Raw genomic sequence first — 57,671 nt, forward strand, 5'->3', positions numbered from 1 at the left:
CTTCACGGACGGCAGGAAAACGGGCGAAGGAATCACGGCCTTCCGTACCTGGAATTCGAATCCCCCGATCGGGAAAACCTACAAGATCAGCGAATTCATGCCCGACGCCGACGGGGCCGTCGTGGTCTCCGGAATCATGGGCCGGCAGAAGGCATGGATAAAAATCACAGGCGACAAGGCGATCGAAGCCGGCCGGGAAGGGACCTATGCGCTCAAGGTAGAAAACTGCCGCTACGTGATCTTCGAAGGGCTGACCGTACGCGGCGGAGGCATGCACGGCATCCACGTCAAGGAGACGGCCGAGGATGTGCGTTTCGTCAACTGCGACGTTTCGGACTGGGGCCGCATTCCGGTCGACCAGACCAAAGACGGCTTCTACCTCGACTCCGAAGGCCGCAAGATCAACAACGACGCCGGATTCCGCATCGAACGCACCCTGAACACGGTCGTGGAGCGCTGCTGGGTCCACGACCCTGCCGGACTGACCAATCCGTGGAAAGGCATCCTCAAACTTGGGGCTTTCGCCGGACAGAAATTTCCGCGGGCCCATCCGCAGGGGCCCAACGCCGTGCATGTGAACCAGCTCCGGGGCGGATGCGTACTGCGCTACAACGACTTCTGCGGCAGCCAGACCCACCGCTACAACGACCCGGTGGAAGGGGCCCAGAACCGCGACATCGCGGGCGGATTCAACCGCGACGCCGACATCTACGGCAACGTGATGGCTTTCGGGCAGGACGACATCATCGAACTGGACGGCGGACAGTGCAATGTCCGGGTATTCGACAACCGCATGGAACAGACCTATTGCGGCGTCAGCACGGCACCCAACGTAAAAGGTCCCAGCTACATCTTCCAGAACGTGCTCTGGAATCCCGGCAACGAATACGGCGACACGGGCAATGCCGTGAAGAACGGCGGAGGCTTCACGTACAGTTTCGGCATTCAGTTCCTCTTTTCCAACACGATGCTCTTTCCCCGGGGCGGCATGTCGAGCGTGGGATACGGCAACGAACCCTCGCCGGTCCGGGGACGGTTCCATGCCGTGACCCGCAATAACATTTTCTGCCAGCTCACGCCCGATAGCCCGGACGCCGTCCGCTATTCCATCAGCGACAAGGTGCTCACCCCCACCAACGACTTCGATTACGACATGATCGCCTCGATGAAAAACCCGGGAGGACGCGGCAACATACTCGCCCGCGAGGGTTCGGAGCCCCACGGCGTGTTCGCCGCCCCCTCCTTCACCGATCTGGAGAAAGGTATCCTAACACTTGCCGCAGACGATCCGGGAATCGACAAGGGAACCGCCATTACCAATTTCGTGGAACAGTATACCGGCAAGGCCCCCGACCTGGGCGCCTTCGAACGGGGCGCTTCGTCGCTGATGCCCCGCCGTCCGATCGACGCGGAGGCCGACCGCTATATCGTCTACATGAAAGAGGGACAGCCCGAACAGGTGAATATCCGTTTCGGAAAGATCACCCCGACCACCTACGAAGTCTGCATGAGCGACGACATGGGCCCCTGGCTGATGGTAGACCATACTTCGGGCGAACTCCGCGAGGGTCAGACGCTCACCCTGACACTGAGGCTCTCCGGCCGGGTGGACTACGACCGTAAAGGCATGATCTTCGTACGGATGGCCGACGGTTTTTCAGTTCCCATCAGCATAATGCCCGCCCGATAAGAAAGAGAATAACCGTGAACCGAAACCGTACGGAACACATACAGGCCCGGACCGGTATCCGACACGTTCTGCTCGCCGCCGCGCTCCTGAGCCGGATCGGCATATCCGAAGCAGCCGAACCGACACCCCGGCAGACGCTGCGGGAAGACTTTTCGCAGGGTCTCGCCCGTTGGGTGGCGGAGGACGACCCTTCGGCCCGGGCCCGGTTCTCGTTCCGGGGCGACACGGCGGAGATACGGACACCGAAAGGGCTCACGCTCTGGTTCGACCGCAAATTGTCGGGCGACTACACCGTCAGCTACGACGTGCTGTTTCTGGTCGACACGGCCAGGGACGAGCGGCTCAGCGACCTGAACTGTTTCTGGAACGCCTCCGATCCCCGGCATCCCGATTCGCTCTTCTTCGATTCGGCCTGGCGGCAGGGCATTTTCGCCCGCTACAATACGCTGAACCTCTATTACGTGGGACACGGCGGGAATGACAACACGACCACCCGGTTCCGCAAATACCACGGCCTCCGCTGCGACCGCACGGAGCCGAAGAAGAATGCCGACCGCATCAAACCGTTGCTCCAGGGCTATACCGAGCCGGAATACCTCCTCCGGGAAGGCCGCTGGGAGCATATCGAAATCCGGGTGCGCGGCAACCGGTCGGAATACCTCTGCAACGGACGGCTGCTGTTCCGCCACGACGACAACGCCCCCTACCGGGAGGGTTATTTCGGCCTGCGGCTGCTACGCAACCGGATTCTGCTGACCAACTTCCGGATCGACGAATACTGATCCCCCGCTCCCGGACGAAAGCGGGAGCCGGCCTTGCCGAACCCGTTCCGATGCAACCGGATAAAAAACAGAGGGGACCTGTCGCCTGACAGGTCCCCTCTGTTTTTACGGGCAGCCGATCAATGGCATCCGCAACCGCATCCGCCGTCACCCTCGCAGCTTCCGGCATCGTCGCAGCCGCAACTGCATCCGCCGTGCGGCATCCTGTCGGCCTCGGTAGCCTCGCGCACGGCCACGACCGTCCCCTTGAAATCGAGCGCCTTGCCAGCCATCGGATGGTTGAAGTCCATCGTCACCGAATTCTCGGCCACGGCCTTCACGGTACCTACCATACGGTTCCCCTGGTTGTCGCTCATCGGCAGCTGATTGCCCACGGTCAGCAGACCGTCTTCGATCTTTCCGTCGATCATGAAAATATCTTTGGGCAGCTCGACCACGGCCTCGGGTATCTGCTCGCCGTAGGCATCGCCGGCCGCCAGACCGAACTCGAACTTATCGCCCGGCTGCAGCCCCTTGAGCTCCGCCTCGAACTTGGGAAGCAGATAGCCCGCGCCGTAAACAAACTCCAGCGGATGTTCGGCCGGTACGGTCTCGATCACTTCGCCGTTCACCGTCAGCGTATAGCTGAGCGATACAAATGTGTTTTCTCCAATTTTCATCTTATGCGTTATTAATGTGTATATGCGTTGAAATGACAAAGTTAAAAATTCCGCCCGGGATTCCGCCATAAATCGGAAATAAAAGTTCCCACGAGGATACACGGGCCGAAGAGCGCAAGAATCTTACCGAACGGGCTCCTCCGCTGGACCTATCCGGCGCAGCGTCCTCCGGTCGCCCGCAATCAGCCTGTCGATCAGCCGGGCCGCCCGGTCACGGTCGGCCCCTTCGCGGAACACCAGACAGGAGTGGCATCCTTCCGGCCCCTCCTCCCAGCGGTTGCTCCCGTCCGGCATCACCACGCAACGGCCGGCGGAACGGTATCCGAAAAAGTCGTCCGCCCGGTCGGTCAGAAGCAGCACCGCGGTCTGGTCCCAGCTGGCCCGCCCGGCGAAACGGTTGTAGAGTTCGTAAGCCCGGCGGACGGGATGCCTGTCCGGAAACCTTCTCTTCAGGTACGGACCGCCGGACCGCACCTCCCGACCGATCTCCCAACCCGAAAAGACCGCACGTCCCGGCCAGTTGTCAAGACAGTAGAGGGTCGCTTCGGGATCGGGACGATAGAAATTGGCCTCCTTCCCTTCCGGAAACCGTCCGCCCATGCAGAGCCACCGGGACACTTTGCGCCCGGCCAGCTGCACGCCCGTGAGCGGCGAGTGTCCGTCCGGAGCGGAGCGGAGCAGATCGCGCAGCGAACTCAGATGGCCGATCGTAAGCACCGTCACACTGCTGTCGGGACTCTCCGCCAGCAATCTGCGGTACAACGAGGCAGCCTCCTCGAAATCCGTCCACGCCCCGGCCGCCCGGGGAAACTCCTCGGCGATCTGACGGGTATAACGCGAGTGGTTCCGCATATTCGCCTGATGGACGTTCACCCCGATCGGCATGTCGGGATACCCGTAAAAGGTGCAGATCGCCTGCGTACAGAGAGCGGCATAGGTATCGTCGCTCGTGACCACGATTCCCCGCAGGTCGACCACGCCCCGGGCATGCAGGTTCAGTAGCATGGCGAGCGCCCCCGCATCGTCCACGTCCGAGTCGATGTCCGTGTCGAGAATCACCCGCCGGGCCGCATCGGCCTGCACACAGGCGCAAAGGGCCAGAAGACACAGACCCAGGTATCGAAACATTCTCTTCATTCCGTCAATTTATAATAATAACGGAGGGAAGGCGGATTCCGTCTTCCCTCCGTACGTTTTTCCTCCGTTACTCCTCTTCATGCAGAGAGGCGCAGGTACAGCACAGGTTGCGGTCTCCGTATCCCCCGTCGATCTTGCTCACATAAGGGAAGAATTTGCTCTCCTTCACCCACCGGAGCGGGAAGGCCGCCTGCATCCGCGAGTAGGGATGCGCCCATCCGTCGGAAGCGATCTCCGGAGCCGTGTGCGGAGCATTGACCAGCAGGTTGTCGGCCTTCTGTTCCTCCCCCGCGGCGGCGATGGCCTCGCATTCGCGCTTGATCGAGATCATCGCCTCGATGAAACGATCCATTTCGGCTTTCGGCTCGCTCTCGGTGGGTTCCACCATGAAAGTGTCGTGCACGGGGAACGAGAGCGTCGGCGCATGGAACCCGTAGTCCATCAGACGACGGGCCACATCGGCGCACTCCACGCCGTAATCCTTGCGGAAATGCTGCAGGTCGAGGATCATCTCGTGCCCCACCCGGCCGTTCTCGCCTGTGTAATAGGTGCGGTATTCGTCTTTCAGCGCACAGGACATATAGTTGGCGTTCAGGATGGCCGTCTCCGTAGCGGCCCGCAGCCCCTTTTCGCCCAGCATTTTGATGTAACCGTAAGTGATCGGCAGCAACATGGCGCTTCCGTAGGGGGCCCCGGCCACGGCCGTGATTCCTTCGCGGCCGCCCGTCTCCACGACCGGATGGGAGGGCAGGAACGGAGCCAGGTGCTTCGCCACGCAGATCGGGCCCACGCCGGGACCGCCGCCGCCATGAGGCATGCCGAAGGTCTTGTGCAGGTTCAGATGGCAGACGTCCGCCCCGATATAGCCCGGATTGGTCAGACCCACCTGGGCGTTCATGTTCGCACCGTCCATGTAGACCTGTCCGCCGGCATCGTGGATGATGTCCACGATCTCCCGGATGCGGCTTTCGAACACGCCGTGCGTGGAAGGATAGGTCACCATGATTCCGGCCAGTTCGCTGGCGTGCTCGGCCGCCTTGGCCCGCAGGTCCTCCACGTCGATGTTGCCGTGTCCGTCGCAGGCCACCACCACGATCTTCATACCGGCCATCGCCGCCGAAGCGGGATTGGTGCCATGCGCCGAAGCGGGAATCAGCACCACATTGCGATGCCCCTGCCCGCGGCTCTGATGCCAGGCCCGGATCACCATGAGGCCCGAATATTCGCCGGCCGCCCCCGAATTGGGTTGCAGCGAAGTGGCGGCGAAGCCCGTAATGACAGCCAGGTCGTGTTCCAGCTCCCGGATCATCTCCAGATAGCCTTCCGCCTGGTCCCTCGGCACGAAGGGGTGCATGTTGCCGAATCCGGCCAGCGACAGCGGCATCATCATGGCCGCCGCGTTGAGCTTCATCGTACACGAACCCAGCGAAATCATGCTGTCGGCCAGCGAAATGTCGCGGTGTTCGAGCCGTTTGATATAACGCATCATATCGGTCTCGTTGCGGTAGAGCCGGAAAACGGGCTCCGTCAGAATCGGACTGCGGCGCACGAGGTTCGCCGGCAGGGCGGCCTGCTGCGGCACCTTCACGCTCCGGGGAGCCTTACGCCCGGCGGCCTCGGCGAAGACGGCCACGACCTGGAGCACCTCCTCGCCGGTCGTCACCTCGTCGAAACTCATCCGCACCCGGTTCTCGTCCGGATAGAAGAAATTGATACCCCGTTCCAGCGCGGCCTGCTGCACGACGGCAGCCTCGGCCTCCACCTCCAGCGTGTCGAAAAAGAGCTCCGAAGCCAGCCTGAAGCCCATCTCCCGGAGCGCGGCGGCCACAGCCGCCGCATGCGTGTGGATGTGCTCGGCGATGCGCCTCAGCCCCTCGGCCCCGTGATAGACGGCATAAAAACCGGACATGGTGGCCATCAGCGCCTGGGCGGTGCAGATGTTCGAAGTGGCCTTTTCGCGTTTGATGTGTTGCTCGCGCATCTGAAGCGCCATGCGCAGCGCCTTGTTGCCCAGCCGGTCGACCGAAACGCCGATGATGCGGCCCGGCATGTTGCGTTTGAACGCCTCGCGCGTGGCCATGAACCCGGCATGCGGGCCCCCGAAGCCCATCGGAAGACCGAAACGCTGGGTCGATCCCACGGCGATGTCGGCCCCCCATTCACCCGGAGCCTTCAGCAGCACGAGCGCCATCGGGTCGCAGGCAGCCGCCACCAGCACGCCGCGGGCATGGGCCGCCGCCGTGAAGTCGTCGTAGTCGTTGACCGCACCGTTGGCCGCGGGATACTGCACCACGGCACCGAACTCGCGGCCCGAGAACTCATAGGTCGAAAAGTCGTCCCGGACGATCTCGATCCCGTACGGTTCCGAACGGGTCAGGAGCAGGTCGAAGGTCTGCGGGAAGATATTCTCGTCCACGAACAGGATGTTGCGGCCCTCCTTCACCGCCTCGCGCGAACGCAGCGCATACATCATGAGCATCGCCTCGGCCGTGGCCGTCGCTTCGTCGAGCAGCGAACAGTTGGCGATCTCCATGCCCGTGAGCGAGATCACCGCCGTCTGGAAATTGAGCAGCGCCTCGAGCCGGCCCTGCGAAATCTCGGCCTGGTAGGGCGTATAGGAGGTGTACCACGAAGGATTTTCGAAGACGTTGCGGGCGATCACTGCAGGGGTCGCCGTGGGATAGTATCCCATGCCGATGAACGAGCGCAGCTGCCGGTTCCTGCCGGCCAGCGCACGGATGTGGGCGGCGAACTCGTATTCGGTCATCCCCTCGGGAAGGTCGAGCGGCTTGCGCAGCCGGATCGAAGCGGGAATCACCTGGGAAATAAGCTCTTCCACACTCCCGACGCCGATCGTCTCCAGCATCGGCCGCAGATCGTCGGGCGCGATGCCCAGGTGACGGTCCGCAAATCTGTCCTGTGCCATAATCTACAAATAAGGTTTTATGTGATTCGTGATTTTCGTTTCCGACACAAATCTACGAATATTTCACGACCCGCGCTTCACAATCCGCCATTTTAATCAACCTTTTGCTAACATTTTGCGACCGTTTTTCCCGTTCCGGTTGCGGATCGTCACCGGGGAACCCGGCGACACCTCCGGGGGACGCCGCATTCCGCCACGGGCATACGGTACCCCCTCCGTTTCCGGAGCTCGGGACATGCCGGAAACGGAAAGCACGCACGGCGTGTCCGCCGAACGCTAATAGGTGAAACTGCTTCCGCCGATAAACTCCCTCAGCAGCGAGGTGGGAGGAATCTCGTCGGGTTTGATCGGGCTGAAATTGTCGATAAAGCGCAACAGGCGGCGGGCCTCCCCGTATTCGGGAATCGTGTCGGGCACCTCGCGCAACATGGGCTCCACGAAACCGCGCAGCACCGAAATCTCGTAGAAGAGCGACGAGTTGAACATCACGTCGGCATTCTCCTGGTAGGGGAAGATATGCCGGTCTTCGCCCCTGCGCACGCTCTCCCAGCGCTGGAGCGTGGCCGTGGCATCGTTGCCCCGGGTGCGGTAGTCCCGCACGATGCGCCGCAGCAGGCGGTTGTCCGTGGTCGAGATGCGCGACAGGTCGTCCATCGACACGGAAGTAAAGGCCGAAATGTATATCTTGAACTTGTAGCGGTCATCCACCTGTTTCGTCAGTTCGGGATTGAGCCCGTGGATACCCTCCACCACCAGCACCGAGCGCTCGTCGAGACTGAGCGGCTTCTCGTGCCACTGCCGCTTGCCGGTGATGAAGTCGTAGCGGGGGACATCCACGCTGCCGCCGTTCATCAGCGTATTGAGGTGCTCGTTGAAAGCGGGCACATCGAGCGCCTCCAGCGCCTCGTAGTCGTAGTCACCGTTCTCGTCCTTCGGGGTCTTCTCCCGCTCCACGAAATAGTCGTCCAGCGAGATCAGCACGGGGTTCAGCCCCAGTATCCGGAGCTGGATGCCCAGCCGCTTGGCGAACGTGGTCTTGCCGCTGGACGAGGGACCCGAAATCAGCACCAGCCGCGCGCCCCGGCTCACGTTGGCGTCGAGGATCGAATCGGCGATGCTGCCCAGTTTCTTCTCGTGGAACGCCTCCGCCACCTTGATCAGTTCGCTCGCCTTGCCTTCCAGCACCTTGGCATTGAGGGAACCGATGGTCGAAACCCCCATCACGTCCACCCACGCCTTGTACTCCTTGAAGATGTCGAACATTTTGTCCTGGTGGATCATCGGCTCCAGCTGGTCGGGATCGGTCCGCTTCGGGATGGCCAGGTAGAGCCCGTTGTAATATTTCCGCACGTCGAACAGATGGATGTAACCGGTCGACACGGCCAGCGCCCCGTAGAAATAGCCCACCATGTTGGCCAGCGAATAGATCGTGGCATAGAGCCGGGGACGGGTGTGCAGCAGGGCTATCTTGTCCTCGAACCCGAGCCGGCGGTACATCTCCTCGGCCTCCTGTGCGAGCACCCGCTGGCGGACGATCGGAATGTCCTGCGCCACCAGTTCGTTCATGCGCGACTTGATCGCGTCGATCTCCGACTGGGGAATGTCGTCCATGCCTTCGATCTCGCAGTAGAAGCCTTTGGACACCGAATGTTTGATGCGGAACTTCCGTTCCGGATAGAGGTCGTAGACCGCCTTGCTCAGCGTGAAGAAGAGCGTGCGCTGGTAGACCCGCATCCCCTCGTAGTGCGTGATGTCGATGAACCGCACCGACAGCGGACAGTATATCCTGTAATCCAGCTCCTTGATCTTGTTGTTCACGTATGCCGCCAGAAAGGGGTGGTCGTTGTGCAGCGAAAGCATCTTCATCACCTCCAGCAACGGCGTTCCCATATTCACATGCAACTGGCAGCCGTTGTTCTCGCAAATTACCTTGACCGTCTCCGTCATCTCGTCTCTCCGTTTATTTATTTCGTACTCAGGCGCAACCGTCTTCCGTCCTCTCTCCGTCCGCAATGATGTTCCGTCCGGTCGCCGGAGGGGAAAACGGCTTCTAAAATAGGAATTTTTCGTACATTTGGCAAATCAAATTTCCATTCCTCCATGAAACGCTCTATATTAAAACTCCGGATTCTACTGTTTATTGCCCTGCCGGCGCTGGCCGCCTCCTGCTGCGGGGAAAAGACCGTGACGATCATCTCCACCAACGACATCCACGGCGGAATCGACCGTTTTCCCTCGCTGGCCACGCTGGTCAAAGAGTACCGCGCGGCCGATTCGGCCCGTCTGCTGCTCATCGACGCCGGCGACCGCTGGACGGGCAACCCCTACGTGGACCTGGCCGAAAAACGGGGTTATCCGATCATCGAACTGATGAACGCACTGGGGTACCAGGCCGCGACCCTCGGCAATCACGAATTCGACCGGGGACAGGCCCTGCTCCAGGAGCGGATCGAAGAGAGCCGCTTCCCGAATCTGGTGGCCAACATGCGGAGCAGCGACAGCGCCCGCTTGCGGGCGCTGCCTCCCTACAAGATATTCAACGTGGACGGCATGCGCATCGCCCTGCTGGGCCTGCTGACCACCTATCCCAACGGACATCCCGTAGGCAAGGACGAACTCTTCACGGGCCTCGCCTTTCCCGATCCGGAACCGACCGCGCTCTCCTACAAAAACCTGCGCGACAGCAGCGACCTGTTCGTCGCCCTGACCCACATCGGCGTGGAGTCCGATTCGCTGCTGGCGACCCGGATGCCCGAACTCGACCTGATTATCGGAGGCCACAGCCACACGGTGCTGCCCGACGGAGGCAAACCCGTGAACGGCGTACTGGTCACCCAGACCGGCAAAGGGCTCAAATATGCGGGCATCACCACCGTCACACTCCGCTGCGGAAAGGTGAAGAAGATCGACAACCGGCTGGTACGGCTCGACACCGTCGCCCCCGACCCCGAGTTCGCCGCGATGGTCGAAACCTACAAATCGGCCCCCGCCCTGCAAAAGAGCGTCGGGTCCACCCGCACCGACCTGCTCAAGGAGGACCTGGCCGGCATTTTCGGCGATGTGATGCGCCGGGCCGCCGGAGCGCAGTTCTCCTTCTACAATCTGGGCGGCGTACGCGTGGACACCCTTCCGGCGGGCCCGGTCACCGTGGCCGAAGTCTTCGGCATGGAACCGTTCGGCAGCACCGTCTACACGCTCGAAATGACCGGAGACCAGCTCCGGGAGCTCCTGCTCAACAAATTCAATTCCGAGGGCAACGAATCGCACAGCATCGACCTCTACCCTTCCGGTCTCGACTATACCGTTCTCACGGACGATGCCGGGGAGGGCGTCGACGTTCTTTTCACCCCGCGCCTCACACCCGGAAAGAAATACAAGGTGGCCCTCTCGGACTACGTACAGGGCGCCTACGACTACTCCCTGCGCGGAACAGCCTCGCCGACCGACCTGATCCTCACCGATCTGCTCACAGACTATTTCGGCAGGAACGACCCGATCGTGAAAACGGCACCCCGCCGCGGACACATCGCCAAACGGAACACGGACGAACAATCGCAAAAAAGAGGGGCATAAACGATTGTTTATCAGAAAAAATTCCTAATTTTGTGGCCTGTTTCCTTCGGGAAATTCTATAAATAATGTCTAACTCATTAATTTGCAACGCACAACTGATTAACATGGAAGAAAACAAAGAAATGCAGGAAGCAGCCCCCGAAGTGGCCGCAACCGCAACCGAAACGGCTCCCGTGGCCGAAAAGGCCGCCGAAGCGGAAGCTCCTGCAAAGGCAGCTGAAAAAAAGGTATCGAACGACGATTTCGACTGGAACGCGTTCGAAAACGACACCGTTCTTTACGGCGGCTCGAAAGAGGAGGTCGCCAAGAAGTACGACGAAACCCTCTCCAACGTACAGGTCGGCGAAGTGGTCGAAGGTACGGTGATCGGCGTGGGCAAACGCGAAGTGGTGGTGAACATCGGGTACAAATCCGAGGGTATCATCCCCGTGAGCGAATTCCGTTACAACCCCGAACTGGCCGTAGGCGAGAAGGTGGAAGTGTATGTGGAAAGCGCCGAGGACAAGAAGGGGCAGCTGCTGCTCTCTCATAAGAAAGCCCGTCAGCTCCGCAGCTGGGACCGCGTGAACGAGGCCCTGGAGAAGGACGAAGTGATCAAGGGTTACATCAAGTGCCGCACCAAGGGCGGTATGATCGTGGACGTGTTCGGCATCGAGGCGTTCCTGCCCGGTTCGCAGATCGACGTGAAACCCATCCGCGACTACGACATCTACGTGGACAAGACCATGGAGTTCAAGGTGGTGAAGATCAACCAAGAGTTCCGCAACGTGGTCGTGTCGCACAAGGCCCTGATCGAGGCCGAACTCGAGGCCCAGAAGAAGGAGATCATGTCCAAGCTGGAGAAGGGCCAGATTCTGGAAGGTACCGTCAAGAACATCACCTCCTACGGCGTATTCATCGACTTGGGCGGCGTAGACGGTCTGATCCACATCACCGACCTGAGCTGGGGCCGGGTGAACCATCCCGAAGAGATCGTTCAGCTCGACCAGAAGCTCAACGTCGTCATCCTCGACTTCGACGACCAGAAGAAACGTATCGCCTTGGGTCTGAAGCAGCTCAGCCCGCATCCGTGGGACGCTCTGGACCCCAATCTGAAGGTGGGCGACAAGGTGAAGGGCAAAGTGGTGGTCATGGCCGACTACGGCGCTTTCATCGAGATCGCTCCCGGAGTGGAGGGTCTGATCCACGTATCGGAAATGTCGTGGAGCCAGCACCTGCGCTCGGCACAGGAATTCATGAAGGTGGGCGACGAAATCGAGGCCGTCATCCTGACCCTCGACCGCGACGAGCGCAAGATGTCGCTCGGCATCAAACAGCTTACGCCCGATCCGTGGGAAAATATCGAGACCAAATACCCCGTCGGCTCGCGCCACACCGCCAAAGTGCGTAACTTCACCAACTTCGGCGTATTCGTAGAGATCGAAGAGGGCATCGACGGACTGATCCACATCTCCGACCTGAGCTGGACGAAGAAAGTGAAACATCCGGCCGAATTCACCCAGATCGGCGCCGACATCGAAGTGGTCGTTCTGGAGATCGACAAGGAGAACCGCCGTCTGAGCCTGGGCCACAAGCAGCTCGAGGAGAACCCCTGGAACCAGTTCGAAGGTCAGTTCGCTGTGGATACCGTCCACGAAGGCACGATCACCGAACTGAACGACAAGGGTGCCGTGGTTGCTCTGGGCGACAACGTAGAGGGCTTCGCCCCCATGCGCCAGCTCGCCAAAGAGGACGGTTCGCAGGTGAAGGTGGGCGACAAGCTCGACTTCAAGGTGCTGGAGTTCTCGAAGGCCACCAAGCGCATCCTGCTGTCCCACACCCGTGTAAACGAGGATGTACGCCGCGCGGAAGACAAGGCCGAACGCGCAGAACGCCGCGCCAAGGAGGAGTCTACCGCCAGCTCCGTGAAGAAGATCAATGCTTCCGTAGAGAAGACCACGCTGGGAGACATTTCCGGTCTGGCCGAACTGAAGGCCCAGATGGAAGCCAGCGCCGCCGAGAAGAAAGGCGAATAAGTCTCTGCATACAGCTTCCGCCGGCATGACCTTCAAAGTTACCATACTCGGTAGCGGTTCGGCTCTGCCTGCGGCAGGAAAACACCACTCTGCTCATGTACTCAACGTACATGAGCAGTTTTATTTGGTGGACTGCGGAGAAGGCACCCAAAGCCGCCTCATGCGCTGCGGCATCCCGCTACTGAAGCTGAACGCCGTCTTCATCACCCACCTGCACGGAGACCATCTGTTCGGGCTTTTCCCGATGATCTCCACGCTGGGCTTGCTCGGCAGACGCACGCCCCTGCACCTGTTCGGTCCCGGACCGTTGAACGAAATGCTGGATTTCCACCTGCGCCATTTCGACACGCAGCTGCCGTTCGAGGTCAAGTTCCACGAGGCGGATACCCGCAGCTACGCCTGTCTCTACGAAAACAAGGTACTGGAGGTGTGGAGCGTCCCGCTGCGCCACCGCATACCCTGCACCGGTTATCTTTTCCGGGAAAAAACCCCTCCGCTCAACGTCCGCAGAGACGCGGTGGAACGTTACGGACTCGGCATCGCCCAATGCGTGGCGGCCAAACGGGGCGAAGACGTCGCCGTCGATACGGAAAGCGGCCCCCTGCTGCTTCCCAACGCCGAAATCGCCTACCGGCCCTACGAACCGCGCAGCTACGCCTATCTGAGCGACACGCTCTACTCGGCCAAGGCCGCATCGCTCGTCCGGGGAGCCGACCTGCTCTACCACGAAGCCACTTTCGCAGACGCCGACCGGGCCCTTGCCCGCCAGACGGGCCATTCGACCACGTTGCAAGCCGCCAAGGCCGCCCTCGCGGCCGGAGCGGAACGGCTGCTGATCGGTCACTTTTCCGCCCGGTACAAAGACGACGAGGCGATGGCCTCCGAGGCACGCACTCTGTTTCCGAATACGGAAGCGGCCGTCGAGGGAAGGACCTATGCGATCGCACCCCGGACCAATCCCCTCAAATGCTGAAACAGCCTGCCGGTCCTGCACGATGAAAGAGAACGCTTCCGGTTCCGAACCGCTTTCCCGCCACGCCTTCCGGCTCGACCGTTCCTCGCTGAAAGCCGAATTCGGAGAGGGAATGAACGTTCGCTACGGACGTATGATACGAGAAAGGAGATTGTACGGTGCGGCGCTTGACCTGGCCGCCGACCCCGATCCGCAGGTGGCTTTCCGGGCTGCATGGGCCCTCGAGCAGGCCGTAACGGAAGCACCGCAGGAATTTCTGCCCTTTTCGGAGCGTATTCTGACCGATATCCGCCATACGACTGTTCCCGGCGTGCAGCGATCCTTTCTGAAAATAGTGCTCCTGCTGATACAGAAGAAACTGTTCCTTCCTGCCCCCGAAGAGCGGAATGCGCTCGTCACGGTCGCATTCGACCGTCTGATCGACCCGGCCGCACCGGTCGCCGTGCAGGCCCTTTCCGTCCGGTTGCTCGACCGTCTCTCGCCGCTGCCCGAATGGGCTCGGGAGGAATTCGGGGCGATCCTGCTCCGTCTCTCGCAGAGCCAGTCGCCCGGCCTCACGAACTGCAGCGCGAAAATGCTGAAAAAACGGAAACGATAAACCGCCCGGATACACACTTCCCCGTCCGGCCCGTCCGATGAAACGAAAAGATTTGGACGATTTCCCGTTTTTATTTCTATCTTTGTGCTGAATCTTAAGGGGTGCCCCGCCCGTGCGGAGCTGAGATCACACCCATCGAACCTGTGCGGGTAATGCCGCAGAGGGATTTTTACGGGAAACCGAAACAACCGGCGACTGCGGCCCCTGCCTTTGCCCAAGCACGAACAGTCATGGACAGCAAACTTTTCAACTTTCCGCAATTCTCCTCCCGCAAGATCGAAATACCGGGCACACTCCACGACATCCGCGTAGGCATGCGCGAAGTGGCGCTCCAGAACGGAGAGAAGATCGTACTGTACGATACCACCGGCCCTTACACCCGCGAAGGATACGTTCCCGACATCGAGCGCGGCCTTCCCCGGCTGAAAGAGGCGTGGCACCGTCCCGGCGAGGAGTTCCACACCCAGATGTGGTATGCCCGGCAGGGAATCGTCACCCCCGAAATGGAGTATGTGGCCATCCGCGAGAGCTGCGGCGATCCCGGCAGCGGCATCACACCGGAAACCGTAAGGCAGGACGTGGCGGCAGGACGCGCCGTAATTCCCTGCAACCGCAACCACCCGGAAGCCGAACCGATGATCATCGGCAGCCGCTACCTGGTGAAGATCAATGCCAACATCGGCAACTCGAAGCTCGGTTCCGGTTTGGACGAAGAGGTAGAAAAGGCCCTCTGGTCGGTGCGCTGGGGCGCCGACACGGTGATGGACCTCTCCACGGGCAGCAACATCCACGCCATCCGAGAGGCGATCCTCCGTAACACCCCCACCCCGATCGGCACCGTACCGATGTACCAGGCCCTCGAAAAGGCGGGCGGCCGCGTGGAGAAACTCACCTGGGAAATGTACCGCGACACGCTGATCGAACAGGCCGAACAGGGCGTGGACTACTTCACCATCCACGCCGGCATTCTCCGGCGCCACATACCGCTGGCGCTGGACCGCACCACGGGCATCGTCTCGAGAGGCGGGTCGATCATGGCCAAATGGATGAGCATCAACGACTGCGAAAGTTTCCTCTACACCCATTTCGAGGAGATCTGCGAGATCATGAAACGCTACGACATCGCCTTCTCGCTGGGCGACGGACTGCGTCCCGGGTCGCTGGCCGACGCCAACGACGCCGCCCAGTTCGGCGAACTGGAAACGCTGGGCGAGCTGACCCGCACGGCCTGGAAACACGACGTGCAGGTCATCATCGAGGGCCCGGGCCACGTACCGATGAACCGCATCAGGGAAAACATGGAACGGCAGGTGGAACAGTGCCACGGAGCGCCCTTCTACACGCTCGGCCCGCTGGTGTGCGACATCGGCGCGGGGTACGATCACGTCACGGCCGCGATCGGCGGGGCCATCATCGGGGCACTGGGCACGGCCATGCTCTGCTATGTCACCACGAAAGAACACCTGGCCCTTCCCAACCGCGACGACGTGCGCGAAGGGGTGGTCACTTTCAAGATCGCCGCCCACGCCGCCGACATAGCCAAGGGACATCCCGCCGCCATGGCCCGAGACAAGGCCATGAGCCGGGCCCGCTACGAATTCCGCTGGGCCGACCAGTTCAACCTGTCGCTCGACCCGGAACGCGCTGCCCGCATGCACCACGAGATGATTACCGACGGCGCCGACCACTGCGCCATGTGCGGCCCCGATTTCTGCGCCATGAAGATCACCCGCTCGATCGATGGCGACCCGAAAAAATAGACGGCACCTCATCCGAACCTCTTTACACACTAACCTAAATATCAAAACCATGAAGAAAAAATTCCTTGCAGAGATGACCGGAACGTTCGTCCTGGTACTGATGGGCTGCGGAGCCGCCGTATTCAACGGCGGACCGACCAGCGTGGCCGCCGTGCTGACCATCGCTTTCGCCTTCGGGCTCTCGGTCGTAGCCATGGCCTACGCGATCGGTTCCGTCAGCGGATGCCACATCAACCCGGCCATCACGCTGGGCGTATGGCTCAGCGGCCGGATGTCCGGCCGGGAAGCCGGCCTGTACATGGCGGCCCAGGTGATCGGCGCCGTGATCGCTTCGGCGGTCATCTGGCTGTTGGTCAACAGCGGCAACGTGTTCATCCCCGAAGAGGGGACCACGACCGGAGCGAACGGCTACGCCGAAGGAAACCTGATTCCGGCCCTGATCGCCGAAATCGCGTTCACCTTCATCTTCGTGCTGGTCGTCCTCGGCGTGACGGACGAAAAAGGCGGCAACCCTGCGCTGGCCGGCCTGGCTATCGGACTGACTCTCACACTGGTGCACATCGTCTGCATTCCCATCACCGGCACGTCGGTCAATCCCGCCCGCAGCATCGGTCCGGCCCTGTTTGCCGGCGGCGAGGCTCTCTCCCAGCTCTGGCTCTTCATCGTGGCGCCGCTTATCGGGGCCGCCCTCTCTGCCGGAGTGTGGAAAGCCCTGCGCTCCTGATCTTTCCGGAAAAAAGAACGGCCCGGTCTCGAAAGAGACCGGGCCGTTTCGCATACGGCAGACTTACGCCAACACCTTGATGACGCACTTTTTGATCCGTCCGTGACCTACCAGCGGAGCGTGCGCGTCGCCCGGGAAGAAGATGGAGAATTCGCCCGGCAACAGGGAGAAATAGGTGGAAGGCTTGTCGTCGTAGAAAAGAATATCCTTTTCCGCAGACATTTCGCCGCGCGGCGAAGCGCAGGCCTTTCGGTCCTTCCATCCGAAGCTCTCCTGTCCGGCCACAACCACCTGGATGTCAATGTACTTATCGTGTACCTCCAGCGCGGCCTGCTCGGGCGTTTTCAGATCGCGTTCCATGACCGACATGAAAATCTCCTTGCCGTCGATTTCGTACTTTCCCTCGGCGAGGGATGCCAGGTCGATCGTCTTCAGATAGGCGAACGCCTTGGCGAAACGGGGGTTGAGCGTGTTATAAAGCTCTCCGTTGGATAATGCATCGAATACCATAATCGTCTATTTTTAGGATTTGACTCCGGATTATCAAACAAAGTTAGGCAAATATTTCCGAAAATCCTTCCGCCCCGGGTCGTTTGACCCCTCCATTTTACCGTTTCACCGCCAGATATTGCCCGTTTCGGGTATTTTTCGTATTTTGCGGAAGTATTTTTACTACCCTACATCGACTACTATGGTACGCAAATCCAAGACCACCCTGTTGATCCTTATCCCCGTGATCGCCGTGGGCGCTATCGTATTGTACAACTACTTCACCTCGCAATCCCCCGAAGAACCCGATCCGGAACGCGCGGCGGCCGCCCAGGAGAAAGAGAACAAGGGCAAGAGCCGGGGCAACCGGGCCGTTCCCGTCACCGTTCACGTCGCCGATTTCATGAGGCTGGACGAAGGTATCCGCGCCGTCGGAACGCTCCTGCCCAACGAAGAGGTGGATATTTCGAGCGAAATCGCCGGAAAGGTCGAACGGATCACCTTCCAGGAGGGCACGCCCGTCAAAAAAGGCGACCTGCTGGTGAAGGTCAACGACGAAGACCTCCAGTCCCAACTCAAACGGGCTGTGTTCCAGCGCGACCTGCTTAAGGAGAAGCTGGGGCGTAACCGCATCCTGCTCGAAAAGGACGCCATCAGCCGCGAGGCGTTCGACCAGATCGAAACCGACTACAACATGGTCGAAGCCGACATCCAGCTGCTCCAGGTCAAGATCGACAAGACAGAAATCCGCGCCCCGTTCGACGGCGTGATCGGTTTCCGCTACATCAGCCTCGGCAGCTATCTGCAACCCAATACGCTGGTGGCCAGGCTGGTGGACTACTCGAAACTGAAAGTGGAATTCTCCATTCCCGAAAAATACCACCACGCTTCCCGCGTGGGTTCGCCCATCAGTTTCACGACCGAAGGGAACAAGACGGTCAATCGGGCCACGATCTACGCCATCGACCCGAAAGTGGACGAAAAGACCCGTACGGTCTCCATGAGAGCCCTCTTCGACAACAGTTCGATGCAGTTGCTGCCCGGTATGTTCGCCAGCGTGACCACGGGCCAGAAAACAGGCTCCACGCTCCAGATACCGACCGAAGCGATCGTTCCCGAAGCCGACCATAAAAAGGTCTGGGTCGTGCGGAATAATCATGCCGTATCGGTTCCGGTCACCACGGGCGTGCGCGGCGAGACGACAGTGGAGGTCACCGAGGGCCTCAGCAAAGGCGACAGCGTGATCGTGACCGGCCTGCTCCAGATCCGCGAAAACTCCCCGCTTCAAATCACCAACTGATTCCGACCCACTCCGAAAACCCATCCTAAGCAAAACAACCTGCCATGAGTCTTGCCTCTGTCTGCATAAAACGACCGGTACTGGCCACGGTGCTCAACATTTTCGTCCTGATCATCGGCTTTATCGGTTTCACGTTTCTCGGCGTGCGGGACTACCCGAGCGTCGATCCGCCGATCATCTCCGTGCGCACCACCTTTTCGGGGGCCAACGCGGACGTGATCGAGACCCAGATCACCGAACCCCTCGAAGCCTCGATCAACGGCATCCCGGGTATCCGCTCCATCTCGAGCGTCAGTTCCGACGGAACGAGCTACATTTCCGTGGAGTTCAACATCGAGGTCGATTTGGAAACGGCCGCCAACGACGTGCGTAACAAGGTGTCCGAAGCCCAGCGCAAGCTGCCCGCCGACGTCGATCCGCCCGTGGTGACCAAAGCCGATGCCGACGCCGAACCCATTTACAGCGTCACGCTCGAAAGCGAAAGCCGCTCGATCATCGACCTGAGCGAATACGCCGAAGTCAACTTCAAGGAGCGCCTGCAAACCATTCCGGGCGTCTCGTCGGTCGACGTGCGCGGTTCGCGGCGCATGTCGATCCGTCTGAAGATGGACCCCATGCTGCTGGCAGCCTACGGGCTCACCCCGATGGACGTGCGCGACGCCGTCACCCGAGAGAACATCGAACTTCCGGCCGGCCGCATCGAAGGCGACAACACGGAGCTCATCATCCGCACGCTGGGCCGACTGGAGACCATCGACGACTTCAACAACCTGATCATCTCCCAGGACGGGGAGCGCGTAGTGCGTTTCTCGGACGTGGGCGAAGCCATCATCGAGGCCCAGAACACCCGTTCGATCCTCAAACGCAACGGCGTGACGATGGTCTCCTGCATGCTGATCCCCCAGCCGGGAGCCAACTACATCACGATCGTCGACAATGCCGTCAAAGGCATCGAACAGATCAAGAAGGACCTTCCGGAAGATATCGTCATCCGCACCGGTTTCGACAATACGAAGTTCATCCGCCAGTCGATCAACGAGGTGCAGCATACCATCGTCGAGGCGTTCGTGCTGGTGGTGCTCATCATCTTCCTCTTCCTGCGCACGTGGCGCACCACGCTGATCCCCGTGCTGGCCATCCCCGTCTCGCTGATCGGAGCCTTCTTCATCATGTACATCTGCGGGTTCTCGATCAACATCCTCACCCTGCTGGCCATCGTGCTGGCTATCGGACTGGTGGTCGACGACGCCATCGTGGTCATGGAGAACATCTATTCGAAGATCGAACAGGGCATGGACCCCGAGGAGGCCGGTATCAAGGGGACGCAGGAGATATTCTTCGCCGTCATCTCCACCACCGTGGCTCTGGTGGCCGTGTTCTTCCCGATCGTCTTCCTGCAGGGCGTCACGGGCCGCCTGTTCCGCGAGTTCAGTCTCGTGATCGCCGGCGCCGTGGTGATCTCGGCATTCGTGGCGCTCACCTTCACCCCGATGATCACGGTGAAGATGCTCAGCGGCTCCTCCACCCAGGGAAAACTCTACCGCATCACGGAGCCTTTCTTCACGGGTCTCACCAACTTCTACAAACGGGCCCTGCTCGGTTTCCTCAGACGGCGCTGGGTAGCCGTCGTCATCCTCGTGGTAACGCTGGGCGTCGTCGGATGGCTCTGGACCCAGATTCCCTCCGAGATGGCCCCGCTCGAGGACCGGTCCCAGCTGAAGGCCACGTCGACCGCCCCGGAAGGCACGTCGTACGACTACATGCTGGCCTATACCGACCGTGTGACCGACACCATCAACAAATACGTCCCCGAACAGGACGGCGGCCACCTGGCCATGGTGGGCATGCGGAACACGGTGAACAGCTCGAACTTCACGATCATCCTCAAGGATGCCGACCAGCGGGAACGCACCCAGCAGGAGATCGCGGCCGACTTGACGCCCCGCCTCTCGAAGATGACCGGGGCCCGCACGATCGTCTCCCAGCAGCAGACCTTCGGAAACCAGAAGGGAGGCCTCCCCGTTCAGTACGTGTTGCAGGCCCAGAGCCTGGACGACATGCGGGAAGCGCTGCCCCGCTTCATGAACGAAGTGTCGGCCAGCCCGGTCTTCTCCGTTTCGGACGTCAACCTAAAATTCACCAAACCGGAGCTCACGGTCAGCATCAACCGAGACCGGGCCGCCACGATGGGCGTGACGGTCCAGAACATCGCCGAAACACTCCAGTTGGCCATGAGCGAACAGCGTATCGGCTACTACATCCGCAACGGCAAGCAGTACGAAATCCTCAGCATGTTCGACCGGCCCAGCCGGAGCAAACCGACCGACCTGGCGGGCATCTACGTCCGTAACGACAAGGGCGAGCTGATCCAGCTCGACAACTTCGTCACGCTGACCGAAAGCAGCACTCCGCCCAAGCTCTACCACTACAACCGTTTCGTATCGGCCACCGTATCGGCGGACATGGTCAAGGGCAAGACGCTGGGCGACGGCCTGGAAGAGATGGACCGCATTGCGAAAAAGGTGCTCGACGACACGTTCAGCACCACGCTCAGCGGTAACTCGAAAGACTTCGTCGAGAGTTCTTCGAGCCTGATCTTCGCCTTCTCGCTGGCCCTGATCCTGATCTATCTGGTGCTGGCCGCCCAGTTCGAGAGTTTCCGCGACCCGCTCATCATCATGCTCACCGTGCCGCTGGCCCTGATCGGAGCCCTGCTGTCGATGTACCTCTTCTCGCAGACGATGAACATTTTCAGCCAGATCGGTATCATCATGCTGATCGGACTGGTGACCAAGAACGGTATCCTGATCGTCGAGTTCGCCAACCAGCGCAAGGAACACGGACTTTCGGTGCACGATGCCATCACGGATGCGGCCGTATCGCGTCTGCGCCCGATCCTGATGACCTCGCTGGCGACCATCCTGGGCATCCTCCCGATGGCTGTCTCCACGGGTGCCGGCTCGGAGAGCCGCATCGCCATGGGTATCACGGTCGTGGGCGGCATGATCTGCGCCACGTTCCTCACCCTGTTCGTCATCCCCGCCATTTACAGTTACCTCAGCCACAGCAACAAATCGGAAAAACAATCATGATCCGCCAAACGATATCCGCCCTTTTCATCTTCGGTCTCGCACTCGGTTCCGTCCGTGCGGAAAATCCCGGACAGCAGCCCGGAGTGCCCCTCACGCTGAACGATCTGCTGCAACACATGCAGCCCGAACCCCCTTCGCCCGACACGAAACTGCTGTCGCTGGAAGAGTGTCTGAAAGAGGCCATCGAGGGAAACTACGCGGTCAAGATCGCCCGGAACGAACAGGAGATCGCCCGGAACAACCACACTCCGGCCCCCTTCCTGCCCGTACTCTCGGCCGGGCTCGACCAAAGCCAGGACCGGCTCTCCAACCGGGACGTCTACCGGGGCGGAGAACCCGCCGTCAAACAGGATTACGTGGCCAACACCTACACGGCCGACCTGTCGCTCGACTGGCGCCTGTTCGACGGAATGTCGATGTTCGCCACCTATGACACCCAGAAGGAGCTGCTCAAGGCAGGAGAACTCAATCTGAGGGGAAACATCGAAAGCCTCGTATCGGACATCTCGGAGCAATACTATTACATCGTCACCGAGCAAAACCGGCTGGAAGCCGCCAAACTGTACCTGGCCATCTCCACCCTGCGGTACAACCAGGCGCTGGAGAAATACAACATCGGCAGCATCTCCGGTCTGGAGATGAAACAGGCTAAAATCGACCTGAACGCCGACAGTTCGAAGCTGGTGCTCCAGCAGGAGATCATCCGCAACGCCTATATCACCCTGTACGAGATGATGAACGTCGACCTGAAAACCAAGGCGCAACTGTGCGATACGATCACCCCGAACGGCCAGCTTTCGCTGGAAGTGCTGCGGACGGAAGCCATGGACCGCAACACTTCGGTCCTGCTGGCCCGCTCCGGACAGCGCGTATCGGAACTCGACCTGAAAATCGCCCGTTCGTCGCGTTACCCCACCCTCGACTTCACGGCGGCCTACCGGTTCGACCACAGTGCCAGCGGGAAACTGGCGCCCCGTTTCAGCCAGCTGCACGGCGCCACATGGGGTTTCACGGCCTCGATCAAACTCTTCGACAGACTGGAAACCAACCGCAAGATCAAAAACGCCAAACTCGAACTGGACAACAGCGAGCTCACGCTTCAACAGACCCAACTCGGCGTCACCAGCGAAATTTCGCGCCTGTTCAATACCTACCGCAAGAATTTCATGATGATCGGTTTCGAGCAGGAATCGGCCGACGCGGCACTGGCCAATCTCGACGCAGCGATGGAGATGTACCGGCTGGGCACCATGTCGGGTATCGAGTTCCGGGAAATCCAGCGCAGCTACCTGGAAGCCGTCGAGCGGAAACTCGACGCCGTTTACCAGGCGAAAATATCGGAAATCAATCTGCGATACCTCTCCGGCGGCATCCTGCAATAAGATGGCAGCGGGGAGGGGCACTTTACCGCCACACGACAAAGGCCGGATCGACATCCGGCCTTTGTCATCTCCGACGATCGCCCCCGGAACACCCTCCGCAAAGATGCACCGTAACCGCCTACGGCCGCGGTCCGGGCAGTTTCAGCCGCACCAGCACCGGATTGTGGTCCGACCGGTCGGAGGGAGGAGTGGAGTAACTGAGCGTCTCCAACTCGGGGGAATGCAACACGTAATCGATCCGGAACAGATTGAAAAATCCTCGGTAGGTGTTGGTCATACCGTGCCCCTTCTCGCTGAAGGCGTCCGACAGACCGCCTCGGATCGTATGATAGGCATAGGACATCGGCGTATCGTTGAAATCGCCGCACACGATCACCGGGTAGGGGCTCGAAGCGATCAACGGAGCCAGCGAATCGGCCTGCCGGGCCCGTATCTTGTAATTCTCCCGTAGTTTGTGAACGATATTGCGCACCCGCTCCTTTTTCGCTTCGCTGTCGCTCTGCATGAACTCGGGCGTAGTGATGAAATCGCGGTCGGAAGAGTTGATCGAAGTGGTTTGCAGATGGTTGTTGAACAGCCGGAGCGTATCGCCCTTACGCACCGCCACGTCGGCCCAGAGCGAGGAGTTGGTCGAATGTTCGAAATCCACATGGCCCGACCGGACCACCGGATAGCGGCTGTAAATGGCCAGCCCCCAGCCATGTCCCGGAGTGCCCGACACCTTGTAGTTCACCACCCGGTAGGGAAGCGCCCCCAGCAGGCTGTCGATCTCCCGGGCCGGGGCCTTGGGAGTCGACTGGTACTCCTGGATAAAGAGCAGATCGGGAGCCAGCGAGTCGATGAAGGAGACCGTCTCCCGCATGTTGGAAACGTGACGGGGGTCCTCCCGGCTCAGGAATCCCATCACATTGTAACTGACCACCGTCAGAGCCGCCTCATCGGACGGTTCCACATAACGCTTGCTCAACACGGGCCGGAAAAAGGAGGAGATCCCCCCGATTCCCGTCAGCAGTACGGTCAGCGGAATGAAGGCGTAAGCCCTCCAGCGGAGTACCCAGTAGAGCAGCAGAACCACATTCACGATATAGAAGACCGGGGCCGCCAGCCCCAGGAAAGCGAATATCCAGACATCGTTGGGATTGACATAGCGGGCCAGATAGGCGAGCAGGAGAACGGCGGCACAGATCACGGTAGCGATCAGCAGGACATAATCCAGCAAATTCATCCCTCTCCGCCGGGATTCCGCCCCACGGTCCTTTCTGCCGTAGTCTCCGTAATTTCGTCTCATGACCGACAGCCTTTCCGGAACGCATCCTCCATGCCGGCACACCGGCACGGTTCCGTCAATAATAGATCACCCTTTTGTATTTCCACCACCTCAGCAACAGATATCCCCACAGCATGCCTCCCACATGGGCGAAATGGGCGACGTTACCGCCCGAATTCGAAATGCCCAGAAAGAGTTCGAGCACACCGTAACCTATCACGAAATATTTGGCCTTGATCGGAATCGGAGGAATCAGCAGCATGATAACGCTGTTGGGATGCATCATGCCGAAAGCCAGCAACACGCCGAAAACGGCGCCCGAAGCCCCCACCGTCACCACGTTGACCCGGCTCACCAGCGCACGCACCAGATCGGGCTGCGCCCCGTACTCGGCGATAGCCCCGTGAATCCGGGAAATTTCGATCCAGCTTACGCCCAGGTGCAGCAGGGCCGCACCGATTCCCGTCGCCATATAGTAGATCAGAAAACGTTTGCCTCCCAGATCGTACTCCAGCACCCGGCCGAACATCCACAGGGCGAACATATTCATGAACAGGTGCGAGAAATTGGCATGCAGGAACATGTGGGTCACCACCTGGTAGAGGCGGAAATTGCTGCTTTCCCAGAAATAGAGGCCCAGTTTCTGTTCGATCATCCATCCGATGTCGCCCGGCAGCAGCGCCGTGGCCATGAAAAAGAGGCAGTTGACAATAATCAGGTTTAGCACCACGGGGGGCGTCGAAAAATATCCGGTCGGTCTGAACATATCGTTCTTCTATTTAAGTCTTTTCCTTATTTCGCTCTCCGGGATCACCGTCATCACGGGACGTCCCGAAGGAGTGTAACAACTGTTGCCGCAGGCGGCCAGCGAAGAGAGCAGCTCTTCCAGCTCCTCCTCTCCGAGATTCCTGCTCAGGGCCGAAGCCCCGTTGCGCGACATGATGGAGGCCAGCCGGCCGCGGCGCAGCTCTCCGGGGGAACGGGTCTCCTCACGCAGCCCGTCGAGCAGTTCGAACAGCAGGTCGCCCACCGCCGACGAGGTGAAATCGGCAGGAACGCCGGTTACCTCCACCCAAAGCTCATCCTGCCCGAACTCCAGATCGAAACCGAACGAGACGAAGTCGTCCCGGTACAGTTTCATCAGATTGTAGTCGTCGATCGAAAGAGGTATCCGTTCCGGAAAGAGCAACTGCTGCGTGGCGCTGCTCCCGCTGCCCAGCATGAGCATATAACGGTCGTAGAGCACCGCTTCGTATGCCCTGCGGATATCGACCACCGCCACCCCGTCACCCACCGTGGCGACGGCGTATCCCTGCCCCAGCCGGATCGCCGGACCGAACGCACAGCCGCTCTCGATCTCGAGCAACCCCTGCTGCGCCTCATCCCCCGAAATAAACTCCATCAGTTGGGGGTCGGGAAACTCCTCCGCCTCTCCGGCAGCAACGGGATAGGCCACTCCGGACGGTTCCGGTTCCTCCCCGGACCTTCCTCCGGACATCCCCCTTTCCGAAACCGCATATCCGCCGGCACTCCCCGAACAGTCGGCCACCCGGGAAACCCGGCCGCTGCCCGACACCGAACCGTAATCCTCGTTGAACGGATTGAAATCGGGATTGGGCGCCACCTCCGGCGAGCGGACGGGCGCATCTTTCCGGCATACGGGAATTTCCACCGACATATCGGCATCGAAATCCATCATCGGCACCATGCCCAGTTTGCCGAGGCTTTCACGCACGGCGGCGTTGATGATCTGCCAGACGGCATTGTTGTCGTCGAACTTGATCTCGATCTTCTGGGGATGTACGTTCACGTCGATCCGCTCAGGGTCGATCTTCAGGTAGAGGAAATAGGAGGGCTGCGTTCCGGCAGGAATCAGCTTCTCGTAGGCCTGCAGGATCGCCTTGTGGAAATAGGCGCTCTTGAAATAGCGCCCGTTCACGAAAAGGAACTGGTCCCGGTTGGTCTGCTTGCTGGCCGAAGGACGGCCCACGAATCCCGACACCTGCACGATCGTGGTGTCGGCCCCCACTTCGAGCAGGTTATTGGCAATATGTTTGCCGATCACCCCCACGATCCGCTGGCGGAGCGACGAGGGCGGCAGGTTATAGACGGGAGCGTCGTTGTTGTAGAGCAGGAACGCGGTTTCGGGATGGCAGAGCGCCACCCGCTGGAACTCGGCCGTGATGTGGCGGGCTTCGGTGGAACTCTTGTCCAGGAAACGGCGCCGGGCCGGAACGTTGTAGAACAGATTGCGCACCAGGAACTGCGTACCCGGCGGGCAGCTGACCACCTCCTGACTGCGGAACGCTCCTCCGGCGATATCCACGGCCGTTCCCAATTCATCCTCGTGCGGCCGGGTACGCAGCTGCACCTCGGCCACCGCCGCGATCGAAGCGAGCGCCTCGCCCCGGAAACCGAACGTGGAGAGGGAGTAGATATCGTCCACCCGCGTGATCTTGCTGGTGGCATGACGGTCGAAAGCCAGCCGCGCATCGAGGGGCGACATGCCGCAGCCGTCGTCCACCACCTGGATCATCTCTTTGCCTCCGTCCCGGAAATTGACGGTCACGCTGCGGGCCCCGGCGTCCACAGCATTCTCCATCATCTCCTTGACGACAGACGCAGGACGGTTGACCACCTCGCCGGCGGCGATCTGGTTGGAAACGGAATCGGGCAGCAGTCTGATACGGTCTGACATGGATGGCGGCAGGAATTATGCGGTCACAATGATCCAGATCACGATGGCGACCAGCATCACCAGCGCGGCAACCGAACGCATCATCTTGCGCCGGCTGGCCTCCTCGTGATGGGAAATGGAGCGGCGCCGGATGCCTCCCCGTATGTACTGCCCCGGCTTGTATTCCCGGTGTTCCCCCTCGAGCGGAGACTCGGCGTCTTCGCCGAGCAGTTCTTTCCGCCGCTGCTCGCGGGCCTCCTGCACGGGATCGTAGTGCAAGGGCCTGTACTCGAACTGGCGCGGCTTGCGTCTGAATGCTCCAAAACCTAACATACTTTTTCGTCTTATCGTTACAAAGATAGATATAATTGGCGAGATTGAGAAATCGCACGGTCCCGCCTCCCGGCAATTCTTCCGGATACGCCTTCGGCGGATCGTATTCCGGAGACTTTCCCGAAAAAACCGTTCCCGCCTCGGCAGCGGGGCGGGAACGGCGGCAAATGATCGGAATCCTACCGGAAGAAACTGCGCATCCGGTCGAAAATATTCTCTCTGGAAGCCCCTTCGGCACTTCGGAAACTCGGTCCCTGGGAGAGCTGTTCCACCAGCTTCTTCTCCTCGGCAGTGAGCTTGGCGGGAACCGCCACGTCGATCACCACGAGAATATCGCCCCGGCCGTAGCCGTTCACGTCGGGCAGCCCCTTTCCCTTGAGCCGGAGCACCTTCCCCGCATGGGTCCCGGGGTCGATCTTGATCTTCACGCGGGAATCCACCGTGGGCACCTCCACGGCACCTCCCAGCAGGGCCGTCGGCACCGTGATATTGAGATTGTAGATCAAATCGTTGCCGTCCCGTACGAAATTGGGGTCCTTCTCCTCCTCGATCAGCACCAGCAGGTCGCCGTTCACCCCTCCGTGGTGGGCCGCATTACCCTTGCCGCTCACAGAGAGCTGCATGCCTTCGCCCACACCGGCCGGAATCTTGATCTCGATCACGTCCTCGCCCTTGAGCGTTCCGTCGCCGTGGCACTTGGGACACGGCTCGGTCACCACCTTGCCCTCGCCGTGACAGGTGGGACAGGTCTGCGTACTCTGCGTACGGCCGAAAAAGGTGTTGACCACTTGTGTCACATAACCCGAACCGTTGCAGGTGGGACACGTCTTGAAGGCGCTGCTGTCCTTCGCCCCGCTGCCTCCGCAACGGTCGCACTGATTCAGTTTATTGATTTTCAGCTTCTTGGCCGTTCCGTTAGCGATCTCCTTGAGGGTCAGTTTGACCTTGATGCGCAGATCGGAACCCCGGTTCACCCGCTGCTGCCCGCCTCCGCCGAAACCGCCGAAGCCGCCCGAGAAGCCGCCGCCGGAAAAGTGTCCGCCGAAAATGTCGCCGAACTGGCTGAAAATGTCCTCCATCGTGAAGCCGCCCGAGAAACCGCCGCCTCCGCCGAAACCGCCCGCACCGCTCATGCCTTCGTGGCCGAACTGGTCGTAACGGGCCTTCTTGTCGGGATTGCTCAGCACGTCGTACGCCTCGGCAGCCTCCTTGAACTTCTCCTCGGCCTCCTTGTTGCCGGGATTCTTGTCTGGGTGGTACTGGATGGCCGCCTTGCGGTACGCCTTCTTGATCTCGTCGGCGCTCGCGTCGCGGGAAACCCCCAATACCTCGTAGTAATCTCTTTTCGCTGCCATACCGTTATTCTCCTACCACCACCTTCGCGTAGCGGACCACTTTATCCTTGAGTTTGTATCCTTTCTGCACCACATCGATGATCTTGCCCTTCTTGGCCTCGTCTTCCACGGGCACCTTGGCCACCGCCTCGTGCAGATCGGTGTCCAGCGGCAGGCCGATCGCCTCGATCTCCGAAACGCCCTTGCTGCGGAGCGTGCTTTCGAGTTTCTGGGCGATCAGACGCACGCCCTCGCGCAGCGCCTCCACGTCCTTGGCGTTCTCCACGGCCAGCAGGGCGCGGTCCAGGTCGTCCACGATGACCAGCACCGATTTGATGACATCCTCGCCGCCCGCTGCGATCAGATCCATCTTCTCGCGCAGGGTGCGTTTGCGGTAATTGTCGAATTCAGCCGACAGACGCAGGTATTTGTCCTTCCACTGGGCAGCCTCGGCTGCGGCGGCCTCTTCTGCCAAAGGTGCCGATTTGTCACGGCCTTCTTCCGCCTCGTCTGCCACATTGACACACGGCTCGCCGTCGCAGTTGGGGTACGCTTCGCCCTGCACGAACGAATCATCCTCGACAACCGTTTGGCTGTCAGCCTTTTTGTTTTTCATTTTCTCCTTGTTTTTATCTTTTGCCATAGCGTTTGGTTTTTCTGCGGAAAAGGTAGGGAACAAATAATATACCAACCGGGAAACGGCACAAAGTAAAGCATTTTTAGCCGGGATTCAAAAACGGAAAGGTCCGCTGCCGCCTCCCGCAGCGAATTAACATCCGCATAACGGAAAGATAAATATTCCTTCACGCCCGCTTTACGTTACGGAAACATTGTCCCCGTAACTTTGCCGGCGAATCAAGCAACCAAACGACAACTACATGAAACACTGCGGACGCCACTACTGCCTTACGACCTTTCTCATCCTGTTTTTCTCGCTCGCCCTCGGGGCACAGACCCGTCCGGGCCTCATACGCGGACGGGTCACCGACGCGCAGACCCAGGCCCCGATCGTCGGTGCCAGCGTCGTCATAGAAGGCACCTCCCGGGGAGTCTCCACCGACGACAAGGGGGAATTCCTGCTGGGAAACCTCGCTCCCGGCACCTACCGAATCCGCATCTCGATGCTCACCTACAAACCTTTCCTCTCGGAACCGCTCGCGTTGAAAAAAGGGGAGGAACTGGTGCTCGATGCGGCGCTGACCGAACAGGTGAGCGAAATGGAGAACGTAGTGGTGGTGGTCTCCCGTCCGGTGGGCACCGATGCGGGACTGATCTCCCAGATGCGTGAAGCCTCGCTGGTGGCCAGCGGCGTCTCGGCCCAGCACATCGCCCGCACGCAGGACAAGGACGCCTCGGAGATCGTCCGCCGCATTCCGGGCATCTCGATCATCGACAACAAATTCATTATCGTGCGCGGACTGGCCCAACGCTACAACAACACGTGGATCAACGGCGCGGCGGTACCCAGTTCCGAAGCCGACACGCGGGCCTTTTCGTTCGACATCATTCCCTCCTCGCAGATCGAGAACGTGATGATCGTCAAATCGCCCGTGGCGGAAGTCCCGGCCGACTTCGCGGGCGGGTTCGTACAACTGCGCACCAAAATCGTCCCCGAAAACAATTCGGTCTCGGTGAGCTACGGCACGGGAATCAACACGGCCACCCATTTCAAAGATTTCAAATACGTCAAAGGCAGCGGCACCGACTTCCTCGGCTGGGACAACGGCATGCGGAGCTTCAACGGTCCCGACGGCCGGATCGACAACAACGACGCCGCCATGGTGGACCGGATCACCCGCGAGGGATTCAACAACGACTGGCGGGTGCGCAGCCGGCGCCCCCTCTGGGACCAGAAACTGAACGTGGCCGTGAACCGCTTCTACCGCCTCCGCAGCGAAGACAGGATCGGGTTGCTCTTCTCGGTCAACTACTCCAATTCGAACAAAAGCCTGACGGACATGGAGAACAACCAGTACGGTGTCTATAATTACCGGGAGGACAAGCCGCAGGCCAACTTCAAATACACCGACGACCAGTACACCAACGACGTGAAGCTGGGCGCCATGTTCAACCTGTCGTGGATACCGAAACCCAAAGGCGGGACCATCAGCAAATACGAGTTCCGCAACCTATTCAACCAACTGGGTCTGTCGCGCTACACCACCCGAGAGGGGTGGCGCAACGTGAGCGGGTATTACGAACAGCAACAGGACGAATATCTCTATGCCAGCCGCACGGCCTACACGGGACAGTTCGCCGGCGAACACCGGATGGCCCGCACGAAAGTGGACTGGAACGCAGCCTACTCCTACTCCAACCGCAACCAGCCCGACCGCCGGATCATCGAACGGGAGAAGAACCCCGAAAACGAAATCTACGAATATTCGATCGACCAGGGCAGCGTGTCGCGCTACTTCACCTCCCTGCACGAACACCTCGTCTCGGCCGGAGCGAACCTCAGCCACCCATTCGGCCCTTCGGCTGACAAACCCGCCGAACTGCGGGCCGGAGTCTACGGCGAATACAAAACGCGCGACTACGATACCCGCGACTTCATCTACAAATGGAACAACACGGGCAACCGGCTTCCCGACGGTTTCGCCAGCCTGCCCACCGACCAGATTTTCGCCCCGGAAAACCTCGGCACCGGCAAGCTGACCGTGCAGGACAACACCGACAACACCGACAACTACTCGGCTTCCAACTACCTCACAGCCGCCTACGCAGCCGTAAACGTGCCGCTGGGCCGCTTCAACCTCTACGGCGGAGTACGTTTCGAACGGTTCGTCACCTCGCTCAAAAGCTACACCCAGACGGCAGGCGACCGGACCCGCACTTACGACTACGACTACAACAACCTCTTCCCGTCGGCCAACTTCACCTACGACCTGACGAAAAAATCGCTGTTGCGGCTCGCCTACGGCATGAGCGTCAACCGGCCCGAATTCCGCGAACTGTCGCCCTCGACCTACTACGACTTCGACATGTTCAGCACGATCACCGGCAACCCGGAACTGAAGCAGGCCACGATCCACAACATCGACCTGCGCTACGAACTCTATCCGGGGGCGGGCGAAACGGTCTCCCTGTCGCTCTTCTACAAGCGGTTCGCCAACCCGATCGAATGGATTTACGTCGATGCGGGCGGCTCCTACCAGTTCTCGTTCGAGAACGCCCTTTCGGCCGACAACTACGGTGTGGAACTGGAGGTACGGAAAGACCTCGCCTTCATGGGCATGCAGAACTTCACGCTTTCGCTCAACGCCGCATGGATCGAAAGCAAGGTCCATTTCAGCGAGGAGAGCCTGGAACACGACCGTCCGATGCAGGGACAGTCGCCCTATCTGGTCAACGCGGGGCTCTTCTACCGCAACCCCGAACTCGGGCTGAGCGTGGGAGCCCTCTACAACCGGATCGGCAAACGGATCGTGGGAATCGGCCGGGTAAGCACATCGGGAGGCGACACCTTCAACAACAACATTCCCGACATGTACGAGACCCCGCGCGACGCCGTCGACCTCACTTTCGGCATCCGGCTGAGCAAGACGTTCGAACTGAAGGGATATGTCCGCGACCTGCTCTGCCAGCGGGTGGTCTTCGCCCAGTATCCCGAATTCAGGGACGAGGCGGGCAACGTGCACGAACGCACGCAGATCACCAAGAGCTACGACCCCGGCCGCAGCTTCTCGCTCTCCCTCACGGCGACATTCTGAAAAAGACAACCATAACGACACAACCAACTTTTTAAAAATCAAACGATGAAAAAGCATCTGATCCTATTGGCGGCAGCCTGCACGATGATCCTCTCCGGCTGCTCGGACGACAACGACGGCGGCAACGGAGGCAATCCCGGCCAGGGCGAAAACGGACTGGTCTTCACCGAAAACGGAGTGAACTACATCGGCAACGGAGACAAACACTTCCCCGCTCCCGTGGGCGACTACACGCTGGACGCCTCCAAGAAATACGTGCTGCGCGGCTGGGTCTACATCCAGAACGGGTCGAAGATCACCATCCCCGCCGGAACGGTGATCCGGGGAGACAAAGAGACGATGGCCTCGCTCATCATCGAACCGGGGGCGCAGATCATCGCCCAGGGTTCGCGCACCGCACCGATCGTCTTCACCTCCAACCAGCCCGCCGGACAGCGCAAACCGGGTGACTGGGGCGGCCTCATCATCTGCGGAAACGGCATCAACAACAAGACCAGCCAGCAGATCGAGGGAGGACCCCGCACTACCCACGGAGGCAACAAGGAAGACGACAACTCGGGCATTCTGAGCTATGTCCGCGTCGAGTTCGCCGGCTATCCGTTCGAGACCGACAAGGAGATCAACGGCATCACCTTCGGCTCGGTGGGCAGCGGCACGCAGGTGGACCACGTGCAGGTCTCCTACTCCAACGACGATTCGTTCGAGTGGTTCGGCGGTTCGGTCAACTGCAGCTATCTGGTGGCCTACCACGGCTGGGACGACGATTTCGACACGGACAACGGGTTCAGCGGCCGGATGCAGTTCCTGCTGAGCGTGCGCAATCCCAAACTGGCCGACACCTCCTACTCCAACGGCTTCGAATCGGACAACAATGCCGACGGCAGTACCGAAGAACCCTATACGCAGGCGGCCTTCTGCAACGTGACGCTGATCGGTCCGGCGGGACAGGACGAGAACTTCACCAACGTCAGCAGCGACGGCAACTATATCGACGGCGGCACGTTCAACCCCAACAACGGCTCGAAACTGGGCCAGTTCCAGAGCGGCGTGCAGATCCGGCGCAACTCGCGCATCTCGCTCGCCAATTCGGTCGTGGCCGGGTGGCCCGTCGGACTGATCGTCGAGAACGACAAAGGTTCGGCCACCCAGACCTACGCCGCTTCGAACAACCTCGTGCGTAACGTCTTCTTCGGGGGATACGACACCGAAGCCGAAAGCTATGACAACACGAAAGGAGCCGCCTGCATCCTGGGCAGCGACGTAAACAAAAAATTCGAAGACCGCTACTCCGACAACGCCGGAACGTCCTACGACGACGGCGAGCCCTACTCCTTCTCCCATTCCTACGTGGTCGAGGCTTCGCGGAACAACACGGTGAAAGCCACGATCGCCGAACTGGGACTGGGCATACTCTCCGGCACCGCCCCCTCGGTCGCCGTAGCCCCCGACGGGGCGAGCATCCTGAAAAACGCTTCGCTCACCGTCCCGTCCGGATTCGACACCAAAGGCAACGGTTACGCCGGGGCATTCGCCGGCACTTCCGAAGCCGACAACTGGATGGCCGGCTGGACGGAATTCGATCCCCAGAACAAGGTCTATTGACAATTTCCCGGAAGGGAAACCCGGATACCTTTTACTTTTCGGCGGACGACCGGCCTTGTGCCGGTCGTCTTTCTGTCGTTACGGGACAACGGCGGCAGCCCCCTTCCGGCAAAAGAGGATACAGGAGGCGTAATCACACCCCGAATAGCCTCTCGGAGGCTTTCTCAAAAAAATTTCATCGGAGACGAAAAATTTTTCAAAAAAATTTTTGCGATATAAAAATTTATGTTTTAACTTTGCACCACGTTTAAGGACGTAACATTGAGCTATGGTGTAATGGTAACACTGCAGATTCTGGTTCTGCCTTTCTTGGTTCGAGTCCAGGTAGCTCAACAGAAAAGGGGTAATCCGACCGGATTACCCCTTTTCTGTTATTTCCACCATTTTTTCATCCGATTTGCGGGCAGGATTATCGGACCTGAAATTTTTCTTGTTACTTTTGTAGCCGTTCCACTCGACGAATGAACGAATTATGAAAGCAATCCATCTCTTTTCGACATGCCTGTCCCTTCTGGCGGGGATGATCTCCGTCTCCGCCCAGCCGCTCACGCCCCGGCAACGCGCCGACCGGCTGCTGGAGAAAATGACTCTGGAAGAGAAAATCGGCCAGATGAACCAGATTTCAGACAAAAGCAAACTGACGGGCCCCGTCACGGAACGGGGATTCAGTTCGCTGGCCGAACTGGTCGAGAAAGGAATGGCGGGTTCGCTGCTCAACGTCACCGACCCGAAGGCGATCCGTGCCTATCAGGAAGCCGCCCTGCGGTCGCGGCTCGGCATTCCGCTGATTTTCGGGCTCGACGTGATCCACGGCATGCGTACCATCGCCCCGATACCTCTGGGCGAAGCGGCCAGTTTCGATCTGGAAGCCATCGAACGGAGTGCCCGGTGGGCGGCCACGGAGACGGCCGCCTCGGGTATCCACTGGACGTTCGCCCCGATGGTGGACGTCTGTGTCGACGCCCGGTGGGGCCGCGTCATGGAGGGGGCCGGAGAGGACCCCTACTACGGCTCCGCCGTGGCCCGCGCCAGGGTCAAGGGTTTCCAGGGCGACGACCTGAGCGCCGCGAACACGATCATGGCCTGCTGCAAGCATTTCGCCGCCTACGGCGCGGCCGTTTCCGGCAAAGACTACAACAGCGTGGACATGTCCCGCGGCCATTTCTACAACTATTACATGCCTCCCTACAAAGCGGCCGCCGAAGCGGGCGTGGCCACGTTCATGAACGCATTCAACGATTTCGACGGAGTACCCTGCACGGGCAACGCGTTTCTGTTGCAGGAACTGCTGCGGGAGCGGTGGCAGTACCCCGGTTTCGTGGTCTCCGACTGGAATTCGGTGGGCGAGATGGTCCCCCACGGCTATGCCGCCGACCGCAGGGAAGCGGCGGCCGCGGCAGCCGATGCCGGATGCGACATGGAGATGTGTTCGCTGTGCTATTTCGACCACCTGAAAGAGCTGGTCGAAAGCGGCCGGGTGCCCGAAAAGAAAATCGACGATGCCGTGCGGCGGATTCTGACCGCCAAATTCGCACTGGGTCTCTTCGACGATCCCATGCGCTATTGCGACACCCTCCGCATGCGGCGCACCGTGCTTTCGGACGAAATCCGGGCGGCGGCACGCGACATGGCCAAACGATCGGTCGTCCTGCTCAAGAACGACCGCCGCGTACTGCCTCTCCCGGCAGATATCCGGAGCATCGCATTGGTGGGTCCGCTTTGCGACTCGCAGACCGACATGAAGGGCGGCTGGGCCGGAGAGGGAGTGGTCGATTCGATCGTCACCCTACGCCGGGCGCTGACCGACCGGGGCTATACGGTGCATTTCGCCGAAGGATACGACCCGGCCACCGGCAGGGAACGCGACACCGGGGCGGCGATACGTGCAGCCCGCAGTTCGGACGCCGTGATCGTGGCGGTCGGGGAACGTGCGTCGGACAGCGGCGAAGCCAAATCGCGCGGCGAACTGAATCTTCCGGCCGGACAGCAGGAACTGGTAAAAAAACTGGTGGACACGGGCAAGCCCGTCGTCGTGCTGGTGATGGGCGGCCGGCCGCTGATCTTCAACGGGATCAGGGAGTGCGCCCCGGCGATCCTCTTCACCTGGTGGCTGGGCACCGAAGCGGGCAACGCAATGTGCGACGTGATTTTCGGCGAGTATAACCCGTCGGGCAAACTGCCGATGACTTTCCCGGCCCACATGGGGCAGCTTCCGATCTACTATTACCACAAGAGCACGGGCCGGCCGGCCGACCCGGCCAAATCGCATACCACCCGTTTCATCGACATCGAAAACGACCCGGCCTACCCCTTCGGATACGGACTGAGTTACACGACGTTCTCGGTGTCGGCTCCCCGGCTGGAAAAGGCGGTGCTGGCTCCCGGCGAGGAGACCCGGGCGCTGGTAACGGTAACCAATACGGGCGAGCGGGCCGGAGAGGAGGTCGTACAGCTCTACGTGCGCGACCGTTTCGCCTCGGTGACACGCCCCGTGAAAGAACTTCGGGGTTTCCGCAAAGTGATGCTCGCTCCGGGGGAATCCCGCACGCTGGAATTTCCGGTCACGAAGGAACAGCTCGGGTTCTACACCAACGACGGGAAGTTCGTGGTCGAACCGGGCGACTTCGACATCATGGCCGGGAACAGCTCGGACAACCTGCTCCGGACCACCCTCACCGTCACGCAACAATAACCCAAACATAAGAATCAGACAAGTGAAAAAACTTATCATTTTGCCGCTGCTCGTTCTCTCGCTGGCAATCTGCCAGCAGAGCCGGGCCCAACTTTATGCCATCAAGACCTCGCTGCCGGCGCTGGCCACCACGAATCTCAACCTGGGAGTAGAAATGGCCGTGGCCAAAAAGGTTTCGCTCGAACTGCACGGCTACATGAATCCGTGGAAATTCACGGACAACTACAAATTCATGTTCGGCGGCGTACAACCCGGCGTACGCTACTGGCTCCGCGAGACCTACGGCGGCTCTTTCTTCGGCCTGCACGGAGGATTCGCCGCCGGCGAAGTCACCTTCAACGCCAACCGCTACAAAGGCTACTTCACCAGCGTGGGCGTGTCGTACGGCTACGCATGGATGCTGGGTGTACGCTGGAACATGGAGGTCGAGGGCGGACTGGGATATTACAACATCCAGTACAAAAGTTTCGACAAGACACGAAACGACTGGAGCTACCGGCGGTCGAAATCCCTGCCCGGTCCCACCAAGCTCTCTCTGAACCTGGTCTATCTGTTTTAAGGTCCGACGATGCGCACCCACACAGGCATCCTGCTGACCGCAGTCATGGCGGCGCAGATGCTCCTCTCCTGCTCCCCCGTCCGGAAAATGGAGAGGAGCGCACAGCCGGTCGGCCTTTCGCAGACCGCCAAACGCAAACTTCCGACCGCTCCGCCGGCCGAAGCGATCGAGGCCAACGGCACCAACGTCACGATCATCAAACGGGACAACGGCATCTCCTACCTGACCGAAATCGAATACGAGGAGGACGGCGCGGCCATCTCGAAGATCGACATCGAGAAGATCGTGGTAACCTCCTCCCTGAAAAGCGTTCCCGAACGGTTCGGATTCATCACCATCGACTTTCTGGTGAACATACCCAAAGAGTTGCAGCAAAAGGACTGGAGCATTATCGTCACCCCCCTGCTGCACCGGACCGACACGACGATCCGTCTCGATCCGGTCGTGCTGCGCGGCCCCCGGGTGGACCGCAAACAGGACCGGGAATACCTGCGGCGGGACCGGCTGGAAAAACGGCTGGAGGAGATCGACTACAACCGGTACACGCTGCGCAACGAACAGGCGACCGTAGCGGAACGCCGGGCCGCCCTGTTCGGCAAACCCGCACCGGTCTACACGGAACGCGCGGCAGCCAAACGGAAACGCCGCGACGCCCACGAGCCGGGAGTGTGGCAATCGGAACGCAACTTCCGGTACGTGACGGAAATCACCCAGCCGACCTATCCCGAAGCCCGGCTGGATTCGGTCGTCACGCAGGCAGGAAATATCCGTTACCACTATTCGCAAAACATCCGCGCGGACGAAAACAACGCTCGGATGAAGCTGACCCTGGAGGGTCGGGCCCGGGACTTCTGGGGCCGGGAACTGGCGCTGGAGGCAAGGGACACGCTCAGTTACACGGTCACGTCAATGACCGGTTTCATCGACCGCACGCCGCGCTACATCTACCGGATCATCGAAAAGTACGCCACGGTAAACGACCGGAACTGGATCACCTTCCCGCTGGGAAAATCCCGGATCATCGACACGCTGGGCAACAACCGGACGGAGCTGGAAAAGATGACCTCCCGGATGAACACCCTGCTCAACCAGTACGAATTCTTCATCGACAGCATCGTGCTGACGGCAGCCTGTTCGCCGGAGGGTTCCATACGGGTCAACGACCGGATATCCCGCGCCCGCGCCCATGCCGTGAGGGACTATCTGGCCGAGAAGTTCGGCGACCAGGTCGACACGCTGATCGAAGTCCGCTGGATCGGCGAGGACTGGGACAATCTGATCGGCCTGCTGCGCAGGAGCCGGGAACTGGAACACAGCGACGGGATCATCGACATCATACGGTCGACCGGCGAACCCGACCGCCGCGACGTACTGATCCGGCGGGCCTACCCGGACGAATACGAAAAGATGCGGGAAGAACTCTATCCCAAACTGCGTTCGGTCAATCTGAAATATTCGCTGCGCCGGGTCGGCATGGTCAAGGACACGGTTTACACGACGGAACTCGACTCGGCCTACATGCGCGGCGTGGAACTGCTCGAAAAGAAGGACTACCGGGGTGCCCTGAAGATACTCGATCCCTACAAGGACATCAACAGCGCCATCACGCTGATGTCGCTCGGATACGACAAACAGGCGTACGAAATCATGGTGACCACGCCCGACACGCCCCAACGGAACTACATGCTGGCGATTCTATGTGCCCGTTCGGGACGGATCGAACAGGGCCTGAAATTTTACAGCCGGGCCTGTGCCGCCGATCCGACGCTGGAATACCGGGGCAACCTCGATCCCGAAATCCAGTTCCTGCTGCGCAGGCAGGACCGGGAGGAGTAACCGACCGTCTCCCCTCCCCGGAGACACAGGCAAAAAAGGGCCGGACATGATGTCCGGCCCTTTTTGCATATCCGTTTTTCCGATGCCACCGGCCCTCTTCCGAAGCCGATGCCCGTGTCGAAACAACGGTCGAAAGGGAATTCGCCCCTATTGCTTTTTGATGGAAGGCACCTTGCCGGTGAAACGGTTCGGGGAAAGCATCAGGAATTTCAGGTCGGGCAGCTTCTCGATGGAGGGAGGAACCGTTCCCGTCAACTGGTTGGCATTCAGAATCAGCGCAGTGAGCGAAGTCAGATCGCCCAGCCCGGCCGGCAGTTCTCCGGAAAGCTGGTTGTGGCTCAGGTCGATCCGGGCCGAAGCACAGGGCTTGGTAAAGAGCGTCATGCCGCCTATTCCGGCCGGGATGGACCCCGTAAGCTGATTGTTGCGCAGGTCGAGCAACAACTGTGCACCGCCCTTGCCGTCCGCCCGGGGAGCCGTATGCTGGGTGTCGCGTCCCATGGAGACGATCTCGGCGGGAATGGTTCCGGTAAGCTGATTGTAACCCAGGCTGATGTTCATCAGACGGGTCATCTTTCCGATCCCGGGAGAGATCGTACCCGAAAGTTTGTTCCGTGTCAGCAGCGCCTGGCGCAGATAGGTCAGGTCATAAAAGGCGTCGGGAATTTTTCCCTCCAGATTATTATCGCGCAAATCCAGCTTCAGCACGCGGCCCCCGCCGACCGAAGTGATGCCGTACCACCCCTCGCCGGTGCCTTTGTCGTAGGCCTTCACATCGGCAGGTCCCTTTTCGGTGAAATCCCATCCCGAATTGTTCTTCCAGTTCGGCCCCCCGGTCGCTTCGTAAAAAGCCTTCAGGGCATCGAAATCCTCCTGCGTGACCTGTGCGGCAGCCGTGAGCGAAAACAGCAGACCCGCCGCCAGCAAACATTTCATTTTCATAATCAAATTTTTTTAGGATTAGTTATCGTCTCCGTCCCCGGTCTCCCGGACGCGGAATTCCGACCACAAGATAGCAATTTTTCCGAAAAAACGGCAACCGGCCCAGGGTCCGCATTGCTCGTTCCGGTTTTTTGGCCTAATTTTGTCCGTTGCGAACACCCTAAAACGAGAAAAATGAGATCGCTGTTTCTTTCGCTGCTCCTCACGCTGGCCGTACTCGCCGCCGGGGCGCAGCGCGTCACCTACTCCATCAACGAGACCTGGCGCTTCCACAAGGGAGAGGCGGCCGGGGCCGAAGCACCCGCCTACGCCGACGAAAAGTGGGAAATCGTCACCCTTCCCCACACATGGAACGCACAGGACGCCGACGACGACACACCGGGTTACTACCGGGGCGTGGGATGGTACCGCAAACACGTACGCATCGGGGAAGAGGCGGCCCGGGGACAGACCTACATCTATTTCGAAGGGGCCAACCAGGAAACGGACCTCTACGTGAACGGCCGCCATGCCGGACACCACACCGGAGGCTACACCCGGTTCTGTTTCGACATCACGGAACTGATACGCCCCGGACAGACCAACGTGCTGGCCGTGAAGGTGGACAATAAGGACAATCCCGATATTCCGCCCCTGTCGGCCGACTTCACCTTTTTCGGCGGCATCTACCGGGACGTTTACCTGATCCATACACCCGCGGTCCACATTTCGACGACGGACTGCGCCTCTTCGGGCGTCTACATCACCACCCCCGAGGTGAGCGAACGGAATGCCGAAGTGAACGTCCGCACGCTGGTGGACAACCGTTCGGGCCGGAAAAGCAGGGTGAGGGTGGAAAACACGGTCTACGCCCCGGACGGAACCCGGACCGTGCAGGCCTCTACACGGATCGAGGCAGGCGGCGGAACGACCCCGGTCGTGCAGGAAAAAATGACCGTACCTCAGCCGGCCCTCTGGAGTCCCGACGCCCCCAACCTCTACCGGGTGGTGACACGCCTGTACGACGACCGCACGGGCGCCCTGCTCGACGAGGTGGTCAATCCGCTGGGACTGCGCTGGTTCGAATTCTCGGCCGACAAAGGTTTTTTCCTCAACGGGAAACACCTGAAACTGATCGGCACCAACCGCCATCAGGACTATCTGGGCAAGGGCTGGGCGCTGGACGACATCGTGCACGTACAGGACGTGCGGCTCCTCAAGGCGATGGGCGGCAACTACCTGCGGGTGGCCCACTATCCGCAGGACCCCGTGGTGATGGAGATGTGCGACAAACTGGGCATCCTCACCTCGGTGGAGATTCCCGTCGTGGACCGCATCACCGAAAACGCCGCCTTCGAGAAAAACTGCCTCGACATGGCCGTAGAGATGGTCCGCCAGGATTTCAACCGGCCGTCGGTGGTGGTCTGGGCCTACATGAACGAAGTGATGCTCCGGCCGCCGTTCAAGGGAGATTCGGTGCGCCATGCGATTTACGGCAGAAACGTGGCGGCCCTCGCCCGCAAGATCGAAAACACGATCCGCCGGGAAGACCCTTCGCGTTACACGATGCTCCCGTGCCACGGCAGTTTCCCGGCATACGATGACGCCGGCCTGCTGCAAATCCCGATGATCGTGGGCTGGAACCTCTACCAGGGGTGGTATTCGGACACCTTCCCTGCCTTCGACCGGGTAATCGACCGCTTCCATCAGCGGCTGCCCGACAAACCCCTTTTCATCACGGAGTACGGCGCGGACGTCGATCCCCGCCTCCATTCGTTCGCCCCGCAGCGGTTCGACTATTCGGCCGAATACGCCAACCTCTACCACCGTCACTACGTGAAGGCGATCATGGAACGCGATTTCATCGCCTCGGCCACGATCTGGAACCTCAACGACTTCTATTCGGAATCGCGCGGCAATGCCGTTCCCCACGTCAACAACAAGGGGATCAACGGGCTCGACCGCCGGCACAAGGACACCTACCTGCTCTACAAGGCCCGTTTCAACCCCGAACCCGCCACGATGATCGGTAACGCCGGCTGGCGAGTACGCGGCGGCGCGGAGACGGCTCCGGGCGAATGTACCCAGCCGGTGGACGTCTATTCCAACGCGAAAACCGTGACCCTCTGTCTGAACGGGAAATCCCTCGGGGAACGGCCCGTCCGGGATTTTTACGCCACGTTCGACGTTCCTTTCGCGGACGGTATCAACACGCTGGAAGCCACGGGCGACAACGGGACGAAGGATCTCCTGCGGGTGGACTTCCGACTGGTCCGCCGGAATCCCGGCAGGGAGTTCCGCGAACTGAACGTCATGCTCGGCTCGCAGCGCTATTTCGAAGACCCGGAACACAGCCAGATATGGATTCCCGAACAGGCCTACACGCCCGGCAGTTGGGGTTACGTGGGAGGCAAGCCTTACGGCAAGCCGACCCGTCACGGAGCGCAGCCCGCATCGGACAACGACATCTACGGAACCCGGCAGGACCCCCTGTTCCAGACCCAGCGCGTGGGACTGGAGGCGTTCCGGGCGGACGTTCCCGACGGACAGTACGCCCTCTACCTCTACCTGGCTGAACTGGAGGGTGATCCGCAGCGGGAGCCGCTCGCCTACAATCTGGGTGGCGACGCGGTCGGACCGAAGAGCACGGGCAAACGGGTGTTCGACATTTCGGTGAACGGCATTCCGGTGCTGACCGGACTGAACATCGCCGAGGAGTTCGGCGCATCGCGGGCCGTGGTCAAAAAGGTGATCGCCGAAGCGGCGGACGGCAAGGGGCTTACCGTCTCCTTCGGCAAGCGGGAAGGGGAACCCGTGCTGAACGCCATCCGCATCTACCGCATCTACTGATCGGCCCCGTTTTTGCAAAAGAACACGGAATAAAAACATTCGTCATGGCAAAGATCGCAACGAAAATCACCCAGCTGATCGGGAACACCCCGTTGCTGGAGACCGAAAACTACAACCGGACCGAAGGGCTGGAAGCCACCCTGCTCGTGAAACTCGAATATTTCAATCCCGGCGGCAGCGTGAAAGACCGCATCGCGCTGGCCATGGTGGAAGACGCCGAACGGCGCGGTATCCTCGCTCCCGGCGCCACGCTGATCGAACCTACCAGCGGGAACACGGGCATCGGGCTGGCTGTCGTAGCGGCCGCCAAAGGGTACAGGCTGATCCTGACCATGCCCGAGACCATGAGCCTGGAGCGCCGCAACATTCTCAAGGCGCTGGGAGCGGAACTCGTGCTGACCCCGGGGGCCGAAGGAATGAAGGGAGCCATCGCACGTTCGGAAAGCCTCCGGGAGGAGACCCCGGGATCGGTGATTCTCCGGCAATTCGAAAATCCGGCCAACCCGGCCGTGCACGAACGGACGACCGGCGAGGAGATATGGCGTGACACGGAGGGGAAAGTGGACATTTTCGTGGCCGGCGTGGGCACCGGAGGTACGGTAAGCGGCGTGGGACGGATACTCAAAAGCCATAAGCCCGGCGTCCGCGTGGTGGCGGTCGAACCGGCCGACTCACCGGTGCTGTCGGGCGGGAAACCCGGCCCCCACAAAATACAGGGTATCGGAGCCGGGTTCGTGCCGGACACCTATTCGGCCGATGTGGTGGACGAGGTGATCCCCGTGGAGAGCGACGACGCCTTCCGGGCCGCCCGCAAACTGGCCCGGACAGAGGGCGTGCTCGGCGGCATATCTTCGGGTGCGGCCCTGCATGCGGCCACCCGGCTGGCCCTCCGGCCGGAGAACCGTGGCAAGGTGATCGTGGCCCTGCTGCCCGACACCGGGGAGCGTTACCTGTCGACCGCGCTGTACGATTTCGAAGGCTACCGGCTCTGAGAATGGCATAAAAAATGATGCATACGGAAGTCATGACCAAAACCGTATGCATCATGAAAAAAATGGCTCTCATTGCGACGGGTCTGATGCTGGCGGCCACCGGGGCCTTCGCCCTGGCCGCATCCCAGACCGGCGCATCCGTCAAACTGCCGGACAAGGCGCAGCAATTCATCCGGAAGTACTTTCCCAAGGCCCGCATCATCCATCTGGAGGCGGAAAAGGATTTTCTGGAAGAACTCACTTACAGCGTGGACCTTTCGAACGGGTTCGAACTCGATTTCGACAGCAAGGGACAGTGGCTCGAGGTGGACGGCGACCACAGCGCACTGCCGGAGGGAATCGTCCCCGAAAAGATCGTCTCCTTCGTGAAACGGAAACATGCCGGAGAGAAAATCGTCCGCATCGAACGTACCCGCAAGGGATACGAGGCGGAACTCTCCGACGACCGGGAACTCAGGTTCAAACCCGACGGCACGTTCATCGGATACGACGACTGACGGCCACGGAAAACGGCAACCCGCAGGTTGCCGTTTTTTCATACTCCCTACCGCCTACCGGACGTCGGACTCTATCTCGAAGACAATTTCGTCCACGAAACTTCCCTCCGTACCGGCCCCCTCGCACCGCTCCTCTCCGACACAGCCCCGGATTTCCCTGCCGTCTCGCCCGCCGCTTCCGACCAGATCGTCCAGACCGACTTCCAACGCGTTGCAAATCGAGCACAGGGTTTTGAGCGTGACGTTGCACTTCCCCGCTTCGATCCGGCTCAGGTTCGACCGCTCGATATCGCAACGATAGGCCAGCTCCTGCACGGTGTACCCCCTCTCCTTGCGCAATTTCCTGATCCTACCCGAAATACGATCCAGCTCATCCTGAAAATCCATTTTCCCCGTGTATCATGTATGATACGCAAAGATTTTATTATATCTTTGTAAGTAGCGTATCATAAATGATACATCGTGAATTTACATCCGATTCACCGGGGGAATATTACATGCGTAAAAAAGGAGTGACGAACATGCTGATAAAGAAAAAAACCGACGGCGGTTTCATCAATCCCACCTACGAACGGTTCAACCGAATCATGGGATATATCGCCATCGCCGCCATACTTATCATATTCATCGTACTGATCGGACTGCTGTTCAAATCCTGAACGGGAAACGAACCGCGGGACCTGCCTCCGGCCCGTCTCTTCTAAAATATGGCTTTCGGAATCTCGTCGATCCGGTTGACGTAGACCACTTCGATCCCTTTCGGGGGTTTGGGCATGCTTTTGCGCAGGTATCCCGACACCACGATCCGACGGAAACCCAACCGGGCCGCCTCGCTGATACGCTGTTCGCTGCGGGAAGCGGGACGAACCTCGCCCGAAAGCCCTATTTCCGCCGTGCAGCAGACCCCGTCGGCGAGCGGACGATCGAAATAGGACGAGATCACCGCCGACACGACGGAGAGGTCGAGCCCCGGATCGGAGACCTTGAATCCGCCCGCGAAATTGAGGAACACGTCCTTCTGGTACATCTTCATGCCCAGCCGTTTCTCGAGCACGGCCAGCAGCATGTTCAGACGCCGCAGGTCATACCCTGTGGCCGAACGCTGGGGCGTACCGTAGGCTGCGTTGCCCACCAGCGCCTGCGTCTCGATCAGGTAGGGGCGGATACCGTCCACGGCAGCCCCCACGGCGATTCCGCTCAGCGGTTCGTCGTAGTGCGACAGCAGGATTTCCGAAGGATTCGTCACCTCGACCAGCCCTTCGGTGCGCATCTCGAAGACGCCGATCTCGAACGTGGCGCCGAACCGGTTCTTGATACCGCGCAGGATTCGGTAGATATTGTTGTTGTCCCCCTCGAACTGCAACACCACGTCCACGATGTGTTCCAGAATCTTGGGCCCGGCGATCATCCCGTCTTTCGTGATATGCCCGATGATGAAGATGGAGGTTCCGCTCCCCTTCGCATATTTCAGCAGGGTGGCGGCACACTCCCGGATCTGGGAGACGCTGCCCGGAGAAGAGTCGATCAGGTCGGTATAGATGGTCTGGATCGAATCCACGATCACCAGGTCAGGACGGATTTCGTCGATCCGGGCCACGATATTCTCCAGCAGGGTGTCGGCATAGATCAGACAGTCGGGATTGTCCGCCTCCAGCCGCTGCGCCCTCATCTTGATCTGCTGGGGCGACTCTTCACCCGAGACGTAGAGGGTCTTGAGACCGGGGGTCCCGAGTGCGATCTGGAGGCTGAGGGTCGATTTGCCGATACCGGGTTCGCCGCCCAGCAGCACCAGCGACCCGCGCACCAATCCTCCGCCCAGTACGCGGTTCACCTCTCCGTTGCCCAGGTCGATACGGCGGTGATGCGGCTCTTCGATCTCCCGGATCGGCATCGGACGCACGGACGGCATCTTCGCCAGGGAAACCGACGCCGCACCGCTCTCCTTCTGGAGCACCTCCTCCGTGAAGGTGTTCCACTCCCCGCAGGAGGGACAGCGGCCCAGCCATTTGGAGGCCTCGTGCCCGCAGTTGCGGCAGAAATATGCTTTTTTAACCTTTGCCATCACCGACCGGTTTCAGAGCCGCAGCGGCCCTATTTGATAAAGAAGCGGTATATGTCGTTGCCGTTGGCGAACAGCAGCAGGGCGAACAGGATAATCATGCCCACGGTCTGCGCCTGCGTCATGAAACGGTCGCTCGGCTTGCGGCGGGTCACCACCTCGTAGAGCAGGAACATGACGTGTCCGCCGTCCAGCACCGGAATCGGCAGGATATTCATCACGGCCAGTACGATCGAGAGGAAAGCGGTGATCTTCCAGAACACCTCCCAGCTCCAGTACTCCGGAAAGATATTCCCGATGGCGATCACGCCGCCCAGCGACTTGTAGGCCTCCGTCTTGGGCGAGAAGATCATCTTCACCTGCTTCCAATAGTTGCTCAGTTCGGCGCCCGTCCGGTGGAACCCGACGGGAATGGCCTCCCAGAAGGTATAGTCGCGCGTCTGCAGCGGGATCAGATTCTGGAGCGGCACCAACGCCGCACCGATCTTCCCGGCATCGGAGACCTTCACCGGCAGGGAGAGGGTCACAGGAGCACCGTCCACTTCGCGTACCACCGTAATATCGGCCGTCTGTCCCGATGCGGCCGCCAGCGCCTTCTGGTACTGGTCGAAATAGCGCATCGGCTCCCCGTTGAAGGCCACCAGCGTATCGCCCGGCAGCAGCCCCGCTTCGGCGGCAGGCATACCCTTCTCGGCATAGGCCACGACGAAAGGCATACGCGGCATCATGAAATCGGGACTGTTCAGCAGACGGGGCAGGTACTCCTCGCCGATGGTGATGCGTACCACCGAATCACCGCGCTGCACGTCGACGTGACGGGCCTGGTTGATGACGATGGCGGGAAAAATCTGGAGGGCGTCCTCGATGACCTCGCCCTCCACGCTGAGCACGCGGTCGCCGTCCCGGAACCCGATTTCGTGTCCCAGATCGTTATAGACATACCCATACCGGATATCGGAGCTGGCGAAATAGGTATCCCCCCACGTGTAGCTCATACCGATATAGATGGCGAAGGCCAGCACCACGTTCATCAGCACGCCCCCGACCATCACCAGCAACCGCTGCCAGGCCGGTTTGGCCCGGAACTCCCACGGCTGCACGGGCTGTTTCATCTGCTCGGTATCCATCGACTCGTCGATCATGCCGGCGATCTTCACATAACCGCCGAAAGGCACCCAGCCGATACCGTACTCGGTGTGGCTGTTTTTGGGCCGGAACTTGAAAAGCGAGAACCACGGGTTGAAAAAAAGGTAGAACTTCTCGACCCGGATGCCGAACATCCGGGCGAAAATAAAATGGCCGAACTCATGGATGAGCACCAGCAGGGAGAAACTCAGTACGAACTGAAGTATTTTGATCGCTATCTCCATTTTTCCGTTATCTGTAAATTCGTTAAATTATCTGTCGTTTCGATTTCATCTCTTCCGCCGCTTCGCAGGCGACCCGACGGGCTTCCGCATCGCTGGCCCCGAGATCGTCCAGTCCGGGTTCCCTCACGAAAGCGACCCGTGCGAGCGTCCGCTCCAGCACTTCGGTGATCTGCAGGAACCCGATCCGCCCCCCCAGGAAAGAGGCAACGGCCACCTCATTGGCCGCATTGAGCACGCAGCAACTGTTTCCTCCCCGCTCCAGCGCCTCGTAGGCCAGCCGCAGATTGGGAAATTTCACGGGATCGGCCTCCCGGAACGTCAGCTCCCCGCACCGGGCCAGGTCGAGCCGCTCGCCCTCCAGCGGCCAGCGCTGCGGGAAAGTCAGGGCATACTGGATCGGCAGCCGCATGTCGGGCGTACCCAGCTGGGCCTTCACCGCCCCGTCGGCGAACTCCACCATCGAATGAACCACCGACTGAGGATGGACGAGCACCTCGATCTGCGAAGGCCGCGCCCCGAAAAGCCAGCGGGCTTCGATCACCTCGAACCCCTTGTTCATCATCGTGGCCGAGTCGATCGTGATCTTGGCCCCCATCTTCCAGTTCGGATGGCGCAGGGCCTGCTCTACCGTCACCCGCTCCAGCTCCTCTGCCGGCGTGTCCAGGAAAGGGCCTCCCGAGGCGGTCAGCACGATCCTGCGGTAGGGGGTCTGTTCACCCACCAGACACTGGAATATAGCCGAATGTTCCGAGTCGATCGGCACGATCGGCACCCGTTTTTCGAGAGCCGTCCGCATAATCAGCTCGCCGGCCACCACGAGGCTCTCCTTGTTGGCCAGCGCGATCTTGCGGCCTGCCTTCAGGGCGCTCACCGTGGGGGCCAGCCCGGCGTATCCCACCAGCGCGTTGACCACCACGTCGGCCTCCGCGCTGCGGGCCACCTGCTCCAACGATTCCGCCCCGGCATAGACCTTCACGGGTACCGCCGCCAGGGCCTCCTTCACCTTCGGATAGTGCTCCCGGTTGGCAATCACGACACTGTCGGGCTCCACCTCGAGCGCCTGCTCCACGAGCCGCTGCCAGTTGTTGTTCGACGTGAGCGTCCGCACTTCGAAACGGTCGGCATGCTGCCGCACGACATCGAGCGTCTGCTCCCCGATCGAACCGGTCGATCCCAGCAATACTATTTTCTGTCTCTCTTCCACTCTTTTTTCCATCACATACGAACGCAGCGTTCCGCCCGGGGCGGAACACCGTCAAAATACCACATACCCTTCCGGGTCGACCGGCGTACCGTTATGCCAGAGTTCGAACCCGAACAGGCCCTTGCCTGCATCGCCCGAAAGGCCCTCGCCCGTGAATCCGATCACTTCGCCCCCCTTCACGCGCGCTCCCGTGGACGGGAGCACCCGCGTCGCGTGCTTGTAGACCGAAAGCAGGTTTCCGGGATGCTGGATCTGCACCACATAGCCATCGTCGGGCGACCAGGCGGAAAGCACCACCGTCCCGTCCTCCACGGCCATCACCTGCTGGCTGGCCGCCGTAGCGATCCCTACCCCGAAACGCTCCTCTTTCGGATTGAAATGCTCGGCCACCACACCCCGCACGGGAGGCATCAACTCGAGACCCGTACGCACGGTGCGCACCTTGGCCGGATCGCTGAGCCGGTAGATTCCTCCGCCTTCCAGTTCGGCGCGCAGGAGCGAATCCTCCCGGCTGGGATGCACCGTTTCCGGACGCGAAACCCGCATCGAATCGCCCGCCTGCGTAACGTCGCGGACGATCGGGGTCTTCCCCTCCATGATCAGGGCGATATTGTCGCTGTACACCTGCATCTGGGCCAGTTCCCGCTCCAGCGAATCAATGCGCACGATATTGGAAATGAGCATTTCGCGCGACTTGTTGCCCGGATAGCCGGGAATCAGGTCGAGAATCGGCGTGTAGGCCACCGTGGTCAGAATGACGATGAACAGCACCAGCACCAGCGCCACAAAACCCGTCAGCACGTTGGCGGGACTGATATACATGTACCAGACCTCGCTGTCGTTATGTTGGTTCCTCAGACTCAGGCGGTGTTTCTCCCGCAGGTTTCTCAGGAAATAGACGAAATTGCGTTCCGATTTCATGGCATCCGGACAATTTAGAGCACAAAGATAACAAAAGATCGCAAATAAGCGCGGATCGTCCGCCCCCATCTGTCCACATTAAACGGACGGAAACCCGGTTTATTTTCACACCGGTCCCTTTCCCGCCCCCGGACGGGCGGATTTTCGCACCGGATGACCGGAAAATGCTATTATTTTCCCGTATCGCGGTTATGTAAATAATTTAAAAATTCTATATTTGTAGCGGTAATCATTGCCGGATTCAACATACACATAAAAAATAACACGAATGACTGTCAAACCTACACTATTGGTTCTCGCGGCGGGCATGGGTTCGCGCTACGGTTCCCTCAAACAGATGGACGGAGTGGGCCCCGACGGGGAAGCCATCATCGACTATTCGATCTACGACGCGATCCGCGCCGGGTTCGGCAAGGTGGTGTTCGTCATCCGCCACAGCTTCGAGAAGGAGTTCCGGGAAATCTTCACCCCGGAGCGTTTCGGCGGCCGGATCGCCGTCGAATTCGTATTCCAGGAGCTCGACATGCTTCCCGAGGGATTTTCGGTTCCCGAAGGGCGCGTGAAGCCCTGGGGCACGAACCATGCCGTCATCATGGCGGCCGGCGTGATCCGCGAACCGTTCGCCGTGATCAATGCCGACGACTTCTACGGCAAGGACGCCTACGCCACCATTTCTCAATACCTGCAACAGGTGGCCGGCCAGCACGACCGTTACTGCATGGTGGGCTATCAGGTGAAGAACACCCTTTCCGACTTCGGAGCCGTGTCGCGCGGCGTGTGCGAAGTGGACGCGCAGGGGGACCTGGTTTCGATGGTCGAGCGCACGAAGATCGAACGCACAGACGGCAGGATCGTCTACCACGAGGAGGACGGCGACCATCCGCTGCCGGACGACGCACCCGTGTCGATGAACCTTTTCGGTTTCACGCCCGACTATTTCGAGCATTCGGAAAAATACTTCAAGGTGTTCCTGAAGGAAAACATGGACAACCTCAAGGCCGAATACTACATTCCGACCATGGTCAACAAGCTGGTTTCGGAGGGCACGTCCAAAATGAAAGTGCTCCACACCGACGCCCAGTGGTTCGGCGTGACCTATAAGGAGGACCGGCCCAAAGTGGTGGCCAAGATCGAGGAACTGATCCGTCAGGGCGTTTATCCCCGCAGCTTATGGAAATAGAACAGAACGTGTGGGGCTTCACGCCCGAGGGCGAAGCCATCATCCTCTACACGATGCGCAACAGCCGCGGAGCCTCGGTCCAGCTCACCAACATCGGGGCGAGCGTAGTCTCCGTACAGGTGCCCGACCGCGACGGCACACTGGCCGACGTGGTGCTCGGCTACAAGGAGTGGAAAAGCTATTTCGGCGACGGGCCCCACATGGGCAAGTGCGTGGGCCGGTTCGCCAACCGCATCCGGGAGGGCCGTTTCACGCTGGACGGCAAGGAGTACCGTCTGCCCCGCAACGACGGCCCCAACCACCTGCACGGCGGCCCGGGCGGATTCGCCAACAAAATCTGGGCTTCGCGCGTGGAGACCGACCGTGTGGTCTTCTCGCTCGTCAGTCCCGACGGCGACCAGGGATATCCGGCCGAAGTGGGTGTCGAGGCGGTCTATGACTGGAACGACGACTGCGAACTGGAGCTCACCTTCTACGCGAAGAGCGATGCCCCCACGGTGCTCAACCTCACCAACCACACCTACTTCAACCTGGCGGGCGAGCACAGCGGCAGCGTATTGGGGCACACCCTCCAGCTGAAAGCCTCGAAATGGCTGCCTGCGGACAAGGCGCTGATCTTCACCGGGGAGATCGCCCCGGTCGAAGGTACTCCGATGGATTTCCGCACGGCCAAAACGCTCGGACGCGACATCGAAGCCGACTTCGAACCGCTGAAAAACGCCCGCGGCTACGACGCGAGCTGGGTGGTGGACGGCTGGAAAAAGGGAGAGCTGCAACAGGTCGGCACGCTGGCCGATCCGGTGTCGGGACGGGTCATGGAGATCCACACCACCCAGCCCGCCCTCCAGCTCTACACGGGCAACTGGCTCGCCGGATCGCCCGAGGGCAAGAGCGGCCGGGGATACGAAGACCACGAAGGCGTGGCGATCGAATGTCAGGGCTATCCCGATTCGGTCAACCACCCCGAATTCGTTCCGGCCCGGCTGGAAGGCGGGGAACTCTATTCCGAAAAGATCATATACAAATTCACGACACTCTCCTGACCGATCCCGGAACACACTCCGGACAACTACTGATAAAAATCACTTAAAACTCCGTATTCATGAAATTCGAATTGCTCGACACCGTCATTTTCATCGTCTACTGCGTGCTCGTGGTAGGCATCGGACTGTGGGTGTCACGTGAAAAGAAAGGGGTCAAGAAGGACTCCAAGGACTATTTTCTGGCGAGCAAGGCGCTGCCCTGGTGGGCCGTCGGCGCCTCGCTGATCGCCTCGAACATCAGTGCCGAACAGTTCATCGGCATGTCGGGTTCGGGCTTCGCCATCGGCATGGGCATCGCCTCCTATGAATTCATGGCGGCCCTCACGCTCATCATCGTGGCGATGTTCTTCCTGCCCATCTACCTTCACCGCGGCATCTACACGATGCCCCAGTTCCTCGAACAGAGGTTCGACAAACGGGTGAAGACCGTGATGGCCATCTTCTGGCTGCTGGTGTTCATCTTCGTCAACCTCACTTCGATCCTCTATCTGGGTGCGCTGGCCGTGAAGAACATGATGGGCGTAGACCTGATCTGGGGCATCATCGGACTGGCGGCCTTCTCGGCTCTCTATTCCATCTACGGCGGGCTGAAGGCCGTGGCATGGACGGACGTGATCCAGGTGGTCTTCCTGATCGGCGGCGGACTGGTGACGACCTACGTGGCATTCCGGATGCTGGGCGGCGGCGACGTGATGAACGGCGTGCAGGAACTGGCGGCCAAGGCCAGCGACAAGTTCGACATGATCCTCGACAAGAGCCATCCCTCCTATAAGGAACTGCCCGGTCTGAGCGTGCTGATCGGCGGCCTGTGGGTGGCCAACCTCTACTACTGGGGCTGCAACCAGTATATCATCCAGCGGGCGCTGGCCTCCAAGTCGATCGACCAGGCCCAGAAAGGCCTCGTCTTCGCCGGCTTTCTGAAAATCCTGCTCCCGCTGATCGTCGTGATCCCGGGCATCATCTGCTACGTCATGGTCCAGGACGGCATGATCGACGACATCGGCAAACCCGACAACGCCTATCCCGTGCTGCTGAGCATGGTGCCGGTCGGTATCCGCGGACTGGCTTTCGCCGCGCTGGTGGCCGCCATCGTCAGCTCGCTGGCCTCGATGATGAACTCCATATCGTCGATCTTCACGATGGACGTCTACAAATCGTACATCGACAAAAACGTATCCGAACAGAAAATGGTGAGCGTGGGACGCTGGACGAGCGTGGTGGCTCTGATCATCGCCTGCGTGATCGCCCCCGTGCTCTCGAATCTGGACCAAGCGTTCCAGTACATCCAGGAATTCACGGGCTTCGTCAGCCCCGGTGCACTGGCCATCTTCCTGGCCGGGTTCTTCTACAAGAAGGCCACGGCCAACGGTGCGCTGGCTGCCGCTTTCGGCACGTTCGTCTTCTCGGCCCTATTCAAATGGCTGCTTCCCGCCATGCCATTCATGGACCGGATGGGCATCGTCTTCCTGATCTGCTTCGCCCTGATCGTGATCTTCGCCCTCGTCGAACGCAAGCCCGTCGACACGGAGAAAGTCACCTATCCCAAAGGACTGTTCCGGACCTCTGCCGGCTTCAAGATCGGCGCCCTGCTGATCGTGGCCATCCTGATCTTCATCTACGCGATCTGGTGGTAGCGGAAGCCGCAATCCGACCGTAAAAGCGGGCCGCCGAACGGCGGCCCGCTTCCGTTCTGCAAAAACGAAAAGGAGGGAGCCGACACCCGAGGTTGGAACAGTTCTTGATACCTTTTCTTTTCCACACGATACGAAGAGGCAATTATGGAAAAGAAGAGGATCGCAGTCACGGGAGGAGCCGGGTTGATCGGCTCGCACCTGTGCGCCCGGCTGTTGCGGGAAGGACACGAAGTCGTCTGCATTGATTCGCTGCTGAGCGGGGAACGAAACGACATACAGGAACTGGAACGGAATCCCGACTTCCGGTTCGTACGGCACAACGTACTTAATCCCTACAACATAGAGGCAGACCAGCTGTACAATCTCGCGGCTCCGGCCACCCCGCTCTATTTCCGCCATCATCCGGTCGAAACGCTGAAGATCAATCTCCTCGGCACCATGCATGCGCTCGATGCCGCACGGGCCGCAGGAGCCACCCTGCTGCAAGCCTCGGCCGGAGACATCTACGGATCGTCCCGGCAGTCGGTCCAGGGAGAGGATTTCTGGGGCAATGTCAATCCGACCGGTATCCGGTCGGCCAACGAAGAGGGGAAACGGGCCGCCGAAAGCCTGTGCAGGGCCTATCGGGACCAATTGAAACAGCCCGTCAGAATCGCCCGCATCTTCAACACCTACGGACCGGGAGCCGGATTCAGCGACAGCCGCGTACTGTTCCACTTCATCGCGGACGCCCTGCTCGGAAAAGACCTGATGATCTACGGCAACGGAGAACAGACCCGCTGTTTCTGTTATGTGGACGACATGGTGGAAGGGCTCGTGCGGCTGATGAACGATCCTCCGTCCGGCTATTCGCTTCCCGTCAATCTGGGCAGTAACCGGGAAATCACGATCAACGAACTGGCCTCACGCATCGTATCCCTCACGGGGAGCCGGTCGAAAATCGTGCACCTCACCCCTCTCGACGACGATCCGAGACACAAGACGCCCGACATCACACGGGCCCGCCAGCTGCTGGGGTGGGAACCCCTCACGTCGCTCGACGAAGGACTGGGCCGGACCATCGAATACATGGAATCGCTGCTGGACAAGGACGACCGGCACCATCCCTACCTGTCGTGGGTAGAGATGAACTAAAGGGTGTCGTCCAACTGCCAACTCACCTCGTCATCCAGACGCGGGAAAAGCGGAGACGCCGCGACCCGCGGATCGGCGAGGAATGTCCGCACCCGTTCCCTTCCCTGCGGAGCGTGGCGGATCATCCGTCCGAGAAACGCCGTCCAGGCCGGAGTTTCCGCCGGAACGGCCTGCGCACAGGCTTCTGGAAGAAGCGCCTGCAAACGGTCGTAATCCCATCCGTCGGCACCCCGGGCCAGGGCATGCGCCCCGGTCATCAACGCCGCGTAACGCAGACATTCCGCACGGGGGGTATCGAGTCCGGCTCCGCCGCCCCGCGCTACCTCGGGTTCTCCCGGTACCGGACCGTCCCCGCCAAGCCAACGGAACAGAACGGTTCCGGCCCACCGCGTACGTCCCAACAGAGCATAGGCCAAATGCTCTGCAACCTCGGTGTTGACGACGCCCCGGGCCCAAAAATCCAGTTCATCGGGAGACAACTGTTCCGCATCGGCCGTGTAGATGCCGGCCAACCGGAGTTCCCGCACCTGCTGGCGGTAAAGCAGCCGCGCCAGTTCATGGTCGGGCCCGAAGGCCGCCGCAGCTTCCCGGATCGCGGGCACGGCCACGCCGTAACTCAACGGATAGACGATACCGCGGGCTGTCATGGCTTCGACCACAGCCCCGTTCATCTCCGGACGCAGGCGACGCATCAGAGCGGCCATCCGTCCGCTTTTGCCCTCCATTCCCGTCCGGCTATTTTACGGCTCCGGTCGGCACGTCGATCGTGGTTCCCCACTGATAGACGGGCACACGGCGGGCAGCCAGTTCGGTCTTCCCGTCCACCAGACGGCAGTTCACGAAATCGGCCACACGGAAATTGATCCCCGGCCGGTTGTCGCGCGGCGAACGACGGGGAAGCGACCGGGCATCGGCGCGTCCCTCCGGACGCAGCTCCAGCACGAGAGGCCGGCCGCTCAGGTCGCTTCCGGCCAACAGTCCGGCCGTATCCGAAAAGCGGCACACGATATAGTTCAGTTTGCCCGAATCAGGCAGCACGGTATATTCGCGCACCATCTGCTGGACGTACTGTTTGCCCAGGAAAAGCGAAAGATACTCCTGTTCGAGCCGGGCGATCTCCTCCAGGGCGGCCTTCATGCCGGCACCGAAAACATTCTCTCCCGCCTCGCCGGTCACCAGGTCGAAACGGCGCTTGCGCAGGGTGAAAATCGCATTGGCGGCCGCTTTGGCCATCTCCTCCGTACTGCGTTCCACGGTCTCCGTCCGGTCGGGAGCGATTTTCACGAAGGATGTGTCGCTCTCGACGTGGGAGACGACCACCCGTTCCGAAACGACGGGTTCGATTCCGCGGTCGTCGAAACGCACTTCGTTGAACTCACGGCCCGGCACCGGCTCTCCGAAATGGCCCGGTACCCCGGCCAGCGGGGCGGCGATCGCTCCGTCGGCTTCGCGGATGTCGGAATCGGAATACCCGAGCGATGCGTCCCTGATGGTATAGATGTCCTTATCGGCCAGCGGCGCCATCACCCCCAGGTATTTCTGGGCGAAACGGGCGTAAGGTCCCCGGCGGATCGTCTCCTTCTGCACCACGATATTCACCTTCAGAGTGGTCGAAGGCATGGAATAGACCGCTCCGGAGGGAGACTCCACCAGACCGACCCGCGCGATGCGCGCGCTCTGTGCACCGGCCGTCAGCACCGCCGCCGAGGATGCGATCCCCAGCAGCGCTATTTTTACCGTCTTTTTCATAATCAGTCGTTTTACGATATACCGTATATCGGGCGAATTTACGTTTTTTCCCTCAAAAGTCACGGTTCCCGGCTCAAAATTTCAGATAAAAATCACGGGTGAGCCTCCTGTACTCCTCCGAAAAACCGCTCCGGTCGGCCGTCGACACGGCGAGCGTGTCTTCGCAGGGCATCGCCATTTCCGTGCCGAACTCGGTCAGAACCCGCATGACGGGCAGTCCGGGAGCCGGAACGACCGCCGTGCGGCGCAGCGGATACAGGCCCTCTCCGGCTGCCAGGTCCGTCAGCCGCTCCATCCCGTCCGGAGGAAGAATCACGGAAAAAATCCCCCCCGGGGCGAGTAGGCACCCCACGCAGACCGCCAGGTCCGGATAAGGCAGCGTATCGGCATGGCGGGCCGCCGAACGGGCCGGATCGGGACACCGCAGCGAATCGACGAAATAGGGCGGATTGGAGACGATATGGTCGTAACCCTCCCCGTCGTATTCCCTCGCAAAATCCTGCAACGAGCGGGGAATCACCCGTACGGCACCGGGCCACGGACCCGCCGCCACATTCTCCTCCGCCTGCCGAGCACTCCGCCCGTCCACCTCCAGCGCATCCACCCGGAAGCCGTCCGGAGCACCGCATGCCTCCAGCCGCTGGGCCGCCATCAGGGCGATCAGCCCCGTTCCGGTACCCACGTCCAACAGGCGGCGCTGCTCCGGCCCGATACGGCACCAGGCCCCCAACAGCACGCCGTCCGTACCCACCTTCATGGCCGAACCGCCCTGCTCGATCCGGAACTTTTTGAAACGGAACCAACTGTTCGACATAACGCATCAATTTTTGAGAAAGCCGTCCATACCGGCCCCGAAAAGGGCGAAATCGAAGCGGACGGGATCGTCCGGATCGAACGTCCGGAGCGCCCCGGTGATCTCCTCCACGGCACGCCAGTCGTTCTGCCGCCGGGCAAGCAGACCCAGCGCCCGCCCCATCGAGGCGGTATGCACGTCGAGCGGCAGG

Annotated in this window: 45 protein-coding genes and 1 tRNA gene (2 of these 46 cut by a window edge); 25 read left to right on the forward strand and 21 right to left on the reverse strand. The window is 60.4% G+C overall.

Features of this window, described 5'->3' with window-relative positions:
• Positions 1–1,690, forward strand: the 3' portion of a protein-coding gene (locus tag INF32_RS06740; protein ID WP_226387591.1) for a right-handed parallel beta-helix repeat-containing protein. Its footprint begins 278 nt before the window's first position; the window shows 1,690 of its 1,968 coding nt (coding positions 279–1,968); the start codon falls outside the window, past its left edge; it ends in the stop codon at positions 1,688–1,690.
• 14 nt (positions 1,691–1,704) lie between these two features.
• Complete coding sequence (locus INF32_RS06745; protein ID WP_226387592.1) at positions 1,705–2,472, forward strand: DUF6250 domain-containing protein; 768 nt, start codon at positions 1,705–1,707, stop codon at positions 2,470–2,472.
• A 119-nt stretch (positions 2,473–2,591) separates the two neighbouring features.
• Here the strand turns inward: INF32_RS06745 and INF32_RS06750 are convergent, their stop codons facing one another.
• From INF32_RS06750 to INF32_RS06765, 4 genes are all read right to left on the reverse strand, one after another.
• Entirely contained in the window at positions 2,592–3,131 is a 540-nt protein-coding gene (locus INF32_RS06750) for an FKBP-type peptidyl-prolyl cis-trans isomerase (protein WP_226387593.1), read from the reverse strand.
• Positions 3,132–3,254: 123 nt separating this feature from the next.
• Entirely contained in the window at positions 3,255–4,268 is a 1,014-nt protein-coding gene (locus INF32_RS06755; RefSeq protein ID WP_226387594.1) for a nucleoside hydrolase, read from the reverse strand.
• A 67-nt stretch (positions 4,269–4,335) separates the two neighbouring features.
• Entirely contained in the window at positions 4,336–7,194 is a 2,859-nt protein-coding gene (gcvP, locus tag INF32_RS06760) for an aminomethyl-transferring glycine dehydrogenase (RefSeq protein ID WP_226387595.1), read from the reverse strand.
• Positions 7,195–7,470: 276 nt separating this feature from the next.
• On the reverse strand, positions 7,471–9,141 hold the full coding sequence (locus INF32_RS06765) for a nucleoside kinase (RefSeq protein ID WP_226387596.1): 1,671 nt from the start codon (positions 9,139–9,141) through the stop codon (positions 7,471–7,473).
• A 153-nt stretch (positions 9,142–9,294) separates the two neighbouring features.
• Between INF32_RS06765 and INF32_RS06770 the strand changes: the two genes are divergently transcribed.
• The 6 genes from INF32_RS06770 (at position 9,295) to INF32_RS06795 (ending at position 16,837) form a co-directional block, all read left to right on the forward strand.
• Positions 9,295–10,767, forward strand: coding sequence for a bifunctional metallophosphatase/5'-nucleotidase (locus INF32_RS06770; protein WP_226387597.1), 1,473 nt, complete (start codon positions 9,295–9,297; stop codon positions 10,765–10,767).
• Positions 10,768–10,871: 104 nt separating this feature from the next.
• Complete coding sequence (gene rpsA / locus INF32_RS06775) at positions 10,872–12,782, forward strand: 30S ribosomal protein S1 (RefSeq protein ID WP_226387598.1); 1,911 nt, start codon at positions 10,872–10,874, stop codon at positions 12,780–12,782.
• A 25-nt stretch (positions 12,783–12,807) separates the two neighbouring features.
• Complete coding sequence (locus INF32_RS06780) at positions 12,808–13,755, forward strand: ribonuclease Z (RefSeq protein ID WP_226387599.1); 948 nt, start codon at positions 12,808–12,810, stop codon at positions 13,753–13,755.
• 22 nt (positions 13,756–13,777) lie between these two features.
• A complete protein-coding gene (locus INF32_RS06785) occupies positions 13,778–14,353 on the forward strand; it encodes a hypothetical protein (protein WP_226387600.1) in 576 nt (191 codons plus the stop codon).
• 230 nt (positions 14,354–14,583) lie between these two features.
• Positions 14,584–16,113: a phosphomethylpyrimidine synthase ThiC gene (gene thiC, locus INF32_RS06790; RefSeq protein ID WP_226387601.1), complete on the forward strand. Its 1,530-nt coding sequence runs from the start codon at positions 14,584–14,586 to the stop codon at positions 16,111–16,113.
• Positions 16,114–16,162: 49 nt separating this feature from the next.
• Positions 16,163–16,837 carry an aquaporin gene (locus INF32_RS06795; RefSeq protein WP_226387602.1) on the forward strand — a complete coding sequence of 225 codons (675 nt, stop codon included), beginning with the start codon at positions 16,163–16,165 and terminating at the stop codon, positions 16,835–16,837.
• 63 nt (positions 16,838–16,900) lie between these two features.
• Here INF32_RS06795 and INF32_RS06800 read toward each other — a convergent pair whose 3' ends face one another.
• The gene (locus INF32_RS06800; RefSeq protein WP_226387603.1) at positions 16,901–17,347 is read right to left on the reverse strand and encodes a YhcH/YjgK/YiaL family protein; all 447 of its coding nucleotides are present in this window, start codon (positions 17,345–17,347) and stop codon (positions 16,901–16,903) included.
• A gap of 181 nt (positions 17,348–17,528) precedes the next feature.
• On the opposite strand from INF32_RS06800, the gene INF32_RS06805 reads away from it, so the two are divergent.
• From INF32_RS06805 to INF32_RS06815, 3 genes are read left to right on the forward strand one after another with little or no spacing between them, the layout of a single operon-like run.
• Entirely contained in the window at positions 17,529–18,626 is a 1,098-nt protein-coding gene (locus INF32_RS06805) for an efflux RND transporter periplasmic adaptor subunit (protein ID WP_226387604.1), read from the forward strand.
• Positions 18,627–18,670: 44 nt separating this feature from the next.
• Complete coding sequence (locus tag INF32_RS06810; RefSeq protein ID WP_226387605.1) at positions 18,671–21,718, forward strand: efflux RND transporter permease subunit; 3,048 nt, start codon at positions 18,671–18,673, stop codon at positions 21,716–21,718.
• On the forward strand, positions 21,715–23,100 hold the full coding sequence (locus INF32_RS06815) for a TolC family protein (protein WP_226387606.1): 1,386 nt from the start codon (positions 21,715–21,717) through the stop codon (positions 23,098–23,100). The genes INF32_RS06810 and INF32_RS06815 overlap by 4 nt, the downstream gene beginning before the upstream one ends.
• A 118-nt stretch (positions 23,101–23,218) precedes the next feature.
• Here the strand turns inward: INF32_RS06815 and INF32_RS06820 are convergent, their stop codons facing one another.
• The 6 genes from INF32_RS06820 to INF32_RS06845 all read right to left on the reverse strand — a co-directional run bounded on the left by INF32_RS06820 (position 23,219) and on the right by INF32_RS06845 (position 29,354).
• Complete coding sequence (locus INF32_RS06820; protein WP_226387607.1) at positions 23,219–24,388, reverse strand: endonuclease/exonuclease/phosphatase family protein; 1,170 nt, start codon at positions 24,386–24,388, stop codon at positions 23,219–23,221.
• 55 nt (positions 24,389–24,443) lie between these two features.
• Entirely contained in the window at positions 24,444–25,133 is a 690-nt protein-coding gene (locus INF32_RS06825; RefSeq protein WP_226387608.1) for a rhomboid family intramembrane serine protease, read from the reverse strand.
• Positions 25,134–25,142: 9 nt separating this feature from the next.
• The gene (gene mutL, locus INF32_RS06830; protein WP_226387609.1) at positions 25,143–27,065 is read right to left on the reverse strand and encodes a DNA mismatch repair endonuclease MutL; all 1,923 of its coding nucleotides are present in this window, start codon (positions 27,063–27,065) and stop codon (positions 25,143–25,145) included.
• A gap of 15 nt (positions 27,066–27,080) precedes the next feature.
• The gene (locus tag INF32_RS06835; protein WP_226387610.1) at positions 27,081–27,377 is read right to left on the reverse strand and encodes a hypothetical protein; all 297 of its coding nucleotides are present in this window, start codon (positions 27,375–27,377) and stop codon (positions 27,081–27,083) included.
• 179 nt (positions 27,378–27,556) lie between these two features.
• Positions 27,557–28,732: a molecular chaperone DnaJ gene (gene dnaJ, locus INF32_RS06840; RefSeq protein WP_226387611.1), complete on the reverse strand. Its 1,176-nt coding sequence runs from the start codon at positions 28,730–28,732 to the stop codon at positions 27,557–27,559.
• 4 nt (positions 28,733–28,736) lie between these two features.
• On the reverse strand, positions 28,737–29,354 hold the full coding sequence (locus INF32_RS06845) for a nucleotide exchange factor GrpE (RefSeq protein WP_226387612.1): 618 nt from the start codon (positions 29,352–29,354) through the stop codon (positions 28,737–28,739).
• Between the two features lie 235 nt (positions 29,355–29,589).
• Between INF32_RS06845 and INF32_RS06850 the strand changes: the two genes are divergently transcribed.
• The 6 genes from INF32_RS06850 (at position 29,590) to INF32_RS06875 (ending at position 39,113) form a co-directional block, all read left to right on the forward strand.
• Positions 29,590–32,424, forward strand: a complete 2,835-nt coding sequence (locus INF32_RS06850) for a TonB-dependent receptor (RefSeq protein ID WP_226387613.1) — start codon at positions 29,590–29,592, stop codon at positions 32,422–32,424.
• Between the two features lie 45 nt (positions 32,425–32,469).
• A complete protein-coding gene (locus tag INF32_RS06855; protein WP_226387614.1) occupies positions 32,470–34,026 on the forward strand; it encodes a hypothetical protein in 1,557 nt (518 codons plus the stop codon).
• A gap of 262 nt (positions 34,027–34,288) precedes the next feature.
• Positions 34,289–34,359 (forward strand) — tRNA-Gln (locus INF32_RS06860).
• A 139-nt stretch (positions 34,360–34,498) separates the two neighbouring features.
• Positions 34,499–36,718, forward strand: coding sequence for a glycoside hydrolase family 3 N-terminal domain-containing protein (locus INF32_RS06865; protein ID WP_226387615.1), 2,220 nt, complete (start codon positions 34,499–34,501; stop codon positions 36,716–36,718).
• 22 nt (positions 36,719–36,740) lie between these two features.
• Positions 36,741–37,277, forward strand: a complete 537-nt coding sequence (locus INF32_RS06870) for a DUF3575 domain-containing protein (protein WP_226387616.1) — start codon at positions 36,741–36,743, stop codon at positions 37,275–37,277.
• 9 nt (positions 37,278–37,286) lie between these two features.
• The gene (locus tag INF32_RS06875) at positions 37,287–39,113 is read left to right on the forward strand and encodes an OmpA family protein (protein ID WP_226387617.1); all 1,827 of its coding nucleotides are present in this window, start codon (positions 37,287–37,289) and stop codon (positions 39,111–39,113) included.
• A 147-nt stretch (positions 39,114–39,260) separates the two neighbouring features.
• Here INF32_RS06875 and INF32_RS06880 read toward each other — a convergent pair whose 3' ends face one another.
• Positions 39,261–40,055, reverse strand: coding sequence for a two component regulator (locus INF32_RS06880; protein WP_226387618.1), 795 nt, complete (start codon positions 40,053–40,055; stop codon positions 39,261–39,263).
• Between the two features lie 174 nt (positions 40,056–40,229).
• Here INF32_RS06880 and INF32_RS06885 point away from each other — a divergent pair, with 174 nt between their 5' ends.
• The 3 genes from INF32_RS06885 to INF32_RS06895 are packed head-to-tail and all read left to right on the forward strand — an operon-like array spanning position 40,230 to position 44,373.
• Positions 40,230–42,884, forward strand: coding sequence for a glycoside hydrolase family 2 TIM barrel-domain containing protein (locus INF32_RS06885; protein ID WP_226387619.1), 2,655 nt, complete (start codon positions 40,230–40,232; stop codon positions 42,882–42,884).
• Positions 42,885–42,928: 44 nt separating this feature from the next.
• Positions 42,929–43,876 (forward strand): cysteine synthase A, encoded by a 948-nt coding sequence (gene cysK / locus INF32_RS06890; protein WP_226387620.1) that lies wholly within the window; start codon positions 42,929–42,931, stop codon positions 43,874–43,876.
• Between the two features lie 53 nt (positions 43,877–43,929).
• Positions 43,930–44,373, forward strand: a complete 444-nt coding sequence (locus INF32_RS06895; protein ID WP_226387621.1) for a PepSY-like domain-containing protein — start codon at positions 43,930–43,932, stop codon at positions 44,371–44,373.
• Between the two features lie 54 nt (positions 44,374–44,427).
• Here the strand turns inward: INF32_RS06895 and INF32_RS06900 are convergent, their stop codons facing one another.
• Positions 44,428–44,760, reverse strand: coding sequence for a helix-turn-helix domain-containing protein (locus tag INF32_RS06900; protein WP_226387622.1), 333 nt, complete (start codon positions 44,758–44,760; stop codon positions 44,428–44,430).
• Positions 44,761–44,894: 134 nt separating this feature from the next.
• Here INF32_RS06900 and INF32_RS06905 point away from each other — a divergent pair, with 134 nt between their 5' ends.
• Positions 44,895–45,032, forward strand: coding sequence for a hypothetical protein (locus tag INF32_RS06905; protein ID WP_226387623.1), 138 nt, complete (start codon positions 44,895–44,897; stop codon positions 45,030–45,032).
• A gap of 41 nt (positions 45,033–45,073) precedes the next feature.
• Here the strand turns inward: INF32_RS06905 and radA are convergent, their stop codons facing one another.
• The 4 genes from radA to INF32_RS06925 are packed head-to-tail and all read right to left on the reverse strand — an operon-like array spanning position 45,074 to position 49,927.
• Positions 45,074–46,435, reverse strand: a complete 1,362-nt coding sequence (gene radA, locus INF32_RS06910; RefSeq protein WP_226387624.1) for a DNA repair protein RadA — start codon at positions 46,433–46,435, stop codon at positions 45,074–45,076.
• 29 nt (positions 46,436–46,464) lie between these two features.
• A complete protein-coding gene (gene rseP, locus INF32_RS06915) occupies positions 46,465–47,802 on the reverse strand; it encodes an RIP metalloprotease RseP (RefSeq protein WP_226387625.1) in 1,338 nt (445 codons plus the stop codon).
• A gap of 22 nt (positions 47,803–47,824) precedes the next feature.
• Entirely contained in the window at positions 47,825–49,018 is a 1,194-nt protein-coding gene (locus INF32_RS06920) for a 1-deoxy-D-xylulose-5-phosphate reductoisomerase (RefSeq protein ID WP_226388123.1), read from the reverse strand.
• A gap of 39 nt (positions 49,019–49,057) precedes the next feature.
• Positions 49,058–49,927 carry a murein hydrolase activator EnvC family protein gene (locus INF32_RS06925; RefSeq protein ID WP_226387626.1) on the reverse strand — a complete coding sequence of 290 codons (870 nt, stop codon included), beginning with the start codon at positions 49,925–49,927 and terminating at the stop codon, positions 49,058–49,060.
• Between the two features lie 268 nt (positions 49,928–50,195).
• Here INF32_RS06925 and INF32_RS06930 point away from each other — a divergent pair, with 268 nt between their 5' ends.
• The 4 genes from INF32_RS06930 to INF32_RS06945 all read left to right on the forward strand — a co-directional run bounded on the left by INF32_RS06930 (position 50,196) and on the right by INF32_RS06945 (position 54,918).
• Positions 50,196–51,107 carry a nucleotidyltransferase family protein gene (locus INF32_RS06930; protein WP_226387627.1) on the forward strand — a complete coding sequence of 304 codons (912 nt, stop codon included), beginning with the start codon at positions 50,196–50,198 and terminating at the stop codon, positions 51,105–51,107.
• On the forward strand, positions 51,098–52,150 hold the full coding sequence (locus INF32_RS06935) for an aldose epimerase family protein (RefSeq protein ID WP_226387628.1): 1,053 nt from the start codon (positions 51,098–51,100) through the stop codon (positions 52,148–52,150). The genes INF32_RS06930 and INF32_RS06935 overlap by 10 nt, the downstream gene beginning before the upstream one ends.
• A 59-nt stretch (positions 52,151–52,209) precedes the next feature.
• The gene (locus tag INF32_RS06940; RefSeq protein ID WP_226387629.1) at positions 52,210–53,784 is read left to right on the forward strand and encodes a sodium/sugar symporter; all 1,575 of its coding nucleotides are present in this window, start codon (positions 52,210–52,212) and stop codon (positions 53,782–53,784) included.
• Between the two features lie 144 nt (positions 53,785–53,928).
• The gene (locus INF32_RS06945) at positions 53,929–54,918 is read left to right on the forward strand and encodes an NAD-dependent epimerase/dehydratase family protein (RefSeq protein WP_226387630.1); all 990 of its coding nucleotides are present in this window, start codon (positions 53,929–53,931) and stop codon (positions 54,916–54,918) included.
• Here INF32_RS06945 and INF32_RS06950 read toward each other — a convergent pair.
• From INF32_RS06950 to INF32_RS06965, 4 genes are all read right to left on the reverse strand, one after another.
• On the reverse strand, positions 54,915–55,643 hold the full coding sequence (locus INF32_RS06950; protein ID WP_226387631.1) for a DNA alkylation repair protein: 729 nt from the start codon (positions 55,641–55,643) through the stop codon (positions 54,915–54,917). The two genes, INF32_RS06945 and INF32_RS06950, sit on opposite strands and share 4 nt — an antisense overlap.
• A 10-nt stretch (positions 55,644–55,653) precedes the next feature.
• On the reverse strand, positions 55,654–56,667 hold the full coding sequence (locus INF32_RS06955) for a DUF4831 family protein (RefSeq protein ID WP_226387632.1): 1,014 nt from the start codon (positions 56,665–56,667) through the stop codon (positions 55,654–55,656).
• Between the two features lie 73 nt (positions 56,668–56,740).
• Positions 56,741–57,481, reverse strand: a complete 741-nt coding sequence (locus INF32_RS06960) for a tRNA1(Val) (adenine(37)-N6)-methyltransferase (RefSeq protein ID WP_226387633.1) — start codon at positions 57,479–57,481, stop codon at positions 56,741–56,743.
• Between the two features lie 6 nt (positions 57,482–57,487).
• Positions 57,488–57,671 carry the 3' end of a TIGR02757 family protein gene (locus INF32_RS06965; protein ID WP_226387634.1) on the reverse strand. Its footprint extends 614 nt past the window's final position, so only the last 184 of its 798 coding nucleotides appear in the window; its start codon lies beyond the right edge, outside the window; the stop codon is at positions 57,488–57,490.

The organism is Gallalistipes aquisgranensis, assembly GCF_014982715.1.
Classification (GTDB): domain Bacteria; phylum Bacteroidota; class Bacteroidia; order Bacteroidales; family Rikenellaceae; genus Gallalistipes; species Gallalistipes aquisgranensis.

Excerpts from the sequence above, each read along its gene's own strand:
- INF32_RS06750 (WP_226387593.1), bottom strand. The coding sequence starts at position 3,131 with ATGAAAATTGGAGAAAACACATTTGTATCGCTCAGCTATACGCTGACG.
- INF32_RS06755 (WP_226387594.1), bottom strand. The coding sequence starts at position 4,268 with ATGAAGAGAATGTTTCGATACCTGGGTCTGTGTCTTCTGGCCCTTTGC.
- gcvP (WP_226387595.1), bottom strand. The coding sequence starts at position 7,194 with ATGGCACAGGACAGATTTGCGGACCGTCACCTGGGCATCGCGCCCGAC.
- INF32_RS06765 (WP_226387596.1), bottom strand. The coding sequence starts at position 9,141 with ATGACGGAGACGGTCAAGGTAATTTGCGAGAACAACGGCTGCCAGTTG.
- INF32_RS06770 (WP_226387597.1), top strand. The coding sequence starts at position 9,295 with ATGAAACGCTCTATATTAAAACTCCGGATTCTACTGTTTATTGCCCTG.
- rpsA (WP_226387598.1), top strand. The coding sequence starts at position 10,872 with ATGGAAGAAAACAAAGAAATGCAGGAAGCAGCCCCCGAAGTGGCCGCA.
- INF32_RS06780 (WP_226387599.1), top strand. The coding sequence starts at position 12,808 with ATGACCTTCAAAGTTACCATACTCGGTAGCGGTTCGGCTCTGCCTGCG.
- INF32_RS06785 (WP_226387600.1), top strand. The coding sequence starts at position 13,778 with ATGAAAGAGAACGCTTCCGGTTCCGAACCGCTTTCCCGCCACGCCTTC.
- thiC (WP_226387601.1), top strand. The coding sequence starts at position 14,584 with ATGGACAGCAAACTTTTCAACTTTCCGCAATTCTCCTCCCGCAAGATC.
- INF32_RS06795 (WP_226387602.1), top strand. The coding sequence starts at position 16,163 with ATGAAGAAAAAATTCCTTGCAGAGATGACCGGAACGTTCGTCCTGGTA.
- INF32_RS06800 (WP_226387603.1), bottom strand. The coding sequence starts at position 17,347 with ATGGTATTCGATGCATTATCCAACGGAGAGCTTTATAACACGCTCAAC.
- INF32_RS06805 (WP_226387604.1), top strand. The coding sequence starts at position 17,529 with ATGGTACGCAAATCCAAGACCACCCTGTTGATCCTTATCCCCGTGATC.
- INF32_RS06810 (WP_226387605.1), top strand. The coding sequence starts at position 18,671 with ATGAGTCTTGCCTCTGTCTGCATAAAACGACCGGTACTGGCCACGGTG.
- INF32_RS06815 (WP_226387606.1), top strand. The coding sequence starts at position 21,715 with ATGATCCGCCAAACGATATCCGCCCTTTTCATCTTCGGTCTCGCACTC.
- INF32_RS06820 (WP_226387607.1), bottom strand. The coding sequence starts at position 24,388 with ATGAGACGAAATTACGGAGACTACGGCAGAAAGGACCGTGGGGCGGAA.
- INF32_RS06825 (WP_226387608.1), bottom strand. The coding sequence starts at position 25,133 with ATGTTCAGACCGACCGGATATTTTTCGACGCCCCCCGTGGTGCTAAAC.
- mutL (WP_226387609.1), bottom strand. The coding sequence starts at position 27,065 with ATGTCAGACCGTATCAGACTGCTGCCCGATTCCGTTTCCAACCAGATC.
- INF32_RS06835 (WP_226387610.1), bottom strand. The coding sequence starts at position 27,377 with ATGTTAGGTTTTGGAGCATTCAGACGCAAGCCGCGCCAGTTCGAGTAC.
- dnaJ (WP_226387611.1), bottom strand. The coding sequence starts at position 28,732 with ATGGCAGCGAAAAGAGATTACTACGAGGTATTGGGGGTTTCCCGCGAC.
- INF32_RS06845 (WP_226387612.1), bottom strand. The coding sequence starts at position 29,354 with ATGGCAAAAGATAAAAACAAGGAGAAAATGAAAAACAAAAAGGCTGAC.
- INF32_RS06850 (WP_226387613.1), top strand. The coding sequence starts at position 29,590 with ATGAAACACTGCGGACGCCACTACTGCCTTACGACCTTTCTCATCCTG.
- INF32_RS06855 (WP_226387614.1), top strand. The coding sequence starts at position 32,470 with ATGAAAAAGCATCTGATCCTATTGGCGGCAGCCTGCACGATGATCCTC.
- INF32_RS06865 (WP_226387615.1), top strand. The coding sequence starts at position 34,499 with ATGAAAGCAATCCATCTCTTTTCGACATGCCTGTCCCTTCTGGCGGGG.
- INF32_RS06875 (WP_226387617.1), top strand. The coding sequence starts at position 37,287 with ATGCGCACCCACACAGGCATCCTGCTGACCGCAGTCATGGCGGCGCAG.
- INF32_RS06880 (WP_226387618.1), bottom strand. The coding sequence starts at position 40,055 with ATGAAAATGAAATGTTTGCTGGCGGCGGGTCTGCTGTTTTCGCTCACG.
- INF32_RS06885 (WP_226387619.1), top strand. The coding sequence starts at position 40,230 with ATGAGATCGCTGTTTCTTTCGCTGCTCCTCACGCTGGCCGTACTCGCC.
- cysK (WP_226387620.1), top strand. The coding sequence starts at position 42,929 with ATGGCAAAGATCGCAACGAAAATCACCCAGCTGATCGGGAACACCCCG.
- INF32_RS06895 (WP_226387621.1), top strand. The coding sequence starts at position 43,930 with ATGAAAAAAATGGCTCTCATTGCGACGGGTCTGATGCTGGCGGCCACC.
- INF32_RS06900 (WP_226387622.1), bottom strand. The coding sequence starts at position 44,760 with ATGGATTTTCAGGATGAGCTGGATCGTATTTCGGGTAGGATCAGGAAA.
- INF32_RS06905 (WP_226387623.1), top strand. The coding sequence starts at position 44,895 with ATGCTGATAAAGAAAAAAACCGACGGCGGTTTCATCAATCCCACCTAC.
- radA (WP_226387624.1), bottom strand. The coding sequence starts at position 46,435 with ATGGCAAAGGTTAAAAAAGCATATTTCTGCCGCAACTGCGGGCACGAG.
- rseP (WP_226387625.1), bottom strand. The coding sequence starts at position 47,802 with ATGGAGATAGCGATCAAAATACTTCAGTTCGTACTGAGTTTCTCCCTG.
- INF32_RS06920 (WP_226388123.1), bottom strand. The coding sequence starts at position 49,018 with ATGGAAAAAAGAGTGGAAGAGAGACAGAAAATAGTATTGCTGGGATCG.
- INF32_RS06925 (WP_226387626.1), bottom strand. The coding sequence starts at position 49,927 with ATGAAATCGGAACGCAATTTCGTCTATTTCCTGAGAAACCTGCGGGAG.
- INF32_RS06930 (WP_226387627.1), top strand. The coding sequence starts at position 50,196 with ATGACTGTCAAACCTACACTATTGGTTCTCGCGGCGGGCATGGGTTCG.
- INF32_RS06935 (WP_226387628.1), top strand. The coding sequence starts at position 51,098 with ATGGAAATAGAACAGAACGTGTGGGGCTTCACGCCCGAGGGCGAAGCC.
- INF32_RS06940 (WP_226387629.1), top strand. The coding sequence starts at position 52,210 with ATGAAATTCGAATTGCTCGACACCGTCATTTTCATCGTCTACTGCGTG.
- INF32_RS06945 (WP_226387630.1), top strand. The coding sequence starts at position 53,929 with ATGGAAAAGAAGAGGATCGCAGTCACGGGAGGAGCCGGGTTGATCGGC.
- INF32_RS06950 (WP_226387631.1), bottom strand. The coding sequence starts at position 55,643 with ATGGAGGGCAAAAGCGGACGGATGGCCGCTCTGATGCGTCGCCTGCGT.
- INF32_RS06955 (WP_226387632.1), bottom strand. The coding sequence starts at position 56,667 with ATGAAAAAGACGGTAAAAATAGCGCTGCTGGGGATCGCATCCTCGGCG.
- INF32_RS06960 (WP_226387633.1), bottom strand. The coding sequence starts at position 57,481 with ATGTCGAACAGTTGGTTCCGTTTCAAAAAGTTCCGGATCGAGCAGGGC.